The sequence below is a fragment of the Paramicrobacterium fandaimingii genome (genome assembly GCF_011751745.2).
GTDB lineage: Bacteria > Actinomycetota > Actinomycetes > Actinomycetales > Microbacteriaceae > Paramicrobacterium > Paramicrobacterium fandaimingii.
Genome location: NZ_CP061170.1, coordinates 110,805 through 166,741, shown reverse-complemented (window position 1 = coordinate 166,741; position 55,937 = coordinate 110,805). Strand labels below are relative to the sequence as shown.

General features: G+C 64.6%; 58 protein-coding genes (2 of these 58 cut by a window edge). 29 read left to right on the top strand and 29 right to left on the bottom strand.

Features of this window, described 5'->3' with window-relative positions:
- Both ligM and HCR84_RS00835 read left to right on the top strand, forming a co-directional pair.
- Window positions 1–1,373, top strand: partial view of a vanillate/3-O-methylgallate O-demethylase gene (gene ligM / locus HCR84_RS00840; protein ID WP_166982960.1) — the 3' portion only. Its footprint begins 37 nt before the window's first position; only the last 1,373 of its 1,410 coding nucleotides appear in the window; its start codon lies beyond the left edge, outside the window; it ends in the stop codon at window positions 1,371–1,373.
- A gap of 80 nt (window positions 1,374–1,453) precedes the next feature.
- Window positions 1,454–2,035, top strand: coding sequence for a PadR family transcriptional regulator (locus HCR84_RS00835; RefSeq protein WP_166982961.1), 582 nt, complete (start codon window positions 1,454–1,456; stop codon window positions 2,033–2,035).
- Between the two features lie 15 nt (window positions 2,036–2,050).
- On the opposite strand, the gene HCR84_RS00830 is transcribed toward HCR84_RS00835, so the two are convergent.
- Window positions 2,051–2,620, bottom strand: coding sequence for a TetR/AcrR family transcriptional regulator (locus HCR84_RS00830; RefSeq protein ID WP_166982962.1), 570 nt, complete (start codon window positions 2,618–2,620; stop codon window positions 2,051–2,053).
- Between the two features lie 110 nt (window positions 2,621–2,730).
- On the opposite strand from HCR84_RS00830, the gene HCR84_RS00825 reads away from it, so the two are divergent.
- Entirely contained in the window at window positions 2,731–3,660 is a 930-nt protein-coding gene (locus HCR84_RS00825; protein WP_166982963.1) for an NADP-dependent oxidoreductase, read from the top strand.
- Window positions 3,661–3,671: 11 nt separating this feature from the next.
- Here the strand turns inward: HCR84_RS00825 and HCR84_RS00820 are convergent, their stop codons facing one another.
- The 4 genes from HCR84_RS00820 to HCR84_RS00805 form a co-directional block, all read right to left on the bottom strand.
- Window positions 3,672–4,379: a polyamine aminopropyltransferase gene (locus tag HCR84_RS00820; protein ID WP_195706672.1), complete on the bottom strand. Its 708-nt coding sequence runs from the start codon at window positions 4,377–4,379 to the stop codon at window positions 3,672–3,674.
- Between the two features lie 36 nt (window positions 4,380–4,415).
- A complete protein-coding gene (locus tag HCR84_RS00815; RefSeq protein WP_166982964.1) occupies window positions 4,416–5,906 on the bottom strand; it encodes a glyceraldehyde-3-phosphate dehydrogenase in 1,491 nt (496 codons plus the stop codon).
- A 97-nt stretch (window positions 5,907–6,003) separates the two neighbouring features.
- Window positions 6,004–7,917 (bottom strand): heavy metal translocating P-type ATPase, encoded by a 1,914-nt coding sequence (locus HCR84_RS00810; protein WP_166982965.1) that lies wholly within the window; start codon window positions 7,915–7,917, stop codon window positions 6,004–6,006.
- A 31-nt stretch (window positions 7,918–7,948) separates the two neighbouring features.
- Complete coding sequence (locus tag HCR84_RS00805) at window positions 7,949–8,188, bottom strand: heavy-metal-associated domain-containing protein (RefSeq protein ID WP_166982966.1); 240 nt, start codon at window positions 8,186–8,188, stop codon at window positions 7,949–7,951.
- A gap of 214 nt (window positions 8,189–8,402) precedes the next feature.
- Here HCR84_RS00805 and HCR84_RS00800 point away from each other — a divergent pair, with 214 nt between their 5' ends.
- Together HCR84_RS00800 and HCR84_RS00795 are read left to right on the top strand one after the other, a co-directional pair.
- Window positions 8,403–9,176 carry a Crp/Fnr family transcriptional regulator gene (locus tag HCR84_RS00800; protein WP_166982967.1) on the top strand — a complete coding sequence of 258 codons (774 nt, stop codon included), beginning with the start codon at window positions 8,403–8,405 and terminating at the stop codon, window positions 9,174–9,176.
- 103 nt (window positions 9,177–9,279) lie between these two features.
- A complete protein-coding gene (locus HCR84_RS00795) occupies window positions 9,280–9,504 on the top strand; it encodes a hypothetical protein (RefSeq protein ID WP_166982968.1) in 225 nt (74 codons plus the stop codon).
- A 113-nt stretch (window positions 9,505–9,617) separates the two neighbouring features.
- Here HCR84_RS00795 and thpD read toward each other — a convergent pair whose 3' ends face one another.
- From thpD to HCR84_RS00770, 5 genes are all read right to left on the bottom strand, one after another.
- On the bottom strand, window positions 9,618–10,517 hold the full coding sequence (gene thpD / locus HCR84_RS00790; RefSeq protein ID WP_195706671.1) for an ectoine hydroxylase: 900 nt from the start codon (window positions 10,515–10,517) through the stop codon (window positions 9,618–9,620).
- 102 nt (window positions 10,518–10,619) lie between these two features.
- Window positions 10,620–11,021: an ectoine synthase gene (locus HCR84_RS00785; RefSeq protein WP_166982970.1), complete on the bottom strand. Its 402-nt coding sequence runs from the start codon at window positions 11,019–11,021 to the stop codon at window positions 10,620–10,622.
- Window positions 11,018–12,352: a diaminobutyrate--2-oxoglutarate transaminase gene (ectB, locus tag HCR84_RS00780; RefSeq protein WP_434063564.1), complete on the bottom strand. Its 1,335-nt coding sequence runs from the start codon at window positions 12,350–12,352 to the stop codon at window positions 11,018–11,020. The genes HCR84_RS00785 and ectB overlap by 4 nt, the downstream gene beginning before the upstream one ends.
- Window positions 12,353–12,451: 99 nt before the next feature.
- Window positions 12,452–13,045: a diaminobutyrate acetyltransferase gene (ectA, locus tag HCR84_RS00775; RefSeq protein WP_166982971.1), complete on the bottom strand. Its 594-nt coding sequence runs from the start codon at window positions 13,043–13,045 to the stop codon at window positions 12,452–12,454.
- Window positions 13,046–13,273: 228 nt separating this feature from the next.
- Window positions 13,274–13,825, bottom strand: a complete 552-nt coding sequence (locus HCR84_RS00770) for a hypothetical protein (protein ID WP_166982972.1) — start codon at window positions 13,823–13,825, stop codon at window positions 13,274–13,276.
- Between the two features lie 38 nt (window positions 13,826–13,863).
- Between HCR84_RS00770 and HCR84_RS00765 the strand changes: the two genes are divergently transcribed.
- Window positions 13,864–15,060 (top strand): MFS transporter, encoded by a 1,197-nt coding sequence (locus HCR84_RS00765; RefSeq protein ID WP_166982973.1) that lies wholly within the window; start codon window positions 13,864–13,866, stop codon window positions 15,058–15,060.
- Between the two features lie 34 nt (window positions 15,061–15,094).
- Here HCR84_RS00765 and HCR84_RS00760 read toward each other — a convergent pair whose 3' ends face one another.
- Window positions 15,095–15,556: a MarR family winged helix-turn-helix transcriptional regulator gene (locus HCR84_RS00760; protein WP_166982974.1), complete on the bottom strand. Its 462-nt coding sequence runs from the start codon at window positions 15,554–15,556 to the stop codon at window positions 15,095–15,097.
- A 15-nt stretch (window positions 15,557–15,571) separates the two neighbouring features.
- Here HCR84_RS00760 and HCR84_RS00755 point away from each other — a divergent pair, with 15 nt between their 5' ends.
- The 3 genes from HCR84_RS00755 (at window position 15,572) to HCR84_RS00745 (ending at window position 18,841) form a co-directional block, all read left to right on the top strand.
- On the top strand, window positions 15,572–15,994 hold the full coding sequence (locus tag HCR84_RS00755; RefSeq protein WP_166982975.1) for an SgcJ/EcaC family oxidoreductase: 423 nt from the start codon (window positions 15,572–15,574) through the stop codon (window positions 15,992–15,994).
- A 186-nt stretch (window positions 15,995–16,180) separates the two neighbouring features.
- Entirely contained in the window at window positions 16,181–17,611 is a 1,431-nt protein-coding gene (locus HCR84_RS00750) for a glycoside hydrolase family 1 protein (protein ID WP_166982976.1), read from the top strand.
- 3 nt (window positions 17,612–17,614) lie between these two features.
- A complete protein-coding gene (locus tag HCR84_RS00745; protein WP_166982977.1) occupies window positions 17,615–18,841 on the top strand; it encodes an MFS transporter in 1,227 nt (408 codons plus the stop codon).
- Window positions 18,842–18,893: 52 nt separating this feature from the next.
- Here the strand turns inward: HCR84_RS00745 and HCR84_RS00740 are convergent, their stop codons facing one another.
- A complete protein-coding gene (locus HCR84_RS00740) occupies window positions 18,894–19,346 on the bottom strand; it encodes a helix-turn-helix domain-containing protein (protein ID WP_166982978.1) in 453 nt (150 codons plus the stop codon).
- 15 nt (window positions 19,347–19,361) lie between these two features.
- Complete coding sequence (locus tag HCR84_RS00735) at window positions 19,362–20,048, bottom strand: nucleotidyl transferase AbiEii/AbiGii toxin family protein (RefSeq protein ID WP_166982979.1); 687 nt, start codon at window positions 20,046–20,048, stop codon at window positions 19,362–19,364.
- 64 nt (window positions 20,049–20,112) lie between these two features.
- On the opposite strand from HCR84_RS00735, the gene HCR84_RS00730 reads away from it, so the two are divergent.
- The 4 genes from HCR84_RS00730 to HCR84_RS00715 all read left to right on the top strand — a co-directional run bounded on the left by HCR84_RS00730 (window position 20,113) and on the right by HCR84_RS00715 (window position 23,866).
- Complete coding sequence (locus tag HCR84_RS00730; protein ID WP_166982980.1) at window positions 20,113–20,652, top strand: DinB family protein; 540 nt, start codon at window positions 20,113–20,115, stop codon at window positions 20,650–20,652.
- Between the two features lie 216 nt (window positions 20,653–20,868).
- Entirely contained in the window at window positions 20,869–21,303 is a 435-nt protein-coding gene (locus HCR84_RS00725; protein WP_166982981.1) for a YciI family protein, read from the top strand.
- 49 nt (window positions 21,304–21,352) lie between these two features.
- The gene (locus HCR84_RS00720) at window positions 21,353–22,606 is read left to right on the top strand and encodes an RNA polymerase sigma factor (protein ID WP_166982982.1); all 1,254 of its coding nucleotides are present in this window, start codon (window positions 21,353–21,355) and stop codon (window positions 22,604–22,606) included.
- Between the two features lie 684 nt (window positions 22,607–23,290).
- Window positions 23,291–23,866: a hypothetical protein gene (locus tag HCR84_RS00715; protein ID WP_166982983.1), complete on the top strand. Its 576-nt coding sequence runs from the start codon at window positions 23,291–23,293 to the stop codon at window positions 23,864–23,866.
- 22 nt (window positions 23,867–23,888) lie between these two features.
- Here the strand turns inward: HCR84_RS00715 and HCR84_RS00710 are convergent, their stop codons facing one another.
- On the bottom strand, window positions 23,889–27,476 hold the full coding sequence (locus HCR84_RS00710) for a proline dehydrogenase family protein (RefSeq protein ID WP_235940958.1): 3,588 nt from the start codon (window positions 27,474–27,476) through the stop codon (window positions 23,889–23,891).
- Window positions 27,477–27,659: 183 nt separating this feature from the next.
- On the opposite strand from HCR84_RS00710, the gene HCR84_RS00705 reads away from it, so the two are divergent.
- Together HCR84_RS00705 and HCR84_RS00700 are read left to right on the top strand one after the other, a co-directional pair.
- Window positions 27,660–27,923 (top strand): type II toxin-antitoxin system Phd/YefM family antitoxin, encoded by a 264-nt coding sequence (locus HCR84_RS00705; protein ID WP_166982984.1) that lies wholly within the window; start codon window positions 27,660–27,662, stop codon window positions 27,921–27,923.
- 252 nt (window positions 27,924–28,175) lie between these two features.
- Window positions 28,176–28,703 (top strand): NUDIX hydrolase, encoded by a 528-nt coding sequence (locus HCR84_RS00700; protein ID WP_166982985.1) that lies wholly within the window; start codon window positions 28,176–28,178, stop codon window positions 28,701–28,703.
- Between the two features lie 148 nt (window positions 28,704–28,851).
- Here HCR84_RS00700 and HCR84_RS00695 read toward each other — a convergent pair whose 3' ends face one another.
- Genes HCR84_RS00695 through HCR84_RS00685 form a run of 3 tightly spaced genes read right to left on the bottom strand, consistent with a single transcriptional unit; the run spans window position 28,852 to window position 32,887 of the window.
- On the bottom strand, window positions 28,852–30,966 hold the full coding sequence (locus HCR84_RS00695; protein ID WP_166982986.1) for an iron ABC transporter permease: 2,115 nt from the start codon (window positions 30,964–30,966) through the stop codon (window positions 28,852–28,854).
- A gap of 10 nt (window positions 30,967–30,976) precedes the next feature.
- Window positions 30,977–32,014 (bottom strand): iron-siderophore ABC transporter substrate-binding protein, encoded by a 1,038-nt coding sequence (locus tag HCR84_RS00690; protein WP_166982987.1) that lies wholly within the window; start codon window positions 32,012–32,014, stop codon window positions 30,977–30,979.
- Between the two features lie 54 nt (window positions 32,015–32,068).
- Window positions 32,069–32,887, bottom strand: coding sequence for an ABC transporter ATP-binding protein (locus tag HCR84_RS00685; protein ID WP_166982988.1), 819 nt, complete (start codon window positions 32,885–32,887; stop codon window positions 32,069–32,071).
- Window positions 32,888–33,181: 294 nt separating this feature from the next.
- Between HCR84_RS00685 and HCR84_RS00680 the strand changes: the two genes are divergently transcribed.
- Window positions 33,182–33,673, top strand: coding sequence for an FBP domain-containing protein (locus HCR84_RS00680; protein WP_166982989.1), 492 nt, complete (start codon window positions 33,182–33,184; stop codon window positions 33,671–33,673).
- Between the two features lie 48 nt (window positions 33,674–33,721).
- Here the strand turns inward: HCR84_RS00680 and HCR84_RS00675 are convergent, their stop codons facing one another.
- Entirely contained in the window at window positions 33,722–34,600 is an 879-nt protein-coding gene (locus tag HCR84_RS00675; RefSeq protein ID WP_166982990.1) for an alpha/beta hydrolase, read from the bottom strand.
- 105 nt (window positions 34,601–34,705) lie between these two features.
- Between HCR84_RS00675 and HCR84_RS00670 the strand changes: the two genes are divergently transcribed.
- Window positions 34,706–35,173 carry a MarR family winged helix-turn-helix transcriptional regulator gene (locus HCR84_RS00670; RefSeq protein ID WP_166982991.1) on the top strand — a complete coding sequence of 156 codons (468 nt, stop codon included), beginning with the start codon at window positions 34,706–34,708 and terminating at the stop codon, window positions 35,171–35,173.
- Window positions 35,174–35,211: 38 nt separating this feature from the next.
- On the opposite strand, the gene HCR84_RS00665 is transcribed toward HCR84_RS00670, so the two are convergent.
- Complete coding sequence (locus tag HCR84_RS00665; RefSeq protein WP_166982992.1) at window positions 35,212–36,732, bottom strand: MFS transporter; 1,521 nt, start codon at window positions 36,730–36,732, stop codon at window positions 35,212–35,214.
- A gap of 43 nt (window positions 36,733–36,775) precedes the next feature.
- On the opposite strand from HCR84_RS00665, the gene HCR84_RS17715 reads away from it, so the two are divergent.
- Entirely contained in the window at window positions 36,776–37,333 is a 558-nt protein-coding gene (locus tag HCR84_RS17715; protein WP_166982993.1) for a TetR/AcrR family transcriptional regulator, read from the top strand.
- Here HCR84_RS17715 and HCR84_RS00655 read toward each other — a convergent pair.
- Window positions 37,320–37,790 carry a hypothetical protein gene (locus HCR84_RS00655; protein WP_166982994.1) on the bottom strand — a complete coding sequence of 157 codons (471 nt, stop codon included), beginning with the start codon at window positions 37,788–37,790 and terminating at the stop codon, window positions 37,320–37,322. The two genes, HCR84_RS17715 and HCR84_RS00655, sit on opposite strands and share 14 nt — an antisense overlap.
- A 103-nt stretch (window positions 37,791–37,893) precedes the next feature.
- On the opposite strand from HCR84_RS00655, the gene HCR84_RS00650 reads away from it, so the two are divergent.
- Complete coding sequence (locus tag HCR84_RS00650) at window positions 37,894–38,787, top strand: siderophore-interacting protein (protein WP_166982995.1); 894 nt, start codon at window positions 37,894–37,896, stop codon at window positions 38,785–38,787.
- Between the two features lie 85 nt (window positions 38,788–38,872).
- On the opposite strand, the gene HCR84_RS00645 is transcribed toward HCR84_RS00650, so the two are convergent.
- Genes HCR84_RS00645 through HCR84_RS00635 form a run of 3 tightly spaced genes read right to left on the bottom strand, consistent with a single transcriptional unit; the run spans window position 38,873 to window position 41,742 of the window.
- Window positions 38,873–39,895: a zinc-dependent alcohol dehydrogenase family protein gene (locus tag HCR84_RS00645; protein ID WP_166982996.1), complete on the bottom strand. Its 1,023-nt coding sequence runs from the start codon at window positions 39,893–39,895 to the stop codon at window positions 38,873–38,875.
- A gap of 28 nt (window positions 39,896–39,923) precedes the next feature.
- Window positions 39,924–41,171: an alpha/beta fold hydrolase gene (locus HCR84_RS00640; protein ID WP_166982997.1), complete on the bottom strand. Its 1,248-nt coding sequence runs from the start codon at window positions 41,169–41,171 to the stop codon at window positions 39,924–39,926.
- Between the two features lie 52 nt (window positions 41,172–41,223).
- Entirely contained in the window at window positions 41,224–41,742 is a 519-nt protein-coding gene (locus HCR84_RS00635; protein WP_166982998.1) for a nucleoside deaminase, read from the bottom strand.
- 52 nt (window positions 41,743–41,794) lie between these two features.
- Here HCR84_RS00635 and HCR84_RS00630 point away from each other — a divergent pair, with 52 nt between their 5' ends.
- Window positions 41,795–45,019, top strand: coding sequence for a S41 family peptidase (locus tag HCR84_RS00630; protein ID WP_166983272.1), 3,225 nt, complete (start codon window positions 41,795–41,797; stop codon window positions 45,017–45,019).
- A 17-nt stretch (window positions 45,020–45,036) separates the two neighbouring features.
- Here HCR84_RS00630 and HCR84_RS00625 read toward each other — a convergent pair whose 3' ends face one another.
- Both HCR84_RS00625 and HCR84_RS00620 read right to left on the bottom strand, forming a co-directional pair.
- Window positions 45,037–46,377: an FtsX-like permease family protein gene (locus HCR84_RS00625; RefSeq protein ID WP_166982999.1), complete on the bottom strand. Its 1,341-nt coding sequence runs from the start codon at window positions 46,375–46,377 to the stop codon at window positions 45,037–45,039.
- Window positions 46,374–47,111 carry an ABC transporter ATP-binding protein gene (locus tag HCR84_RS00620; protein ID WP_166983000.1) on the bottom strand — a complete coding sequence of 246 codons (738 nt, stop codon included), beginning with the start codon at window positions 47,109–47,111 and terminating at the stop codon, window positions 46,374–46,376. The genes HCR84_RS00625 and HCR84_RS00620 overlap by 4 nt, the downstream gene beginning before the upstream one ends.
- A gap of 123 nt (window positions 47,112–47,234) precedes the next feature.
- Between HCR84_RS00620 and HCR84_RS00615 the strand changes: the two genes are divergently transcribed.
- Entirely contained in the window at window positions 47,235–48,527 is a 1,293-nt protein-coding gene (locus HCR84_RS00615; protein WP_166983001.1) for a sensor histidine kinase, read from the top strand.
- Window positions 48,508–49,170, top strand: coding sequence for a response regulator transcription factor (locus tag HCR84_RS00610; protein ID WP_166982158.1), 663 nt, complete (start codon window positions 48,508–48,510; stop codon window positions 49,168–49,170). The genes HCR84_RS00615 and HCR84_RS00610 overlap by 20 nt, the downstream gene beginning before the upstream one ends.
- A gap of 29 nt (window positions 49,171–49,199) precedes the next feature.
- On the opposite strand, the gene HCR84_RS00605 is transcribed toward HCR84_RS00610, so the two are convergent.
- The gene (locus HCR84_RS00605; protein WP_166983002.1) at window positions 49,200–50,348 is read right to left on the bottom strand and encodes a hypothetical protein; all 1,149 of its coding nucleotides are present in this window, start codon (window positions 50,346–50,348) and stop codon (window positions 49,200–49,202) included.
- A 75-nt stretch (window positions 50,349–50,423) separates the two neighbouring features.
- Here HCR84_RS00605 and HCR84_RS00600 point away from each other — a divergent pair, with 75 nt between their 5' ends.
- Window positions 50,424–51,014 carry a TetR/AcrR family transcriptional regulator gene (locus tag HCR84_RS00600; RefSeq protein WP_166983003.1) on the top strand — a complete coding sequence of 197 codons (591 nt, stop codon included), beginning with the start codon at window positions 50,424–50,426 and terminating at the stop codon, window positions 51,012–51,014.
- 33 nt (window positions 51,015–51,047) lie between these two features.
- Here HCR84_RS00600 and HCR84_RS00595 read toward each other — a convergent pair whose 3' ends face one another.
- Window positions 51,048–52,151: a pyridoxal-phosphate-dependent aminotransferase family protein gene (locus tag HCR84_RS00595; RefSeq protein WP_166983004.1), complete on the bottom strand. Its 1,104-nt coding sequence runs from the start codon at window positions 52,149–52,151 to the stop codon at window positions 51,048–51,050.
- Window positions 52,152–52,368: 217 nt separating this feature from the next.
- Window positions 52,369–52,908, bottom strand: coding sequence for a TspO/MBR family protein (locus HCR84_RS00590; protein WP_166983005.1), 540 nt, complete (start codon window positions 52,906–52,908; stop codon window positions 52,369–52,371).
- Between the two features lie 101 nt (window positions 52,909–53,009).
- Here HCR84_RS00590 and HCR84_RS00585 point away from each other — a divergent pair, with 101 nt between their 5' ends.
- The 6 genes from HCR84_RS00585 (at window position 53,010) to HCR84_RS00560 (ending at window position 55,606) form a co-directional block, all read left to right on the top strand.
- On the top strand, window positions 53,010–53,621 hold the full coding sequence (locus HCR84_RS00585) for a TetR/AcrR family transcriptional regulator (protein WP_166983006.1): 612 nt from the start codon (window positions 53,010–53,012) through the stop codon (window positions 53,619–53,621).
- The gene (locus HCR84_RS00580; protein ID WP_166983007.1) at window positions 53,618–53,974 is read left to right on the top strand and encodes a DoxX family protein; all 357 of its coding nucleotides are present in this window, start codon (window positions 53,618–53,620) and stop codon (window positions 53,972–53,974) included. Before HCR84_RS00585 ends, HCR84_RS00580 begins: the two co-directional genes overlap by 4 nt.
- A 71-nt stretch (window positions 53,975–54,045) precedes the next feature.
- Entirely contained in the window at window positions 54,046–54,258 is a 213-nt protein-coding gene (locus HCR84_RS00575; protein ID WP_166983008.1) for a hypervirulence associated TUDOR domain-containing protein, read from the top strand.
- A 5-nt stretch (window positions 54,259–54,263) separates the two neighbouring features.
- The gene (locus tag HCR84_RS00570; protein WP_244972536.1) at window positions 54,264–54,818 is read left to right on the top strand and encodes a DUF488 domain-containing protein; all 555 of its coding nucleotides are present in this window, start codon (window positions 54,264–54,266) and stop codon (window positions 54,816–54,818) included.
- 129 nt (window positions 54,819–54,947) lie between these two features.
- The gene (locus HCR84_RS00565; protein ID WP_166983009.1) at window positions 54,948–55,211 is read left to right on the top strand and encodes a hypothetical protein; all 264 of its coding nucleotides are present in this window, start codon (window positions 54,948–54,950) and stop codon (window positions 55,209–55,211) included.
- Entirely contained in the window at window positions 55,208–55,606 is a 399-nt protein-coding gene (locus HCR84_RS00560) for a type II toxin-antitoxin system VapC family toxin (protein ID WP_166983010.1), read from the top strand. The genes HCR84_RS00565 and HCR84_RS00560 overlap by 4 nt, the downstream gene beginning before the upstream one ends.
- Window positions 55,607–55,613: 7 nt before the next feature.
- Here the strand turns inward: HCR84_RS00560 and HCR84_RS00555 are convergent, their stop codons facing one another.
- Window positions 55,614–55,937 carry the 3' portion of an LOG family protein gene (locus HCR84_RS00555; RefSeq protein ID WP_166983011.1) on the bottom strand. Its footprint extends 246 nt past the window's final position, so only the last 324 of its 570 coding nucleotides appear in the window; its start codon lies beyond the right edge, outside the window; its stop codon occupies window positions 55,614–55,616.

The following is a 55,937-nucleotide window of genomic DNA, read 5'->3' as shown; positions in this document are numbered from 1 at the left end:
CGGGCAACGCCGTCGATCTTCTGCGCAACTCCCAGATCGGCTCATACATCTACCCCGTCGTGCCTGCCGACTTCCAAAACTGGATCAAGGAGCAGAAAGCATGGCGTGATACTGCCGTGCTCTACGACCAGTCGCACCACATGGACAACATCCTGCTGAAGGGCTCCGACGCCATTCGGCTCATCTCCGACACCGCGATCAACTCGGTGGCAAACTTCGCCGTCAACAAGGCGAAGCAGTATGTGCCAACCACCGAAGGCGGCCACGTGATCGGCGACGGCATCCTCTTTCGCGAGGCCGAAGAGGAATACACCTACGTCGGTCGCTCACCCGCAGCCAACTGGCTGATGTTCCACGGTGCGACCGGCGGTTACCCGAACCTCGACATCACGGTCGACCGTCGCTCACCCTCGCGGCCATACGGCCACTCCGTAGAGCGAAAATACTATCGCTTTCAGATTCAGGGACCGAACGCGTGGCAGGTGATCGAGAAGCTCAACGGCGGCCCGCTCGAGCAGCTGAAGTTCTTCAATATGTCGACGATGACGATCGACGGCACGACTGTTCGCACGCTTCGCCACGGCATGGCCGGAGCCCCGGGGCTCGAGATTTGGGGACCGTACGCGGACCACGACCGCATGTGGACGGCGATCGTCGAGGCGGGTGCCGAGTTCGGCCTCGTTCCCGTCGGCTCCCGCGCGTACCCGTCGAACACCCTCGAGTCGGGCTGGATTCCCTCCCCGCTTCCCGCGATCTACACGGGTGAGGCCGAGCGTTCCTACCGCGAGTGGCTTCCGGCCGACGGCTACGAGGCGACAGGAACCCTCGCCGGTTCGTTCGTCTCCGACGACATCGCCGACTACTACCTCTCGCCGTGGGAGCTCGGCTATGGCAACTTCGTCAAGTTCGACCATGACTTCATCGGCCGGGATGCTCTCGAGAAGATCGACCCCTCGACACAGCGCAAGAAGGTCACCCTCGCGTGGGATGGAGACGATCTTGGCAAGATCCTGACGTCGCCGCTGAACGTCGACGGGCCGAACTACAAGTTCTTCGACCTTCCGCTCGCCAACTACGGATCGGCGAACTATGACTCGGTTGTGGATGCAGACGGCACCGTCGTTGGCTTCTCGATGTTCACCGGCTACAGCGCGAATGAGCGGCGCGGGCTCTCGCTTGCAACGGTCGATCACGACGTTCCCGAGGGCACCGAGCTCAGCGTTGTCTGGGGCGAGCCGCACGGCGGCACGAAGAAGGCATCCGTCGAGCCGCACGAGCAGACAAACGTCCGCGCTGTCGTCAGCCCCGTGCCATACTCGACTGTCGCCCGCCAGACCTACCAGGGTGGATGGCGCACCGGATACCAGCAGTAGCGACATTCGCCTCGCGGCATGAGGAGGCTCGGTCGATCCGGCCGAGCCTCCTCGCGCTACCTCATCGAACGGAGCATCCCGTGAGCCTCAGGTATGCATTGCTCGCGATCCTTCGCGTCGGCCCACTTTCGGGTTACGACCTCGCCAAACAGTTCTCGCAATCCGTCGGTCACGTCTGGCACGCGCCTGACTCCCAGATTTACCCTGAGCTGCGCAAGATGGAGACCGAGGGGCTCATTGAGGGCGAGGTGGAAGAGCGCGGGGCCCGACGGACGCGTCGCAATTACCACGTGACCGAGGCCGGCGACCGCGCATTCCTCGAGTGGATGGCCTCGCCCATGGTCTACCACCGAGTACGCGACCCCGCGCACGTGCGCGCCGCATACCTTGAAGCGACGACACCCGAAGCCGCGCGTTCCTTCCTCGAGAATCACATCGAGCAGTGGCAGGGCGAGTTTGACCAGTGGGAGAGCGAGCTGCGCCGCATCGAAGCCATCACGAGCCCGATGCTCGTACGTCGCCTCGAGGCCACACCGGCAGAAGACAGGGAACGCACCGTCGCATTCAAGTATTTCGCTTACGAGGGTCTCGTCGATCGAGCTCGCAGCGAGATCGCGTGGGCACGGCGAGGTCTGAAACTCATCGACCGCCTTGAGGCATAGCAGCGCTGGTCGCCGTCAGCACTCCGCACGTGCCGCGTAAACCTCGTCGAGTGCACGCCTGGCGACAATCGCGAAAACCTCCTCACACTCGGGAGCCGACCATCGTTCATACGCCAGGTCAAGGGCGAGGGCACCAAACTCCGCGGAAATCCGCGCCGCCAGCCTGGGAACTCCTCGCCGCGTGAGGCCATCAGACATCGCGGCCGTGAGCGAGAGCCCTTTCAACGCTTCACGCTCGCGCAGCTCAGTACTCGCGGCGATGACGGCGCGGCGTCGCGCGGAGAACTCCCGGGTTTCGGGCGTGAACGTCTCCCTCCCCACCGCGTCGAGCGCGGCAGCGATAACGTCGCGCGCCGAGTATCCTGCAGGCATCGCCTCAATTGCGTCTGCCAGCACCGTCGATACGGCATCTCCCCCGAAGAGGACTTCTCGTTTATCGGGAAAGTGCCGAAAGAACGTGCTCTTTGTCAGCGCGGCACGCTCGGCAATCTCGACCACCGTCGTGTTCTCGTATCCGTTCTCAGCGAACAGCTCAACCGCAGCGACGATCAATCGCGCCCGTGCATCGGGCTTCCAGCGGGGCATAGCGGCCATCTTACAAGACTGAGTCTCGTCAATCGAGAATGATGCGACCAAGTCCCATCGGGGTGTATGCTGATGCGACTGAGTCCCATCGTTAAAATTTGGAGGTTGTTATGAGTCGTGCTGTCATCTACAAAGAATTTGGCGGGCCGGACGTCCTCACCGTCACGGACGTCCCCGAACCGCATGCGGGCCCAGGCGAGGTCCGCGTCCGCGTCACAGCGGCAGGCCTCAACCCGATGGACTGGATCATCGCGGCACAGCCCGAGGCGGCAGAAGTGTGGGGCGTCAGCCTCCCGGCCGGCTTCGGCTCGGACTTTGCCGGAGTCGTCGACGAAGTCGGAGAGGGAAGCGAGCAGTTTTCTCGCGGCGACCGGGTCTTCGGTGGAGCAATCGCCAAGTCGGCAGCTGACTACGCCATCATCGAGACCGGTCCCTCTGCACTCTATGAGCTTCACCGTCTTCCCGACGGCATCAGCGATGAGATCGGCGCCGCACTGGCGACGCCCGGGCTGACAGCTGCCGCCACCCTCGACACGATCGGCGTGGGCCCGAGCGACACCGTGCTCGTCGGCGGAGCGGCGGGCGGCGTGGGGGTGCTCACCGTTCAGCTGGCCAGGCTCGCCGGAGCGCGCGTGATCGGCACAGGTTCCGCGAGCACATTCGATTTTCTGCGCTCGATCGGGGCCGAGCCCGTTACCTATGGCCCCGGCCTGGCCGATCGCGTTCGAGCCCTCGCCCCAGAGGGGGTGACGGCGGCAGCCGACCTGTTCGGCGCAGAAACCGTCGAGGCCGCACTTGAGCTCGGAGTACCGAAACAGCGCATCACGTGGATCGCCGCGGGCGTGACCGTTCCTGACGGCATCCGCTGGTCCACCGGCTCCGAGGCGGCCCCGGGTGCGCTCGAGAAGATCATCCGCGCCGTCAGCGCTGGAGACATCATCGTGCCCATCGCCGCCACGTTCTCGCTCGAGCAGGTCCGCGACGCCGTGCAGCTGCAGGCGGGCCGCCACACTCACGGCAAGATCGTCGTCGCTCTCTGAGAATGCTCTCTTCAGGTGCGGCTGCGCGCGATGTACACGGTATTCGACGACACCCCGCCAGTCACGGGGTTGTCGAACTCAACGACGTGCGCAGTCGCATCGGCGAACACGGCGGCCAGCGTGTTCATGAAGTCGTCGTCTGGCGGGTCGTCAGACCACAGGGCAAAGACCCCGCGCGGAGCAAGATGGCTGTCGAGCGCACGCAGCCCGTCTGCTGTATAGAGGTCGGCGTGCGTCGGGTCAAGCTGATGACGTGGCGAGTGGTCGACGTCAAGCAGAATGGCCGAGTAGCCGCTGTCGTCTGCACCGGGCGCGGAGCGCATCAGCGCGAAGAAGTCAGCGTCAACGAGACTCGTGCGCGTGTCGTCGACGAGCGTCGCTGATACGGGCAGCAGCTTGCGCTCGTGCCACCCGATCACCGCGGGCAGCCGGTCGACGACGGTAAGGGTGCGCACGCGCTCGTCACGCAATGCGGTGACGGCGGTGTACCCGAGGCCGAGCCCACCGACCAGCACGGTCAGCTCGTCACCTTCCACGACAGCAAGGCCGAGTCTCGCGAGCTCTTCTTCGGCAACAGTGAAGAGACTCGACATGAGGTACTCCTCGCCAAGCTTGACCTCATAGATCTCCTGCCCCGAGACCGGTTCGGTGCGTCGCCGCAGGGTGAGGTCTCCCATCGGAGTGTGTTGCCAGTCGAGTTCGTCGAACCGAATGCTCACTGCTGCGCTCCCTCTGTCGTTGCTCACCCTACGCGATCAGCGCACTGAAGATTCCAGCTCGCCCAGCGTCTCGAGTGTGACGACCTCGCGCGGCGGAACAACGGCCGGGTGCGTGCCCGCCATCTCTTCGATGACACGCAGCACCTGGCAGCTGTACCCGAACTCGTTGTCGTACCAGACGTACACAACAACGTTCTCGGCGTCAGCGATCGTCGCAAGCCCGTCGACGATTCCGGCACGGTGGGAACCGACGAAGTCCGTCGACACGATCTCTGCCGATTCAATGTAGTCAACCTGCTGACGCAGCTTCGAGTGCAGCGACACGGCGCGCAAGTACGTGTTGAGTTCGTCGCGACCAGCGTGGTTCTTCAGCGTGAGATTGAGAATCGCGAGCGACACATCGGGCGTCGGCACCCGAATGGAGCTTCCCGTGAGCTTACCCGCGAGCTCGGGCAGCGCTTTTGCAACAGCCTTTGCCGCGCCCGTCTCGGTGATCACCATGTTGAGGGCGGCCGACCGTCCACGGCGCTCGCCCTTGTGAAAGTTGTCGATCAGATTCTGGTCGTTGGTGTACGAGTGAACGGTCTCGACGTGTCCCCGAACAATGCCGTAGGCCTCATCGATCGCGGCGAGTACGGGAGTGATGGCGTTCGTTGTGCACGACGCGGCAGAGAGGATGCTGTCGTCCGCCGCGATGTCGTCGTGATTGATGCCGTACACGATGTTCTTCAGGTCGCCCTTGCCGGGAGCCGTGAGCAGAACGCGGGATGCTCCTGTTGCTCGAAGGTGCAGCTCGAGCCCGTCGCGGTCGCGCCACCGCCCGGTGTTGTCGACGACAAGGGCGTCGTCGATGCCGTACTCGGTGTAGTCGATCGTCGCCGGATCGTTTGAGTAGATCACCTGAATGAGCGTGCCGTTGGCGAGGATCGTGTTGTTCTCCTTGTCGACGGTGAGCGTTCCGGCGAACGGCCCGTGCACGGAGTCACGGCGCAGAAGGCTCGCCCGCTTGATGATGTCGTCATCGCTGCCCTTGCGAACGACGATGGCGCGCAGCCTCAGCCCGGAGCCCCCGCCCGAATGAGCGATCAACAATCGAGCAACGAGTCGGCCGATGCGGCCGAAGCCGTACAGCACGACGTCCCTTGGCTCAGCCTTGGTGACGTCTTCGGCGACGATGTCGGCAAGCTCCCGCCGCAGAAAGTCCCGAAGGCTCAGGTCGGCCCCGCGGTCGCGGTGGGCAGCGTGCAGGCGCGCGATGTCGAGAGATGCTGGCCCGGGCTTGAGTGTCGTGAGCGCCTCGAGCACAGCTGTCGAGGCATCCATCGACATCGTCTGGGCTCCGGCCTGCCGTGCGAACTTGTGCGCCTTGATCAGCTCGATCGTCGACAGTCCAATCAGCCGACGGCCATGGATCGACGTGACAACGCCGTGATTGCGATACAGTCCGCCCACGAGCGGAATCAGTCGCTCGGCCTGCTCCTCCCTGGCGATCCAGTGTGTGCGGTGGGCCTCTGCAGTGCTGTTCACGTGCGCTCGCGCTCCTTCTGCCGCTCAGCCTCGTGAGCAGACGGCGTTGTCATGATTTTTGAGCACGCCGAATGGGCGTGGAAAAACGGGCGTGCCGTCAGTTTACCGGCTGCGGAAGGAGTGCCGACGTGGAACTTTCAACGACGCGCCGCTTTCGGCGCAGCAGCCGCATGGCATTGCCGATCACCACAAGAACGGATGCTTCGTGCACCAGCATCCCGATCGCCATCGTCACACCGCCGAAGAGCACGCCGGCCAGCAGCAGCGCCACGGTCAGCAGTGCGATCACAATGTTCTGTCGCATCGTTCTCACGGTGCGCCGCGCGAGCGAAATGGCCTCGGGCAGCTTGCGCAGACTGTCGCCCATGAGCGCGATATCTGCCGTCTCAATGGCAACCGCGGAGCCAGCGGCGCCCATGGCCACACCGATGTCAGCGGTTGCCAGGGCCGGCGCATCGTTCACGCCATCGCCGACCATCGCCACGATGTGCCCGTCCGCCTGCAGCTGCGCAACAACATCCACCTTGTCTTCGGGCAGAAGTCCCGCACGAACAAGATCGACACCGACCGCGTCAGCGACAGCCGAGGCGACAGCGGGCTGATCTCCCGTGAGCATTATCACCGTAGAAACACCGGCGTCATGAAGGCCCGCCACCATCTGCGCGGCATCCTCGCGAATGCGATCGGCAACGGCAATCACCCCGGCGACACGTCCGTCAACGGCAACGAGCATGGGCGTCTTGCCCGCGCGACCGAGCCGATCTGCGGTCAATGCCGCCCGTTCGAGCTCGCCGACGCCCTCACCTGCGAGCAGACTGAGGTTTCCGATTACCAGGCGGCGGCCCTCGACAACCGCGGTGATTCCCTTGCCCACGACGGGGACGACCTCGTGGGGAACGACGATCGGCCCGAGATTCTCCGCCACCGCCGCATCGACGATGGGACGAGCAAGCGGATGCTCCGACCCCGCCTCTGCCCGGGCGGCGAGGCGCAGAAGCTCCGAGCGCTGCACGTGCGAGTCGAGCACGATGACGTCGGTGAGGCGCGGGCGACCTTCGGTGAGCGTGCCCGTCTTATCGAGAGTGACAGCAGAGATCTTTGCCGACGTCTCAAGGTACTCGCCGCCTTTGACAAGCACACCGTCTTTCGCGCCGCGCCCGATGCCGGCGACGATCGACACGGGAATCGAGATGACGAGCGCCCCGGGGCAGCCGATGACAAGAAGTGTCAACGCGAGCACGACATCGCCGGTCAGAATGCCGACGAGAACCGCGAGCACGATGATGGCCGGCGTGTACCAGGCAGAGAATCTGTCCATGAACGCCTGCGTCGCGGCCTTGGCGTCCTGCGCCTCTTCCACCCGGTGGATGATGCGCGCGAGAGTCGTGTCAGAACCGACCCCCGTTGCCCGCACCTGAATGAAGCCGCCTGCCGACACCGTTCCGGCATAGACGGTATCTCCCGCACCCTTTCCGGCGGGGATCGACTCGCCCGTGATCGTCGCCTCGTCTATCGCTCCGGTTCCACCGATGACAACACCATCGACGGGCACCTGGGCGCCGTTCTTCACAAGCACGGTTTCGCCCGGAGCGACCGAGGCGGCCGGCACCTCGACCTGCACGCCGTCGCGAAGGGCGATGGCGACGTCGGGGGCTACCGCCACCAGCTCAGCGAGTGCCGAACGGGTCTTGTTCAACGTCGCCGACTCGAGAGCGTGACCGATTGCAAAGAGAAACGTGACAGCGGCGGCTTCCCAATAGTTGCCGACGATGACTGCACCGATGGCGGCGACCGAAACAAGCAGGTCGATGCCGACAACCTTCACCCCCAGCGCGCGTGCGGCGCTGACGACGATCGGGCTTCCGGCGACGATGGCCGCGCCGATCATCAAACCGTCGGCCACGGGGCCGCCGCCGACAAGTGCGCCCACGATCAGCGACGCGACGATCAGCATCCCCGATGCGGCCGGTCGTGCCCAGCGTCGATTCACCATCGCGCGTACGTTACGCATTTTCCTACTCCTCGTCCGTCGTTCGTCGTCGTCAAAACGGGGCCGGAGCCGCGGTGTACCCAGCGCGCCCGACGGCCGCCACGATGTCGTCCACACTGGCAACGGCTGGGTCATGGTCGACCTCGATGCGTGCGGATGCGAATCGAACGGACACCGCGCTGACTCCCTCGAGGCGGCTGACCTGCTTCTCGATCTTGCCGACGCACGACGGGCATGAGAACCCCTCCGCGCGAAGAACCGTATGCACTGTTGCTGACGTCGAGTTGGTCATGATGATCATCCTTTCTGCGATGAGTGTTCGCCCCGATCGGGGCTTCTGTCTCAAAGTTATGGGTCGGGCAGCAACCGCACCATGACGCACATCAATCAACGGTAGAATCACTGAAATACCCGTTCACACGGAATAAACCACGACGCTTTGCGGTTGGCCTTCATGAGTCGACGGATGTTGCGCTGAACGCAGCTGCAGCGAGAACGGAGTGCACATGACGACGAGATCGGCTGTGACTCGACGGCGCGTTCCTCTGCGCAGCACCTGTGCGGCGCCGCACACCTGCCCACCCTCGGTGCGCATGGCGGTGCTCAGCCATGTGCCGTACTTCGCGTCTCTCCCGCCAGAAGACCTCACGCAGGTCGACAACCGCATGACGGCCCTGTCATGGGCAGAAGGCGATCCGCTCTACCAGATGGGCGATCGCGCAGAGCATCTCTACGTACTTGCGTCAGGTCACGTCAAAGTGGGTGGCACAACCGCGGCCGGCGACGAGTCGATCACCGACATCCTCTCCCCCGGTCAGCTCTTCGGCACCATGATGACTCTTGGCGAACCAGTGCATACCGACACGGCGACCGCCCTCGTGACCACCTGTGCCTTGCGCATCGATCAGCAGTCGTTTCGCGACATTCTCACGCAGCATCCAACGGTGGCGCTTCGTGTTCTCGACGACGTGGCCGCGCGGCTCGCCCGCACGAAGAGCGGCATGAGCCGTCGCCTCGCCAATACCGTTCCCCAACGCACGGCGGCCGCACTGCTCACCCTCGCTGACACCGTCGGGCAGGCGACCGACGACAACGGAACGCTCTTGCAGCTTCCGCTGACCCGGGCCGACATCGCCGCGCTGGCGAACTCGACGCCGGAATCCGTGTCGCGCACAATGAGCGAGTGGCGCAGAAGCGGAATCATCGATTCGGGTCGACGCTGGACAGCGATCCTCGACCGCGATCGGTTGACGCAGATCGCTGATGGAACTGTCAGTTAACCGGGAACGCATGCATCGGCCGCCAGGCTCGCTGCTGCACACGACGCGTGACGACGGGTGGGATATACGGTCTCGGTTGCAAAGGACGTAGTGTGAGTGCGTAATGACACAGTCGAGTCGTTCTGCAACGAGCCCCGCTCTGGCGGGCATCGCGTTAGCACTCGTCACGATCGTCGTCGCCGTTATCGTTGTCGTCGTCGATTTTCCGATGCTCGCGAAGATCGGCCTTGGAGTGCTGGGCGGACTCGCGCTCATCTGCGCAGGCGCATGCATCGGCTACGCTCTGGCAATCATTCGGGTGCGCGACGACGATGACGACGAGAGCTGAGCCGAGCCAGGCGGCTGCGGTGCTCAACCATTCGGAAGTTCTCCCCGACACGCCGCTGGCGGCGCGCCCAGAACGGCGCGCCGCCAGCTTGTTCCGAATGTGTGAACGCGAGATCAGCCCGCGGGCGTGAAGTCGCGAGCCCCGGCGAACTCCGGGCGCGGGCTCGGTGCCGCGAACGGTTCGACCGGGGTGTTCTCGACGCTGTTGAAGACGAGAAAGACGTTCGAGCGCGGGTACGGGGTCACGTTGCCGTTCGATGCGTGCATGCAATTGCAGTCGAACATAATCGCCCCGCCAGCTTCGCCGTCGAGCACATCGATGCCGTAGGTATCGCCGAACTCCGAGAGTGTCGCTTTCTCGGGCGTTCCCGCGCCCTGCATGATCAGCGACTTCCGGTAGTTGTCTTCCGGGGTCTCCTGTGCGCACGACACGAACTTTTTGTGCGAGCCGGGCATGATCATGAGCGGGCCGTTGTACGAATAGTTGTCGGTCAGCGAGATCGAGATGCTCACCGTGCGCATATTCGGCAGGCCGTCTTCGGCGTGCCACGTCTCGAAATCCGAATGCCACATGAACTCCTTGCCCTCGAAGCCAGGCTTGAAGTTCACACGGGACTGGTGAATGTACACATCGGAACCGAGCAGCTGCTTCGCGCGGCCGACGACCCGCGGGTCGTTCGCGATCTTCGCGAAGACGTCGCTCACCTTGTGAATCTCGAAGATCGAACGCACCTCGTCGCTCGATGCCTCGACGATCGTGCGCTCGTCGCGGCGCACAGTCTCGTCTTCCGACAGGCGCCGCAGTTCGGCCTTCAGCTCGGTGACGTCGTCTGCGCTAATCAGCTCGTCGATGGCCAGATACCCATTGCGGTCGTAGCCGCTGAGCGTCTCAGCATCCATGGGGCCATCGTCGGCCGTTCCATACAGCGTGGGATCCTCGCGATCGATCACCCTCTCGACGCCACCTGTGCGCGTGGGGTATACATCGGTCTGGACTGTCTGCGTTGCAGTCACGTACTCCTCCTTTGACGGTTTTGTTCGTTCTTGCATCTCTGTCACCCAAAACGACAGCAGCCGGGTCAGCTTTCGCTGACTCGGCTGCTGTGTATGGGAGCTTTACGCGCCCGCTGGCTCTTCGAGAACGAGCGGGTACACACCGTTCTCGTCGTGCACCTCGCGGCCGGTCACCGGCGGGTTGAACACGCACACGCACTTGATCTCGGTGCGCGGGCGCACAATGTGCTTGTCATGGTCGTTCAGCAAGTACACAGTTCCTGGCTTCAGCTCGTGGGTCTCGCCCGTCGCCTTGTCGGTGACGGTGCCCTCACCCTGCGTGATGAACACGGCTTCAATGTGGTTGGCGTACCAGAACTCGCTCTCGGTTCCGGCGTACAGCGTGGTCTCGTGAACGGAGAAGCCCACGCCCTCCTTGGCGAGAATGATGCGCTTGCTGCGCCAGTTCTCGGTCTTGATGTCGGAGTCTGTGCCCTCGACGTCTTCTACACTGCGAACGATCATGCGTAGCTCTCCTCGGTGTTCGAAATGGTGGATGCTGATTCAGCCAGCTCTCCGGAGGCAACAGTTGCCACTGCGCTCTCCAGAATGTCGAGACCGGCGTCAAGAACATCATCGGGAATGGTGAGCGCAGCAAGCAACTTGACGACCTCTCCGCTCGGGCCGGCAGTCTCAACGAGAAGTCCGTTCTTGAACGCTTCCTCGCACACGGCATCGGCGAGCTCGCCGTTTGCCATCTCGATTCCGCGAGCAAGCCCACGGCCCTTCGCCGTGACGGTGATGCCCGGCGTCACGTCGACGATCGACTGGAAGCGCTTGGCAACCTTCTCGCCCTTGTTCTTGATCGACGTCGTGAACGAGTCGTCAGACCAGTACTCGCGAATCGCCGCGGTCGCCGTGGCGAATCCGGCGCTGATTCCGCGGAACGTGCCGTTGTGCTCGCCTGGCTCCCACACATCAAGCTCTGGCTTGAGCAGCGTGAGTGCCATGGGGATGCCGTAGCCGGAGATCGACTTCGACAGGCAGACCATGTCGGGCTCGATGCCGGCCTCTTCAAAGCTGAAGAAGGTGCCGGTGCGGCCGCAGCCCATCTGAACGTCGTCGATGATCAGCAGAATGTCGTGCTTCTTGCAGAGCTTCGAGAGATTCTGCAGCCACTCGTAGCGGGCCGGGTTGATGCCACCCTCACCCTGCACCGTCTCGACGATCACGGCGCCGGGCTTGTTCAACCCGCTGCCGCTGTCGGTGAGCAGGCGCTCGAGGTAGAAGAAGTCGGGGTAGTCACCGTCGAAGTAGTCGTCATACGGCATCGGGGTGGCGTGAACGAGCGGAATGCCAGCGCCGCCGCGCTTGAGCGAGTTTCCGGTCACGGAGAGCGCACCGAGCGTCATGCCGTGGAAGCCGTTGGTGAAGCTGATGACCGACTCGCGGCCGGTGTACTTGCGGGCGAGCTTGAGCGCCGCCTCGGTCGCCTGCGTTCCGCCGGGGCCGGGGAACGCGAGCTTGTAGTCGTACCCGCGAGGCTTCAAAATCACGTCGTTGAACGTCTCGATGAATTCCTGGCGCGACTTTGTGAACATGTCGAGCGAATGCATCACGCGGTCGTCGCTGATGTAGTCGATCAGCACCTTCTTGAGCACCGGGTTGTTGTGACCGTAGTTGAGCGCACCGGCACCGGCGAAGAAGTCGATGTACTCACGACCGTCAACGTCGTACATGTGGCTGCCGACGGCGCGGTCGAACTCAGCGGGCCATGAGCGTGAATAGCTGCGGACCTCTGACTCGAGTGCGATTGTGGCGTCTGAAATGGGGGACATCACGATTCCTTCCTTCATGAGGATGCCGTGAATCTTTGTATTGACATCGAACGCAGGCGTCACGGGTGATCCTGCACGCGGCGGAGGGCAACGGTGGTCGCCCTCGTCGATTGTGGTTTAGCCGAGGGATTCTGCGCGTTCGCGCTTTTCCTCGACCTCGGCGAGAAGCTCGTCGTCGAGAAAGAAGATCGGGCCGATCTCATAGAGCTTCTCGGCATCGTGGCCGTCGGGAAAGTGCTTCTCGTCGAACAGCGGGTCAACGGTCATCGGCGCCTTCTGCCAGCGCCGGGCAAACGAGGCGAACAGCTTCTGAGACGCCTCGTTGTCATCGGTGATCGTCGTTTCGACGGTGTGCACATCATCGGATGCCGCAACACCACCGAACAGCTCATCCAGCATCCTGCCGGCGAGCCCTCGCCCGCGGTAGCTCTCGTCGACAGCAACCTGCCAGACGAAGAGGTGGTGCGGCTTCTCGGGTCTCAGATGACCCATGATGTACCCCACGACTTTGCCGTCGACGACGGCAACACGGCTGGTGTTGCTGAAATCGCGGCAGTACACGAGGTATGCGTAGGAGGGATTGAGATCGAGCGTGACCGAGTCGCGCGCAATGCGCCACATCTCGGCAGCGTGTTCGGGCCCGGGAGCGACAATGCGTTCCGTGGAGTCACTCTCGACTTGGACATTCGTAATGGCTTGAGTCGCAGACATATGGCTTCCGAGGTTACCGAGGCTCCGAAGCTCGTTCAACCCGTTTTGGCAATACCCGGAGAGCCCACAGATAAGCCCCAACCCCCGTGATAAGGCCGCAAAATCGTTGGCATCTCAGGGATCCAGACCCTCGGAAACCGCCGAATTCAGAACGTGTCCAGCTGATAATGCAATCGTAATCAAAACGAGACACATCGTGTCGGCAACGTCAGGCTTCGTCTGTCACACTTACGCACCGTCGTACACGCCGCCGTTCAGCAGGCCCACAAAGACGGTGCCGGCGATCACGTACGGCACGATCCCGATCAGCACCATCCGTCGCGGCCGATACCACCGGGTGCGCACGGTTGCCGCTATGCAGATCCACACGGTGAGCGGAAGCCAGAGCGAGACCGCCCAGAACCGGGGGGACGCGATCTGCTCGAGAAGCGCAGCTCCCCACGCGGCATCCGGCTCTCCCTGCGGAATCACCAGAGCCAGCACGACGACAACGAACTCGACGACAGTGACGGCTCCGACGATCGGGGCGATCCACCAGTGCAACGTCGGCCGACCCTCGCCGGTTCGCCACGTGACAAGCCAGGCAAACCCGCCGACGATAACGGCGCCAGCCACCGCCCAGACAATGACGGACGCAACGCGGTCACCGAGCGCAAGGTCGACAGACAGCGCACGGTAGACGACACCGGCCAGAACGTGAGTGAGCAGCAGGTAAAGAGGAATGATCCCGATCGACACACCCGTGCGCAGCCAGGGGTCGCGTTCGAGAGCTCGACTCATGGGCTCAGGATAGGCACGGGTGCTCTAGTGTTGTCTGGGTGCCAGACGAAAAACGCTTCCCCTGGGTCGGTCTGCTTACCCTGGCCGGCGCGATCTTCGTCTCGGTAACGAGCGAGTTTCTGCCCACCGGCCTTCTGCCCGACATGGCCCGCGATCTCGACGTCAGCCTGTCGACGGCCGGCCTGCTTGTCACCGTGTTCGCCGGCACCGTCGTTGTCGCCACCACCCCGCTCGCGGCAATCACTCGAAACGTCTCGCGCAAGGCACTTGTCGTTGCCGTGCTGATGGTGATTGCCCTGGCGAACGTGCTCGCCGCCATCGCACCCAGCTACGAGCTGCTCGTGGGAGCCCGCATTCTCGGTGGGCTCGCCCACGGCCTCTTCTGGGCGGTCGTCGCCGCCTATTCCGCGCACCTCGTTCCCCCGCATCAGCTCGGAAGGGCCGTGGCCATCACCTCGGGCGGTGGTTCGGCGGCATTCGTTCTCGGTGTTCCGGTCGGCACAGCACTCGGTCACGTCCTCGGCTGGCGCGCAGCGTTCCTCATCATCGGCGGCATCGTGGTGGTGCTCGCCATCGTTGTCGTCAAGTACCTCCCTGCTGTGCAGCACAAGGTGCCGCTGCGCACGGGCGAAATTCCCATCCCCGCCAGACGCGACAGAAGCCTGCCCGGCGTCATCATCGTGTGCACGGTCATTCTGCTCGTGCTCACCGCCCACAACACCTTCTACACATACATCACACCGTGGCTTGTGTCCGAGGGCGGCTTCCCTCCGGACAACGTCGCCTTTCTGCTGTTCCTCTTCGGCGGCGCCGGAGCGGTCGGCCTCGTGATCGCCGGGTTCGCCACCGATCGCTTTCCCAAGCGCGGCTTCGCCATCGCCGTGCTCGCGCTCATGACGGCCATCACCGTGCTTGCCGTACTCACGGGCAACCAGGTGATCGTCACTGTTGCATTCGTGGTGTGGGGTGTGTCGTTCGGCGGCATCCCTGCAATGCTGCAGACCCGGATGCTGCACACGGCGTCGTTCCGCCTGCGCGACCTCGCTGCAGCGCTGCAGACCACCGCATTCAATATCGGAATTGGCGGCGGCGCACTGCTCGGCAGTCTCATTCTCGACGGCTTCGATCTCACAGCGCTGCCCATCGCGGCGCTCGTGATCTTCGCCATCGCGCTCGTGTTGAGCGTCTCGACGGATGCCCTGCGCGCTGCCCGCGCCCGCCGCTCCATGATCTGAAACGCTGCGGGCGGGGTGCGCTCGCGCTGCCCTGCTACTCCTCGACGCGTAGCGCGCGGGCAGAATCCGAGTATGCCTGACCTGCCGCCGCAAGATACGCGGCAACACCTGAGCGCTGCTCGGGCGTCATCGACTCGAGCGCTGCCCCTATCGGCATGCGAACGCGATCGAGAATGGCAGCGAGGTTGCCAGGCAGGTGGCCGGTGTGTGCGATGACGGCCCGTCGTCGATCACTCGGATCCTCCGCGCGTCTGGCGATTCCCTTTTCAATGAGGCGATCTACCAGACGAGTCGTCGCGGCGAGCGAGAGACCGAGACGACGCGCGAGTTCGCTGCTCGGCATCGGCCCGTCGAGATCGAGAAGGTTGCTCGCTTGGTAGTCGGCGCCGGTCAGGCCGACAGAGTCCGCCGCAGCCTGGTGAAACAGCGTGAGCGCCGCGAGATAGCGACGGTAGGCAGCGGCATCCACAGGCTCTTGCTTTTTACTTGCACTCATGCAACTATTGCTCCCATGCAATCAAGTATAGAGCATGCCCTCGACCAGATGGTCGAGGCATGGAACGCCGGTGACGCGCGCGCTTACGCCAGCCTTTTTGCCGAGGACGCCACCTACGTGATCTTCGCGGGGTCCACCAGCATCGGCCGTGAGGCGATTCGCCGCGACCACGAGCCCGTGCTCTCGCGATTTCAGAAAGGCAGCCGTATGCGCATGTCGATATCGAGCGTCCGCTCGATTGGCGACGATGTTGCGCTTGTGTTGACGGAGGGTGGCGTCGGGACCGGAAAACGGATCCCTCTCGACAAGGTGCAGTCATTCGTATTCCGTCGGCAGAACGACGGGCGCTGGCTCTGCGAGGCATTTCAGAACACCAAAAAACATCGGCTCATGATGTGGTTCTTCGCGCGCAGCACGCGCGACTCCCCCGCACGCTGAACGTCGACGATCTGCGACGGATGGCCCAGCAGGGCGCCCTTTGCAGATATTGCAGAACTACCGCACGGTTCACGTGGGCGAGTCGGCAGAGCGGCCTGAGCTCGAAGGCAGATACTGGAGTCAGTGGTGCGGGGCCTCGCCGTGAGACTTCGCAGACAACGACGTCAGCCCAGGAGCCCCATCCCCATGTCTCCCGACACTGTGCCCTCACCGAAAAAGCCCGACCCGAACTCCCTCGCGCACAGCATCCCACCCGGTTTTGTGATCGGCACAGCAACAGCAGCCGCGCAGATCGAGGGCGCAAGCACCGCGGCTGGCCGCAGCGTGTGGGACGACCTCAGCGCGCAGCCCGGCCGCATCATCGACGGCAGCGACACCTCCGTCACGTGCGATCACTACAGCCGCTACGCCGAAGACGTCGCCCTCATGAGCACGCTCGGCGCCGACGCCTACCGCTTCTCGTTCGCGTGGCCACGCTTGCAGCCGGGCGGGTCGGGAGCGCTTGACCCAGCGGGCATCGATTTCTATGACCGGATGCTCGATGAGCTCGCCGAGCACGCAATCTCGCCATTCGCCACGCTGTATCACTGGGACACCCCGGCCGAACTCGAGGTGGGCTGGCTCGACCGTGACACGGCACTGAGATTCGGCGAGTTCGCCGGTCTTGTCGGCGAACGCTTTGCCGACCGCGTCGATGCCTGGATCACCCTCAACGAACCGGCAACCGTCACTCTCAACGGCTACGCCCTCGGCATCCACGCGCCGGGCGAGACGCTGCTGTTCGATGCCCTGCCCACCGTGCATCATCAGCTGCTCGGGCATGGCCTTGCCGCGCAGGCGCTGCGCGCAGCATCGGTTCCCGGTCGCATCGGCATCACGAACGTGCACTCTCCCGTGCATGCCGCGACGGACTCACCCGAGGATGCCGCGATGGCGCAGCTCTTCGACATCGTACACAACCGAGTGTTCGCCGATCCTGTGCTGCTCGGCAGCTACCCCGACGTTCCCGACGAGCTCGCACCCCTCTTCGGCGCGCTGGGCGGCGCGGATTCACGTGACCTCGATACCATCTGCCAGCCTCTCGACTTCTACGGGCTCAACTACTACATGCCCACGCGCGTCGCGGCAGGCGCGGGCACCGGTGCGAGCCCAGACGGCACAGCCGAGGCCATGACCGGCCTGCCATTTCACCTCGTCGACATCGACGAATACCCGCGCACGGGCTTCGGCTGGCCCATCGCCCCCAAGCATCTGGGCACCGCGCTTGCCGAGATGCGCGACCGCTATGGGGCAGCGCTGCCGCCCGTGTACATTACCGAGAACGGCGCGAGCTTCGCCGACGAGGTCGCGCCGAATGGCACGATCAATGACCCCGAGCGCATCGCCTACCTCGACGCTCACCTGCGTGCTGCGCTCGACGCCGTCGCGCCGGGCGGGGCAGCCGATGGCGTCGACCTGCGCGGATACTTCGCCTGGTCGCTGCTCGACAACTGGGAATGGGCGGCCGGGTTCACGCAGCGCTTCGGCCTTGTGCACGTCGATTTCGACACACTCGAGCGCACACCCAAGGCCTCGTTCGAGTGGCTGCGCCAGGTGCTCGCCGCCCGGCAGAGGTAGAGCATGATTCCGGATGCTGTCACGCAGCCGTATGCCGAGCCGACGAAGCGCGTCGGCATCGGGTGGCTTCTCGCGTTCGCCCTCGCCTGGTTCGGCTTCTGGCTGCTCATTGTGCTGCCGGGCCAGTTCATGGTGCTCAAGCTCGCGAGCGTTCTCGACCCCCTGGGCAAAGTCGCGTCAAGCTCCTTCATGATCGCCGAGATGTCTGTGGTGATCGTGGTGTCTGTGCCGTTCATCGGCGTCGCGTGCGACCGCACTCGTACGCGCTTCGGGCGACGGCGCACGTGGATTCTCGGCGGCTTCATCACCGCGACTGTGCCCTTCGCGTTCGTCGGCGCACAAGCATCCTGGCCCCTCGCCGCCCTGCTGCTCGGCATCGTCTCGCTCGGGCAGGCCGCCGTGCTCGTTGCGCTCTCTGCGGTGATCGCCGACCAGGTTCCGCGGGAGCAACGCGGGCGTGCCTCCGCCGCTATGGGCGTTCCCCAGGTGATCGCGCTGGCCGGCGGCATGGTCGTCGTCACGATGCTCGTCACCGACGTGGCGCAGAGTTGGTTTGTCATCGCCGCCCTCGCGCTCGCATCAAGCATCCCGTTCCTGGTCATTCTGCGCGACACCGAGCCAGGACCGCTTCGATCGCGAGCCAGACTCCGGATGCCGCGCCGCAGCGATCTGCACGGTTACCGCGACTTCTCGTGGGCGATGCTTTCGCGAGTGCTGATCAACGCGGGAAACCTCACGGGCACGACGTACCTGCTGTACTTTCTCGCAGACGTTCTGCACGTGCCCGACCCAGACGAAGCGCTGACCACGCTGATCTTCGTGTACCTCGGCGCGTGCGCTGCCGCGTCGTGGCTGAGCGGCATCCTGTCTGATCGGTGGCAGATTCGCCGGCACTTCGTTGCGGCGTCCGCCGTGCTGCAGGCCGCTGCAGCGCTGTGCCTCGCGTTCGTTCCCACGTGGGAGAGCGCCATGGTCGCCGGCGTGCTGCTGGGCTTCGGCTTCGGCACATTCCTCGCCGTCGACCAAGCGCTGATCACCGACGTGCTGCCGCGGCCGGAGTCCCGTGCCCGCGACCTCGGCATCATCAACTCGGCGCAGTACCTGCCCATCGCGCCGCTCGTGGGCTGGCTCGTGCTCGGCTTCGCGGGGTACTCGGAGCTCTACGCGGTGACGGCGGCCATCATCATCGCGGGCGGCATTGTGGTCTACCGCATCCGCAGTGTGCGCTGAGCTGAGTAAGCACCACGCCCGGTCTGAACGGCGCGACGCCCCGCGAGTCGCGTCAGTTGAGCACCAGTTCGGGCGCCCGCGATGGAGCGCGGTAACGCAGAGCGATCTCCTCGACGGCAACGAGCACATCCATCGACGGTGTCACCTTCCCCGTCAGGTACGAGTTGAATCGCGTGCGAGACGTGCCGATCACCGACGCCAGTTCGACCTGCGTCATACGGGTTCCGTAGTAAGCGTCGCGTAGCCGATCGAGAGCCCGCTCGGATGCCGTTCGTCGTGCCTCAACCAGCATGGCGTCGAGCAGCGCAACCGTCGCGTGTGACTCAGCGGCTTCGCGAGCTTCGTGAAACTCGTCTGTCAGTTGGGGGTTCGCGACCACGGCGTCCACGAGCTTGCGCCAGTCGCGCGCGTACCCGCGATCGATTGCGGCAAGCATTCCTTCGAACCCCCACTTCTCCACAGGATCGTCGGGAGTGGCATCGATGTTGCGAAAGCTCAATGGCACCGTGCGCTCCTCTCGTTACACCACATGTGCGGCAAGACGCCGGCACTCTGCAACGACAGCATCCCAGTCGTGCCACCGACGGTCTAGGTGCTTGTAACTCGCGAGACCCGCGATTCTGCTACGATCTTTCGGCTCAGGGCTGGCCAGTTGACGCGCAAGCTGCGACTGCACAGGATGGTCATTCGGATGTGAGTCATCGCTGTAGTAGTCATCGATGACCGACAGTGCCGCACCCATCTCCCGAGCACCGAACCGCCCCGAGAGCGCAGCGACATCGAGATAGTCGCGCATCTGGTTTCGTTTGACGATCAGATACGCCTTTATTCGGGCGGTCTCGTCCAGAGTGGGAACAGTGATTTTGGCTCCCGTCATCAATGTCACCCGCTGCACCTCGAGGGGACGCTTCCGAATAAGCTGTCGAACTCCGGCCTCGATCCCGCCAAGTTCACCCAGAATGATCTTGCCTGGGGTGGCGCGATTGAGCACAAAGTCGCCGTCTCGCTCAAGCGCATCGAGAACGGCATCAAATCGGTCGCGAAGGTCGATCAGTACATGATCATGATCCGACGACATTCGATGCCGCGCGTAGTACGCAGCGGCTGTACCGCCAACAAGCACAGCGTCAGGTACAAGTGTCTGCAGTCTGGCCGCAGATTCGAGGACGACCTGAAGCCCTTCGGGGAGATCATCGTCTACGCGCATATGAATAGCGTATCACTTCTGATACGCATAGATGGGGCGCGTTTCATCCACGTACACTCGGCGCATGACCGTCATCGATGACCAGGGCCGCCCCGAACCTCCCGTCGCCGCGCCCGAGCTCGACACGCTCGTCGGCTTTCTCGAATACCATCGCGCCACGTTCGAGTGGAAGTGCGCCCGGCTCGATTCCGCGGGGCTGAACGCCACGACAGCGGCATCCGAGATGACCCTCGGCGGCATGATGAAGCACCTCGCCCTCGTCGAGGACTCCTGGTTCTCTGAGCGATTGCTCGGCAACGACCCGGCGCCGATCTGGGCTGAGGTCGACTGGGACCTCGATATCGACTGGGACTGGCACTCCGCCGTAGACGACAGCCCCGAGCAGCTGCGCCAACTATGGGCGGATGCTGTCACGCACTCGCGTGCGTGCGTGGCGAAGGCTCTCGAAGGCGACGGTCTCGACGCCCTCGCCGTCAGGGCGCTGAGCGACGGCACTCACGTGTCACTGCGGTGGATGCTCGTGCACATGATCGAGGAGTACGCCCGCCACAACGGCCACGCGGACCTGCTGCGTGAGTCAATCGACGGCGAGACCGGCGAGTAGCATTTCAGCTCGGCCCGCCCTCACCGACCATGCCATGTCGGCAGAGCCACGCTCACGGCTCGACAAGGTAGAGAGCTGCGGACATTGTGCAAAGGTATGCCGGTGCACAATGTCCGCAACACTCACGTTCTTTTCGAGCGATGTCGATTTACGCGTTCGCCATTCGACGTCATAGTAGTAGGACGCATTTGGCGCCCTCCACGCAAGGAGAAAACAATGAAGTACATGCTCATCATGCGCAATACGAGCGATGCAGCGATCCACGAGTACGAGGAGACAAACTTCGAAGAGGTCATCAACGCTATGGGCCGCTTCAACGAGTCAATGATGAAGGCAGGAGTGCTACTCGCAGGCGAAGGACTCAGCGACGCGTCAGAGGGCTTCGTCGTCGACTTCGATTCAGAGACGCCGATCATTACCGATGGCCCCTATGGAGAGACCCACGAGCTGTTCAACGGCTTCTGGATTCTCGACGTGTCAAGCAAAGACGAAGCCATTGAGTGGGCCAGCCGCGCCCCGCTCGGCAAGGGAAGCAAGCTCGAGGTGCGCCGAGTCACCGACGAAACCGACTTCGCCGACTACACAGACAACGAGTACATCCAGAAGGAGAAGGGCTGGCGCGAGGAGCAGGCGAAGAGCGCCAAGCAGTAGTGCTGCAGCGACCAGCATCCGGTGACCAGCGCACGGCAGCCAGCATGCTATGACCAGCATCCAGAGCACGCTCGACGTCACGTGGCGGATCGAGGGAGCGCGCATCGTCGCAGCGCTCTCTCGATTCACCGGCGACGTCGGCCTTGCCGAAGATCTCGCAAGCGAAGCGAGCGTCGAGGCACTCTCGACTTGGCCGGATGCTGGTGTGCCACGCAATCCGGCGGCATGGCTGACCGCTGTCGCCAAACGCCGCGCCATCGACTCCTGGCGGCGCGACAAGCGGCTCGACGAGCGCTACAAGGCACTGGCTCACGATCTCGACGACGGAGCGCCGCACGATGTTGCCGACGAATGGGAGCCGATCGACGACGATGTTCTGCGCCTCGTGTTCATCGCCTGCCACCCCGTGCTGTCGCGCGAATCGCAGGTGGCGCTCACGCTGCGCGTCGTGGGAGGGCTCACAACGACAGAGATTGGGCGGATGCTGCTCGCCCCCGTCGCAACGGTGCAAGCACGCATTACTCGGGCGAAACGCACGCTCGCGGAGGCCCGCGTTCCATTTGAGACGCCTGAGCCCGCCGATCTGAAGAAGCGGCTCGGTGGAGTGCTGAGTGTCGTCTACCTGATCTTCACCGAGGGCTACGCCGCAACAACCGGCGACACGTGGATGCGCCGGGACCTCGCCCGCGAGGCTCTGCGGCTCGGCCGCATCCTGACGGGTCTTGTTCCCCGCGAATCCGAAGCGCTTGCTCTCGTTGCACTCATGGAGTTTCAGTCCTCGCGATTCGCCAGCAGAACGGATGCTGCAGGGCAGCCGATCTTGCTTGCCGACCAGGATCGGGCGCGGTGGGATCACGCGCAGATTCGCCGTGGCAGCGATGTGCTTGCACGTGCCGATGCGCTCGGTCGAGGGCGCGGCTCCTACGCGCTGCAGGCGGCAATCGCCGAGTGCCATTCCCATGCACCGAGCATCGGCGAGACCGATTGGGAGCGCATCGTCGTGCTCTACGAGGCTCTCGGGCGTCTCGCGCCCAACCCGATCGTCGATCTCAATCGCGCTGTCGCGGTCTCGAAGGCGATCGGGCCTGCCGCCGCATTGCGCATTGTCGACGCCCTGGTGGCGAAGGGATCGCTGGCGCAATCACATCTGCTGCCGAGCGTGCGCGGTGAGCTGCTCGCTCAGCTGGGCAAGCGCGACGAAGCGCGAGCGGAGTTCGAGTCCGCCGCAGCGCTGACGGGCAACGCTCGCGAAGCCGCAGTGCTGCGCGCAAAAGCGCATAGCGTCTGCCAGGCGCAAACGTGAGGCGACGCTCACGGGCCAGAACGCCAACACTCGTCGTTCAGAGGGCGAAGTTTGCTCTAAAACTGCGCTCTTAGAGCAAACTTCGCCGAATGAACGCGCAGAGAGCCCTGCCCGACTTGCCACGCAGATCGCAGCGCTTCGCAGGCTGGCAGAGCTCCGGGCGAGGTTCTAGATCACGCCGTCTGAGAGCGTGCTCGGCGTTCCGAAGCGGTGCGCCGTAATCGACACGGCCTGCTCATGCAGCAACTGCGTCCGGATCAATCAGCCAGGCTGACGCTACTCCACAGTGCGTTGATAAATTTATCAGCGGAAAACTCCGCTGATAAATTTATCAAAACTGCAACTCTCGTCGACGAGAGAGCAAGCCTGTTGCGCCGGCCCCACATCGCAGCGCCCGGACTCGACGCGCGGCATCATCCAGCGCGGAAAACCATACACCTTCCGTCACCGGGCCGTCGAGGCATACCTCACGAGCGATTGGCCTGACATCGGCTCAGGCTAACGGCGACGCTGGCCACAGAAACTAGGCATACCCAGACAACCGAGCGTGGCACATCCCCAGCCACCGAACGGACGTGAGGTGAGTGTGGCGTACCTAGTATGTGAGAACGCTATTCTCATTGCTCACGCCAATATCCGACGAGTGTGACCACATCGCGCGCAGAGAGGCTGAGGTGGTCTTCGATGACACGACGGCGTTTTGAAATAGTCAGCGCAGCTGAACTGGGGCTGCCCGCGCCCGAAGAGCGCCACGCAAAGCGGCATTCGCTTCGCGCTCGCCTGGCTCTCATAGGAGGTGCTGTGCTTGCCGTCGTCGTTCTCGTTTGGGGCGGCGGCTTCGTCTTTCGGTTCGTGACCTTCCCGCCATTCGAATCGGGGCGCTGCTTCGTCCTCTGGCCGACGTGGTGCGTATCGCGATCCGAGGCGTGGATTGAGGACAAGGCCGACGTGCAGCTACCTCCGGGGTCGAGGATTGTGGAATCCGGCTCTTCGGAGAACTTCTTCAGCAGCGGCATGTCTGCGCTCGTCAGGCTCCCGTCTAACGCCGAGGTCGAGCTGGGTTCTGGATACACACAGTGTCTGTACCCCTCGACGACCTGCCTGTCGGATGATGAACGGGAGTTTTTTGAATCACGCGACCTCACCCGGGACCGCAGCTTCACCGACAAAGACGGCCAGAGCTCAGGCACGACTGTCAGTTTCGGTCATGACGACCAGGGCACTGTGTGGGTATACATCAGAGCCCAGGTGGAACCGTGAGCGGATCGGCCTTGAACGGGTACTAAATGACACCGTCCGACAGCGTGCTCGGCGTTCCGAAGCGGTGCGCCGTGATCGACACGGCCTGCTCATGCAGATGCGGAAGCATCTCGACGCGACCGGCCGACACGACCTCACCGCCGTAGACAGCGACGTCGGGCTTGCCCTTCGACGCTGCATAGACGGTCGCCACCTCTGCCTCACGAGATGCCCCGGCCACAATGCGAATGCGCTCACTCGCCTCCGGGCCCTGCTTCGCAGCGAGATCGGCGACGCGCTTCATCCACGCCGCGTTGTCTTCGAAGTGGATGGCCACGCCGCTGGCGCGCATCGCATTCATGATCCGCTCGGGGAGAGCGATCGGAGTGCTCACCGTCGGAGTCGACTCAGCAGCGAGTCCCGCCGCCACCGCACGCACGACGTGATGTAGCGGGGCGTCTGCCGCGACACGGATCGTCACGTTGACGGGACAGTATCGCAGCATGTTGCGCTCAACCCCGAGTTGTGAGGCATCGCGCGCAATACCGAACTCGTCGGCCCACGCTGTCGCGTCGGTGCCGAGCGCTGACGCCAGCCAGTCGAGCTCGTCTCCGGTCACTCCGGAACGTTCCGCTGCCCCCAGCAGGGCGGCTGCTGGCACACGGGGCGAACGCGAAGAGCCTGCGGGCGCTGCATCCGACCAGTCAACGAGGCCGTGCAGATAGTTCGGGCCACCCGCCTTGGTGCCGGCGCCGATCGCAGACTTCTTCCAGCCGCCGAACGACTGGCGGCGCACGATCGCGCCCGTGATCCCTCGGTTCGCATAGAGGTTTCCGGCCTGAACGCGGTCGAGCCAGGTAGCGAGCTCGTCGCTGTCGAGCGAGTGCAGACCGGTCGTGAGTCCGTACTCAATGTCGTTGACCATGTCGATCGCCTCGTCGAGCGTGTCAGCCGTCATGATGCCGAGGATCGGACCAAAGTACTCGACGAGGTGATACTCGGATCCACGCTGCACACCGTCACGCACGCCGGGACTCCACAGCTTGTTCTCGCCGTTCTTGTCGAGCGCGAGGGGGCTGTCGCTTGCGAGCGGCTCAGGTTTGATCGCCCAGCTCTCACCAGGGCCGAGTGTCGTGAGTCCGCGCAACAGCTTGCCCGACGGCGCTGTAATGACGGGGCCCATCTGCGTGCTGAGGTGCTCGGGAGTGCCGACCTTGAGAGACTGCACGGCGTCGAGAAGCTGGCTGCGGAATCGTTTGGACTTAGCGACAGAGCCGACAAGAATCACGAGGGATGCTGCAGAGCACTTCTGCCCCGCATGACCGAAGGCCGACTGCGCGACGTCCTTCGCCGCAAGGTCGAGGTCTGCGTTCGGGGTGACGATTATCGCGTTCTTGCCACTGGTCTCGGCGAGAATCGGCAGATCCTGACGCAGCTCGCGGAATGTCGATGCCGTCTCGTACGAGCCGGTCAGTATCAGTCTGTCGACGCGCTCGTCAGAGACGAGCTTCGAGGCGAGCTCGCGATCACTGAATTGCGCAAGCTGCAGCACGTCGCGGGGAACGCCAGCGTCCCAGAGTGCCTCCACCATGACCGCACCGGTGCGGGCAGAGTTTGATGCGGGCTTGATGATCACCGACGCACCAGACGCGAGCCCGGCGAGGGTTCCTCCCGCGGGGATCGCGATGGGGAAGTTCCACGGCGGAATGACGGCGACGAGCTTCTTCGATGTGTGGCTCGCGCCGTCAACCTGCTCGAGCTGCTGACCGAGCATCGCGTAGTAGTTCGCGAAGTCAATGGCCTCAGAAACTTCGGGGTCGCCCTGGTCGAGGGTCTTGCCCGCCTCGGAGCCTGCCACTTCCAGAAGATCAGCGCGGCGTTCTTCCAGCTTCTCTCCTGCGCGGTAGAGAATGCGCGCACGCTCGTCTGCGCCGAGCGCCTGCCAGGCGTCGGCCGCCGAGATTCCACGCTCGATTGCGTCGTTCAGCGAGGCTTCATCGCTGATGTGCGCAGCTTCAACCTGTGCGACGCCGAGCGCTGACTCGGCCATGCGATTCGCGATCGCGCGACCCCACTCGCGGTTGCCATCAAGATCTGGATCGGTGTCTGGCGTGTTCTCAAACTCGCCGTTTCTCCCGGCTGCGATACGCGTCTCGATGCGCGCCTCGGCGCCTGCCTCGTCGTAGTCACGGCGGTCCTGCTGCCTGCTGGGCTTCGGCACGTCGAACGACTCAACGTCGCCGTCGCCCGTGATCGCCTCAAGATCGGCGAGAGAGGCGAGAAAGCGCTGCTTCTCACGCTCGAACAGGGTCTCGCTCTCGTTGAGCTCGAAGACGGCAGACATGAAGTTCTCGTGGCTCGCGCCCTCTTCGAGGCGACGAATCAGGTAGGCGATCGCGACGTCGAACTCCTGCGGATGCACGACGGGCGTGTAGAGCAGCAGCGACCCGACATCGCGCTTCACAACCTCGGCCTGTCCCGTGGCCATGCCGAGGAGCATCTCGAAGTCAACGCCGTCTTGCGCGCCGCGGGCCTTCGCGAGCAGCCAGGCCAGCGCGACGTCGAACAGGTTGTGGCCGGCGACGCCGACGCGCAGGTTCCGAATGCGCTCGGGGTGCAGCGCATAGTCGAGCACTGCCTTGTAGCTTGTGTCTGAACCCTGCTTCGTGTCCCACGTCGCCGCGGGCCAGCCGTGAATCGCGGCGTCTACGTGCTCCATCGGCAGGTTCGCGCCCTTCACAAGGCGCACCTTGATGGGCGCTCCGCCGTCGGCGACGCGCTGCGCAGCCCACTCCTGCAGATGCATCATCGCGCCGAGAGCATCCGGAAGGTAAGCCTGCAGAACGATGCCGGCCTCGAGCTGCTTGAACTCGGGTCGATCCAGGATGCCGGTGAAAACGGCGAGTGTCAGGTCGAGGTCTTTGTACTCCTCCATGTCGAGGTTGATGAACTTCTGCGGGCTGGCGTTCTTTGCCTGTTCGAGAAGCGGAGCGAGGTGATTCTGGATGCGCTCGACAGCCTCGTTGAATGCCCAGTGGTTGTGCGGGGCGACGGTTGACGACACCTTGATCGACACATAGTCGACGTCTTTGCGCGCAAGGAGCGCCTTCGTTCCGGCGATGCGGCGCTCGGCTTCATGCTCACCGAGGATCGCCTCGCCGAGCAGGTTGATGTTGAGGCCGACGTCGTCTTTCTTGATCTTCGCGATGGCGGGTCCGAGCTTTGCATCGCTCGCATCGATGATGAGGTGGCTGACCATCTCACGCAGCACTCGGCGTGCAATCGGCACGACGATCTGCGGCAGTGGCTTCGCGAACGCACCGCCGAGCCCGATCGCGCCGCGCAGCGCCGCTGGGAGGAACTGCGGGGTGAGCGGAGTGAGCTCTTTCAGCTTCTTCGCCGCAGCATGCAGGTCTTCGGGGCGCACGACGCCGTCGACGAACCCGACGGTGAACGCCAGACCGTTCGGGTCGCTCAAAACACCAGCGAGTCGCTCCCCCGAGGCGTCAGCGGGAATGTCCGCTGCCTCGCTCAACCATCGCTTCGCGAGCGCAATGGCGTCGTCGGCGAGATCCTGGGGGCGAGTCTGCGGCTGGGTGGCATTCGATGCCGAGGTCTGCGATGTGCTCACGATGTGCCTTTCACGAGCGTGCGAGCGGCAATGCTCGCGGGGGTACGGACGTCAGACTGCCAGTCTCACCCCGCCCAAGTGTGAAGTAAAGCGACGTTTTTTCACCGGTATCCTGAAGCAGGACTGTATCTTTATTGCCAGCTCACCCAACAGTCACCGTTCCCTGCGTGCCACACTGACAGCATGGCCGAAGTCACAGCTCGCGAGCTCCGCCACAATATGGCAAGTGTGCTCCGGAGAGTGGAAGCAGGCGAGCCTCTGACGATTACCTCGCTCGGCCGCCCAGTCGCAGAGTTGAAGCCTATGCGCGCAAAGCGCCGCACGCCGATCCCTCGGGAGGAGCTCATTCGACGACTGAGCCGTCACCAGGCTGATCCCGGTCTCCGAAGCGATCTGACGTCGCTGGTGGGCGAGACCACAGACGATCGCGGTAAGTGCCGCTGGTGAAACCCGCGCTTTCCGGTCATGAGCGCTCGTCGCTCGATGTACGTCGGCGAAGTTCCGCGCCCTCTCAGAGCACTGCGAAGGTCGGCATGAACGAGTAGAAAGTGGAGATCGTTGATCCGCGAGACGAGGAACGGCGCGCCCGGTTTGAGCAGACGAAGGCACGATTCCGCGGCCTCCTCCCGGAAGCAAGGATCGATCACATCGGATCCACCGCGGACTGCGGTGAACCATTACATCTAGAGAAGAGGCCGAATGATGGACGCTGAACGGTGGGACGTCACCGATATCAACGGCTTCCCCACCGGGAGAACTCACTATCGTGGCGATGCCGATTGGACCCAAGGGGATTACCACATCGTCGCGGCGACGTGTGTTGTTCGCGATGACGGCAAGATTCTGATCACACAGCGTCACGCAGCGAAAGAGTTCGGTCTCGCCTGGGAATTCCCGGGTGGCAGCGCGCTCGAGGGGGAATCCAGCAGGGATGCTGCAGCGCGAGAGCTCCTCGAAGAAACTGGGCTCACGCCAGCATTCGATGCGTTCAGTCACGTCGGGCGACACGTTGAGGACTCCGCGCTTGTCGACCTTTACCTTGCGCACGTCGCCACGACACAGCTCAGGCTCGATCCAGTCGAAATCGCGAATGCGGCATGGGTCTCATTACCTGATATCGAAATGCGGGTGAAGTCAGGTCAATTCGCAGACCCGTGGGTAGAGCGACTGACAACACTGTGGGAGCCACTTCAGTTCGCGCTCTTGACCGAGGAAGACGTCCGTTAGATGGGGATGACCGTTGTCAGGCAGCCCTGCACCCGTGGCGATTCGTTTGAGTTAAATCGGGGACCAACTTTTGCCATGCCATGCAGCGCTTTTGATGAGCAAAGTTGGTCCCCGATTTCCAGTGGGTCAGGCGGCACGGGCAAAGCGCTCACGCACGCGAGCGGGCGAGGAGGTACACGAAGTACGGCGCTCCGATGATCGCCACGATGAGGCCCGCGGGGATCTGCGCCGGCGCGATGATCGTGCGACCGAGCGTATCGGCGACAACGAGCAGCAGTGCGCCAAGCATCATCGCCACGGGAGCAACACGAGCATGGCGTCCGCCCACCAGCGCCCGCGCGGCATGCGGTGCGACAAGCCCGACGAAACCGACAACGCCGACCGCAGAGACGCTGAGCGCGGCAAGCACAGCTGCGGTGATCAGCACAGCGAAACGCACACGCTCGCGCGCGACGCCGACAAGGCGCGGGGTGTCGTCATCGAGCGAGAGCAGGTCGAGTTCGCGCCGCCACACGACCGCGAGCGGAATTGCGGCGACAAGAGCAATGCCCACGGGGAGCACCTCCGCCCAGCCGCGGCCATACGTCGACCCAGACAGCCAGGTGAAGATCGCCGGCGTATCCCACGGGTTCGCGCGCACAAGGATGAACGTCGTCAATGCGGTGAACCCGTACCAGAGGCCGATGCCGATGAGCACAAGGCGATCGGTGTTCATACCGCCACGCCACGAGAGCGTGTAGACGAGGGCGAACGCGATAAGCGCTCCGCCGATCGCCGCAGCGGTCATCGCGACAACGCCACCGCCCGACACAAGCGTCACGATGATGACGGCGCCCAGCCCCGCGCCGCCCGTGATGCCCAGAATGCCCGGTTCGGCGAGCGGGTTGCGAGCGCTGGCCTGCACGAACGTTCCGGCGAGCGCGAGTGCTGCGCCCGCAAGAAGGGCGGCAGCCACGCGCGGCGCGCGGCCGTCGAGCGCATGGGCGATCACGGGAGCCGCGTTGTTCTGCAGCCACAGCGCGATGTCACCCGTGAGCAGCCATCGCTCACCGGCAAGCAGCCCCACAAGGGCGCTGCCGACAACGAGCACCGCAAGAACAACGGTGGCGATCACCGTCCGTCGGATTCCATGGATGCTGGTGCGCGCGGCGCGCGGCTGGCGCGTCGGTCCGGAGTCGCGGATGCGGCGCGCAAGCAGCACCAGCACGACCGCGCCAAGCAGCGTCGTCGTCACTCCGGTGGGCACCGCAATGGCAGCATCCGCCCCGATAATCGCGCGCAGCACCGCGTCAGCCACGATCACGACGAGAGCGCCGACGAGACCTGCGGCGGGAATCATCACGACGTGCTTGTGCAGAACAGGGACGACACGCGCGGTGAGGCGGGTGATCACCGGTGCGCACAGCCCAACAAACCCAATTGGTCCGGCAAGCGTCACGGCCGTCGCGGTGAGCACGACGGCGATCAGGATGCCGCTTGCCCGCGTCGCGCGAATCGGCACGCCAAGCACTGCCGCAGCGTCATCGCCGAGACCGAGCAGGTCGAGGCGGCGCGACAACAGAATTGCCAGCACTGTCGCAACGACGACAACGGGGGCGCAGCGCTGGGCGTTCTCGAGGCCCAGCTGGCTGAGGGACCCACTGCCCCAGGCGAACAGGCTCGTCGTCTCTTCGGCGAAGAGAATGAGCAGCGTCGACGTGCCGGCCTGCAGCGCAAGGGCGGTCGCCGTTCCGGCGAGGATCAGCCGCGTCGTCGATGCCCCAGCGCCGCCGGCGATGCCGAGCACGAGTGCCGCAGCGAGCAGTCCGCCGACGAAGGCTACGCCGCCCGACGCCCACAGCGGAATGGCGAGGCCGAACGCGGCGACGGCAGTGACGGCGAAGTACGAGCCGGCAGTGACCGCGAGCGTGTCAGGCGATGCGAGCGCGTTGCGGGCGAGCGACTGGAAGAGCGCACCGGCAACACCGAGGGCGATGCCCACGAGGATGCCCGCAGCGGCGCGCGGCAGGCGCGAACCCAGCAGCACGTCGCGTGTCGTCACGCCCTCGGCGTCGGCGGGCCCGTTGCCCGACAGCATCCCGATCAACTCGCCGATGCCCGTGCTCGACGTTCCCTGCGTCATGTGCCACGCGGCGGCGATCACCACGAGAAGGGCGAGCCCGACGAGCGCGCCCGCGGCGCCGAGACTCGTTGTGAGTTTCGGCGCGCGCGACCGCCCTCCCGCCGTCGGTGCGGCGGAAGGAGTGGTCGCGGTGCGCGGCATTCGGCTGCGCTTACGCGGTGAGCAGTTCGACGTAGGCGTCAATCGCCTGCTCGGCAGAGCGCGGGCCGCCAAACGTCCAGATCCCCGTGGGGAACGCGTAGGTCTCGCCGTTCTCGACGGCGGGAAGTGACGTCCAGATCTCATTGTCGGCGAGCAGGTCGACGATGCTGTCTGACTCGGGGTCGTCGGTTCCGGTGTAGAACATCATGGCGTCGCCCACCTCGACGAGACCCTCGACGTCGGTCTGGCCGAGGCCATACGTCGGATCGACCTCGCCCTCCCAGACGTTTGTGAGTCCGAGCTCTTCACCCAGTTCACCGAAGAGCGAGCCCTGGCCGAACGGCCTGATGGCGACATTGCCGCCCTGAACCCAGCCGTCGAAGTAGACGAAGTCCGTCGTCGCCAGGTCGGCATCGCCGACCGCGGCCTTCGCGTCGGCGAGCGCCGTGTCGAAGCCGTCGAGCACCACGTCGGCGCGCTCACTTCGTCCCGTCGCATCCGCGATCAGTGAGAAGGTGTCTTTCATGTGCTGGATGGGATCAGCAGCATCCGCCCCCACAGTCGCGAGCACCGGAACGTCGTATGCCTCAAGCTGCGAAACGATCTCGTCATCGGGCGAGGACACCTCGACGATCACCAGGTCGGGGTCGGCGCCGAAGATGGCGTCGAGGTTGGGCTCTTGCCGCGTGCCGACGTCGGCCACACCCTCAGGCAAGGCTTCGGCGGTGTCCCACGTGGAGTAGCCCTCGGCATCGGCGACGGCCACGGGCGTCACGCATAGTGAGAGAAGGTCTTCGGTCTGCTGCCACTCGAGAACGGCGACGCGCTCGGCCGGCTTGTCGAGCGTCACCGTGCGGTCGAGATCGTCCGTGAGCGAGACAGGATCCGTCGATGTTGTCGTCTCGTCGTTCTCGCACGACTGAGAGACGGCTTCGTTCGACGTGTCGTCGCCCGAAGCTTCGACCGATGTGGTTCCGCACCCCGTCAACACAAGGGCGGTCAGGGCCGCGAATGTGACGGCGGTGGCTGTAGTGGTGCGTCGTGACATAGCTCTACTTTCGTGAGGGGAAACACGGATCGGATGCTGCGGCTGCAGCGTGACTTAGACGGCGCGGGCCAGACAGCGCCGCGGCAGCGATTCGACGCGGACGAGGCCCGAATCGTCGTCGACGCGCGAGACGATCGGAATGCCGTAGACCTCCGAGAGGACGCCCGCCGAGAACACCTCGGGCGGCGTTCCCTCGGCCCGCACGCGTCCGCCGCTCAGCAGCACGACGTGGTCGGCGACCGCTGCCGCGTGGTTGAGATCGTGCAGCACCACACCGACGGCCGTGCCGTGATCGTCGGCGAGCTCGCGCATGAGGTCGAGAATCTCGACCTGGTAGCGAAGGTCGAGGTGGTTGGTGGGTTCGTCGAGCAGCAGCACACCGGTGTCTTGCGCGAGGCACGTGGCGAGCCAGACGCGCTGAAGTTCGCCCCCAGAGAGCTGGTCGACGGCGCGGTCGGCCATGAGCTCTGTGCCTGTCAATCGCAGTGCCTTGTCGATCGAAGCAAGATCAGCGTCGGTCAGTGCCGAGAAGCGCCGCCGATGAGGATGCCGGCCGTAGGCGACAACGTCGCGCACGCTGAGCCCCGAGGGGTTGGGCCGCGACTGTGACAGAAGCGTGACACGGCGGGCGAAATCTCGTGCGCTCACGGCGCGGACCTCGCTCGTGTCGCCACCGACGCGCAGCTGAATGGAGCCGGACGTCACGGGATGAAGCCGGGCCATCGAGCGCAGCACCGTGGACTTGCCACTGCCGTTCGGGCCGATGAGTGCCGTGACGGCACCTGGCGTGATTTCCAGAGACACGTCGTGCACAACGGCCTCACGCTCGTAGCTCAGCTCGAGATGCTCGGCCGCAAGTTCAATCGCTTCCACGTTAGCTGAGCCTAACCTAATCTCCTCGCCGGCGCGAGAAGAATTTTGCCGCGTGTGAGGCGTATACTCATGCGCATGTTTACCGACTCGATCGCTCTGCCCGCTGGGCGTCTGGAGGCTGCCGGCGCTTCGACCGCCGGATCGAGATAGTGCTTCCCTCGCGTCGAGGCACGACTGTGCCCGTCGACGCACAGCGCCCCCGGCGCGGCTGAAAGCCGCAGCATCCTGGGTATTCCATTGACAGGTAAGCAGACGAGCGCCTCACGGCGCCGTCAACACACACAAGGGCTTTTTATGCACCCGATCTCCGAAAAGCAGATTCGTTCATCGTTCATCAACGCGTCAAAACGCGAGCGCTCGGCACTGACGCTGCCCGAGAATGTCGACTCCCTCGACTGGGATGCTCTTGATTTTCTCGGGTGGCGTGACACGAAGTTTCCCAAGCAGGGGTACGTCATCGCCCTCGTCGATGACGAGCTCGTCGGCGTTGCGCTGCGGCTGGCCGACGGCGCCACCCGCACGCGGCCGCAGTGCTCCTGGTGCGAAGACGTTCACCTTCCCAACGAGGTTGTGTTCTTCGTCGCGAAGCGCGCCGGTGACGCTGGGCGCAAGGGCGACACCGTCGGAACCCTGGCGTGCGCAAACTTCGAGTGCAACGTCAATGCGCGCCGACTGCCGCGCACAGCGTACGTCGGGTTCGACGTCGAGGCCGCGCGGCAGCAGCGCATTGCGGCCATGCGCGTCAACGTCACGCGGTTCATCAGGTCGGTGCGCGACGGCAGTTGAGCGAGCGCGTCGCCCGTGACGGCTGGCGGCTGGCGATAACGCCACTCGTCACGGGGCGCTCGCAGCAAATGCCTTGATCAGGGCATCGGCGAGCAGCCGCGGGGCTTCCTGCGCCACATAGTGGCCGACGCCATCAAGCTGAACGGAGGCAACGTCTCCTTTCGTGACGCTGTCGAATGTTCGGTGCGTAAACGCACCGCCTGCGGAGCCGATGGCTGTCACGGGCATCGTCAACGGGGCGTTCTGCGCGAGTAAGTGCAGCTGCTCCCCCTCGGCGAGCATTCCGCGGTACAAGCCCACCGCGCCAGAAAACCCGCCAGGGCGTCCATAACTGCGGGCATACTCTGTGGCGTCTTTGGAGGTCACTGCCGCTTCGGCAACTCCATAGAAAGGGTAGAGATGCTCCCCGATAAAGGCTTCGGCGTGCTGCTCAAAGAGCAGACTGGCAATACCGGGAGCCGCAAGGGCACCGATATACCAGACACCCCCGTGTGTGACGTCTGCCAGTCCCTCAGCGCCGAAGCCGGCAAGCCCCGCCTCGATTGCTGTAAGACTCAAGACGTTCTCGGGGTGAGTTGCGGCGAGCCGGAACACCGCACTGCCACTGAGGTCTTGCCCGACGACATGCATCGGACCGACAAACAGATGCTCGATCAGGGCTTGAAGATCCGCAGCCGCGACCGCGCTCGAATAGCTGTCGCTTGCGACATCTGAGTCGCCGAAGCCTCGTAGATCCACTGCGTAAACACGGTGTGTGGCCGCGAGAAGCGGGATGAGCGCGCGAAATGCCCACCACGTTTCGGGGAATCCGTGAACGAGAAGCACGGGGGTGCCCTCGTCACCGGCCGTGACGTAGTGCAGATGCGTGCCGTTCACGGCTGCCGTTTCGTGTCGAACACCGGCGATTGTTGCCTGGTCAGAATTCATGATTTTCTCCGTCGAGAGCGAGATCAGTAAGACAACTAGGTTGTCATCTTCGCTGAAAGTAAACAACGAGGTTGTCGATTTATTTCCTCTCGCTACGATGGAGGCATGTCTCGAGGTGGTGCTGATCTCGCTCTTCTACTGCTCGGCGGTTTTCGGTTTATGGCAGACACGGCAACGGATCGCCTTGCCGAGCGAGGGCACGTCGGCGTGAGGCCCGCGCATGATTTCGCCTTGCGCGCCATTGCTGCGGGAGCCGGGACCATCTCGGAGGTGGGGAGGCGCACATCGGTTTCCAAACAGGCCGCGGCGAAGACCCTGGCGTTTCTCGAAGAGAGCGGCTACGTCCGTCGCACAGCTGACCCCCACGACCGCCGACGCGCGCGATTGACCGTGACCGATCGCGGGAATTCGCTCATGAGCGAGGGTGAGGCGGTATTCGACGAGCTCCGGGCCGAGTGGGAAGCGCTCGTCGGCCGCGACCGCGTCGCCGACCTGCAGAGCGCTCTTGTGCGACTGCTCGGAACCGAGAATTCGATCCTCGACAGCATGACGAGGGATGATCCGACCGCGTAACCGGAGGCGCCCCACGAGGCAGGTGCGTTCGCGACGGGCTATTTTGCGTTGCGCAGGGTCGTCAGTGAAACGATGATTGCGACGACAACGAGCCCCGCACCGAGCCACGCCGTGATCGACGCACCACTGCTGAACGCCGTGATCGCGGCCTGGCTCAGGGCATCGCCCAGTTTCGCCGGCAGCTGTTCGGCCACCTTCATGGCTCCACCGAGGGTCTCGGCCGCTGCCGCGGCATCCGCCCCTGAGACCCCGGCCGGAATGACGATGTGGTTGCTGTACGACGCCGTGAGAACCGTGCCGAGCGTCGCAACGCCCAACACGGAGCCGAGCTCGTACGCCGTCTCGGACAGCCCGGATGCCGCGCCAGCCTTCGACGCGGGCGCATTGGCGAGAATGAGGTCGTTTGACACGGTTTCGGCCGCACCGACGCCGATGCCGAGGGCGACCACGGCGAGCGCGATGCCCAGTGCACTTACGCTGCCGCCCTGAACGGCGATGCTGCCATAGCAGAGCACGGAGAAGACGAGTGCGCACGCGATGACGATGCTCGGGCGCACGCGACGGGCGATCGGCACCACGAGGAGCCCGGCCGTGATCATGACGGCAAGCCCGGGCACGAGCACGAGTCCCGCGTTCATCGGCGACATGCCCAGCACGAGCTGCAGATGCTGGGTGATGAAAAACAGCCCGCCGACGAACGCGATGATACTGAGCAGGTTGATGACGATTGCCCCGCTGAACGCCGGGATTCGAAACAGCGAGACATCGAGCATCGGATGCTGCAGTCGCAGCTGTCGGCGCACGAAAAGCGCTCCGAACACGATCGCTCCGACGAACACGCCGATTGCGAGCGCATCGATTCCAGCATCCGCCGCGTGCTTGATCGACCACACGAACGGCACCATCGCGAGCAGCACGAGCAGGGCGCTCAGCAGATCGATGGGTGAGTCAACGGGATCCTTCGATTCGCGCACCACGATGGGAAGAAGAATGAATAACGGGAGCAGCACCGGAACCGAGAGCAGAAAGATCGAGCCCCACCAGAAGTGCTCGAGCAGAAAGCCTCCGGCAATCGGGCCGAGGGCGCCGCCACCCGCGAACGCGCTTCCCCAGATCGCCACAGCGAGACGCCGCTGTTCGCGGTTGACGAAGAGGTTGCGCAGCAGCGAGAGCGTCGATGGCATAAGCGTTGCGCCGAACAGGCCGAGGGCGGCCCGTGCGGCGATCAGAGCTTCGGCCGAGGGCGAGTACGCGGCGAAAATCGACACGACGCCGAATCCGGCAGCGCCGATGAGCAGCAGCTTGCGACGCCCGACGCGGTCGCCGAGGCTGCCCATCGAGACCAGCAGCCCGGCGAGAACCAGCGGATAGACATCGATGATCCACAGCAACTGCGTGCCGGTTGGCAATAGCGCCTCAGAAATCTGCGGGAGCGCAAAGTTGAGGATCGTGTTGTCGACAGAGATGAGCAGCACGGGCAGCATAAGCACGGCAAGACCGAGCCACTCGCGAGCTCCGGCCCGTGGCTCGATGTTCACCTCTGCAGTCATCATGGTCATCCTCCGATCGACAACTGTACCGTCTGGACGGTACAGTGACAATATGGCTTCCCCAACTGACAGCGCTCACACAGCCGACCGACTGCTCGACGCCTATTCGGGACTGCTCATCGACGGCGGCGAAAGGGCGGCGACACTGGATGCTGTCGCGGCACGCGCGGGCGTCTCAAAGGGAGGACTGCTCTACCATTTTGGGTCGAAAGACGCCCTCGCGCAGGGGGTCATCGACCGCCTCGCTACGCTTGTCGACGAGGACGTCGCGGCCATGGCCGCCGACCCCGAGGGCCCCGTCGCCTTCTTCATTCGCACGTCAACCGAGACGGGGACGGCGTTCGATGCGGCGTACAACGCCACGGTGGCACTGGCCCAGAGCGGCGACACGTCGGCGACTGCGGCGATCGCCGACACTCGGGCACGCTGGCACGCCGCACTCATGCCCGAGGTGAACGACGCTGACGCGGCATCCGCCCTGATCTTCATGAGCGACGGTCTCTACCTCGCGAGCGCAAACCCCGAGGCCTATCCCGCCGTCAATCGCGGCTCGGCCTCAGACTTCGCCGACCGGATGCTGTCGGTCGCCCGCCGCCTCACAGCCCATTGAGCTCCTGCCAGCTCAGGGCAGTGGCCTTCTCCGACCGCGACCGCAGTCTCGCTTCAACACAGCTGATCATGATGGCAGCCGCAATGCCAGCTGGAATCGCCATCGCGGCGCCGATGAATATGAAAGCTTCTCCGTTGTTGGTCGCGGGCGCCGTGAGCTTCTCGACGATTGTCACGATGATCCCCAAGACGAAGACGCCTGCAGCTGCACCCAGCGCGCCCACGCCGACCCGTGCAGCCTCCGACTTTTTCATATGCCGCTCTAACGCGAAGCCTGCCAGCAGCGCTCCGAGCACCGCCGAAAGTGCGACAACCACACCGATCGTCCCGTACATAACAGTTCCGAACAGTTCCACCCCGATCGACGCAAAGAGTGCAAGGTAGGTGAACACACCGAGTACTGCGCCCAACGGCAACGCGATGACCATGATGGCCCAATATCGCCGCATCACTCGCATGCGATCATGCTAACGCCACGGGGGCACGCCTCGCGGAGGCCATATCAGAGATGTGAACACAACCGTTCAGTGCGCACTGACCACCATCGACAAGGATGAAGCTATGACGACTCCTCCCAACCCAGCCACGGATGCGGCTCCCACAGCGCGCCGTCGGGGAATTCAACACGCACTCACCGTCGTTCGCACTGAGCAGCTCACCCCGCACCTCGTGCGCGTGCACCTGGGCGGCGACGGGTTCGATGCCTACATCGCCGATGCTGACACCGCACGACTCGACGCAACCGACACCTACTCGAAGCTGCTCTTTGCCAAGCTCGAGCTCGGTCTGACGCCGCCGTACGATCTCGAGAAGCTGCGCGAGACGCTTCCCTTCGAAGACCTGCCCGTACGCCGCACCTACACGATCCGGTCGATCAACGAGGCCGAGAAGACAATTGCCATCGACTTCGTCGTGCACGGCAGCGACGGCATCGCCGGCCCCTGGGCCGCAGCCGCACAGCCGGGCGACATCGTGTCGCTGTCGAGCCCGGGCGGGCAGTTCACGCCGAGCCAGGATGCGTCAGTGCAGCGCCTCATTCTGGGCGACGACTCGGCGATCCCCGCGATTGCCGCCGCACTCGAGGCCATGCCGGAGGATGCCGTCGGGCGCGCGATCATCGAGGTCGGCGACGCGAACGACGAGATCACGCTCATGCATCCGGCAGGGGTCGAGGTGACGTGGCTTCACCGCGCTGGTGCCGAACACGGCATCCCACTCGTCGAGGCTGCTCGGGCGCTGCCCAAGCCAAAGTCGACCGATAATCCGGATGCCGCCATCGAGGTCTTCGCCCACGGCGAGCGCGCTGCCATGAAGCAGTTGCGCCGGCTGCTGCACACCGAGTGGGGCATCGATCGCCGTGCGCTGTCGCTCTCGGCGTACTGGGCACTTGGCCGCGCCGAAGACGGCTTCCAGGCAGAGAAGCGCGAGCCCGTCGGCAAGATCTTCGACGAGTAGGAGAGAGGGTCTTGCGAATCACTCGATCAGGAACGCTGGCTCGAACAGTTTCATGCCGAAGCGGCGAAGCTTGCAGATGACAACCTCACACCGTGAGCAGCACCTTCGTCGCACGCCGCTCGTCCATCGCCGCATACCCCTCGGCCGCACGCTCAAGCGGAAGCGTCATGTCGAACACATCGCCAGGGGTAACGGTGCCGCCCATGATCAGGTCGATCAGCTCGGGCAGGTATTCCCGCACTGGCGCGGGCCCGCCGTGCAGGTGCACGGCGGAGAAGAACAGCTTGTTCCCCGGCAGCTCGACATCGTGCGAGACACCGAGGTAGCCAACGTGTCCGCCAGCGCGCGTTGACCGGATCGCCTGCATCATGGATTCCTGCGTGCCCACGGCCTCGACCGTCGAGTGCGCACCGAGGCCGTGCGTCAGCTCGCGGACGCGGCGAGCGCCGGCATCTCCGCGCTCTTCGATGATGTCGGTTGCGCCGAATCGCCGCGCGAGCTCTTGTCGATCGGCGTGCCTGCTCATCGCGATGACGCGCTCGCTGCCGAGCCGTCGCGCCGCGAACACGGCGAGCAGCCCGACCGCCCCGTCGCCCACGACCGCGACGGTCTTGCCCGGGCCAGCCTCAGCGGCCACAGCGCCGAACCAGCCGGTGCCCAGAACATCGGATGCCGCGAGCAGCGCGGGAATCTCGGCGGCCGTCGGCTGGCGCGACGTCGCGACGAGCGTGCCGTCTGCCAGCGGAATGCGCGCATACTCCGCCTGCGTTCCGATCGAGCCCATCGGCACGACGTGCACGCAGCGACTCTGGTAGCCGGCGGCGCAGATCTCGCACGTGTTGTCTGAGGCCATGAACGCACCGACGACGAAGTCGCCCGGCTTCACCGTCGTGACAGCGTCCCCGATGGTCTCGACGACGCCGACGTATTCGTGCCCCATCGGCGTTGGACCGTTTTGCTTGTCGATGCCGCGATACGGCCAGAGGTCCGACCCGCAGACGCAGGTCGCCGTCACCCTAATGACCGCATCGGTGGGTTCGACGAGCGTCGGCTTCTCGCGCTCGTCGACGCGAACGTCGCCTGGCCCATACATCATCACTGCGCGCATGTTGTCATCCTTTTTTATTTCCTGGACGCTAGCGTACGCGGCGACTATGCACGAGGTCGATGAGGTGCGGCAGCACATCGCCCGCACGCAGGCCGTTGTGCTCGTGCTCGCTCGTCACCCACGGAACGACGCCCGGCAGCATCCGTGCCGTCTCGAGTGAGAACTCCATCGGCACATACACGTCGTTGACGTACACGGCAGCCGCCCCCACAGCGCCGGAGCCCAGCAGCGCAGCCTCGTCGTACACGCGCGGCCACTCGAACGAGGCGAGCTCGTCGACAACCTCGCGCCACGGCTGGAATCCGGGAACCGTGTCTGCCCACTCGCGGCGCACGTGCTCACCGGTGAGCAGTGTCACATCGTCGCGGAAGTCGTCGGGCAGCGTGCGCTCCGCCGACCAGTTCGTGGCGTGCCCGTCGGCGTAGCTCGACTCGTGGAACACGTAATACAGGGGATTGCGCGGCGAGAACGGCAACGCAGCCGCCAGGTCGTAGCGGAACGCGTTCGTGCCCGGTTCGCGCTCGAGCAGGCTCCACAGCGTCTGCCAGCCGTCGTTCGTTCCCAACAGCATCCCGAGCGAGCGCAGGCGCGACACCGACAGAACCTCACCGTCAGGCAGCATGATCTCACCGGCATCCGCCCGATCGGCCAGCCGACGCAGAGCATCGCGATGCTCGGGAAAGCGCCGGTAGTACCGCAGCGAGGCGTCGCGCATCTTGTCGTAGGCGAGCGCGTAGACGTCGTCAGGATGCCGCCCGACGGCGCTCAGGCCGCCGGTGAAGTACACGTGCTGCAGCGATGACGCGTGCGTCGAGAGGTAGGCGAGAGTCGTGAACCCGCCGAATGACTGCCCGAGTACGCTCCAGGTCTCGGCGCCGAGGTGCTCACGCATGGCCTCGCCGTCGCGCACAATCGAGTCGGCGCGCAGATGTGTGAGGTATTCGGCGACGGATGCTGCGCCGCGAGCCAAATCGCGATCGCCGACGGGGGTCGAGCGCCCCGTTCCACGCTGGTCGAACATCACCACGCGGTAGTGCTCGAGGGCGGCGTCCAACCACGACGGACCGGTCGGATTATGGAACGGGCGCGGCGCTTCGCTGCCCGGCCCACCCTGCAAGAACACGAGGTACGGCAGATGCTCTCCGCCCTCGCGGGTGACGACGGCGGCGAACACGTCGATCGTGCGCGAATCTGCGTCGTCTCCCCACACCAGCGGAACAGTGATGGTGTGCTCGTGAATGGTGAGATCCTGCATGCGGCGCGTTGTGACTGTCATCTTTCGAGTCTATGAGCGGTACTCACCGCGCGGGGGCCTCCACGTCATGGCGTCACTGAACACCATGTGAGAGCGCCTGCAGCTCGCGCACCTCATCGGCAAGGTCATCGACGGGGCCCGCCACAGGCAGGAACGGTGCGATGTCGGTGATCGGGTGCGGGGCGACGGGACCGCCCGGCACACCCCACTCGGCGAGCCACGACACAAGCTGCGCCGAGCTCGACGCATACACAATGCGCCCGAGTCCGACCCAGGCGTGGGCGGCACTGCACATGGGACAGTGCTCACCTGAGGTGTAGACGACAGCATCCTTCCGCTCCTCAGGGGTCAGATGCTCGGATGCCCATCGCGCAATGGCGAATTCCGGATGCCGCGTATGATCGCCGGTCTCGACAACGCGATTGCGGTCTTCGAAGCGGACTTCTCCTGCAGCATCCACCAGTATCGATCCGAAAGGCTCATCGCCGGCCTCAAGCGCCTCGCGCGCCAGCTCGATGCACCGGCGCAACCGCTCGCGGTCCTGCTCGGTGATGGCCCTGCCGCCTCCGGGCGCCTGCACGCTGTTCGTCATGGTCACAACGTACCAACACAGCCTCTTCCCGATGTCGGCTCGGCCACGTAGCATGTGCCGAGTGAGCACAACGACGTACCTTCGCTACCCGCACATTTCACACGATCTCATCACCTTCGTCGCCGACGACGACATCTGGCTCGTCGGATCTGACGGTGGCAGAGCATGGCGGCTGACCGCCGACCACGCACCGGTACGCCAGCCACGCCTTTCACCGGATGCCGCTCGCGTGGCGTTCATCTCGCACCGCGATGGGCACCCCGAGCTCATGCTCGCGGACGTCGAAACCGGTGCCACACGCCGCCTCACCTGGTGGGGCGGCAGCACAACAACGATGCTCGGCTGGGCGTCGAACGACAGCATCCTCGTCGCCTCAAACGCGGGCGAGGCAAACATGCGGCACGCCGTCGTGAAGTCGGTTTCTCTCGACGGCCGCTCGGAGCGCCTGCGTCATGGCATGGCATCCGGTCTCGCCGTGCGCGGTGACGGGGCTGTCGCTCTCAGCACCCCCGGAAGCCGCCCGCCCGCGTGGTGGAAGCGCTACCGCGGCGGCACGGCTCCTCGCCTGTGGCTCGACGACGGAACCGGGTCGTGGAATCAGCTTCTGCGTGACGACGACGCAGGCCTCGTCGACCCGATGTGGCTGGGCGAGAAGCTGCTCTTTGTCTCTGATCGCGCCGCGCGGTTCCCAGACCGCGCACATGAGCAGGCGAACCTCTGGCTCTGGGATGCGCCGGGCGAGGGCGAACCTCGTCAGCTCACCTTCCAGAGCGAAGACGACGGCTACGTGCGCGACGCCTCAACGGATGGCACGCGCGTCATCTGGCACAGTCGAGGACAGATTCGGATGCTCGATGGCATCGACTCCGAGCCGCGCACGCTCGACATCGTGCTTCCCGGCGTCGATGTCGCGCCCGTGAGTCTCGATGCGGCGAAGAACGTCTCGGCCCTCGTCGCCGATCACGGCGGCGACGCCAGCCTCATCTCGTGGCGCGGCAACGCGTTCTGGCTGTCGCATCGCGAAGGGCCGGCGCGCGCCCTTGCCGCCGATTCCGGCATCCGCACCCGCGAACCCGTCGTTCTGGGGCAGACAGGCACCGTCGCCTATGCCACAGATGCCGAGGGCGAGGATGCTGTCGAGATCCGTCATTCCGATGGCACGGGAGAGCCGCGGCGCATCCTCGTCGGCGCACTCGGCCGCGTGCTGCACCTCGCGTCGAACCCGGCGGGCACGCACCTCGGGGCGATTTCGCACGACGGCGCGATTCGACTCATCGATGTTGCAGGCGGAACCGCGCGCACCGTGGGCAGCTCCCACGCGGGCGAGGCCCTCACCCCGACGTTCTCGCCAGACGGGCGCTACCTTGCCTGGTCGCAGCCCACGGCAGGCGAGTCGGAGCTGCACCAGATCCGCGTGTTCGACACCACGTCAGACGCGGCATCCGTCCCTCTGACCACGGGCAGGTACCACGACCATTCCCCTGCGTTCACGTTCGACGGCAAGCACATCGTGTTTCTCTCCGACCGCACGTTCGACCCGCACTACAACCAGCACGCGTTCGATCTCGCGTTCAGCGGAGCGACGCGGCCGTGGCTCATTCCCCTGTCAGCGACCGAGCCGGCACCGTTCGGGCCGAGTGCCGACGGGTGGCGTGTCTCAGCGGCATCCGATGCCCCAAAGGGCGCCGACACCGTGGCATGCCCCGATCTCGACGCCGACGGGGCGGAAGAGCGCATTACGCCGTTCCCCGTGCCCAGTGCGGACTACCGCGATCTTGTAGCGGCGAAAGACGGCGTGCTGTGGGTGCGCGTGGCTTCGGAACAGCAAGGCGAACTCGGGTCACGTCGTGCCGGAGTTGCGGGCGAGAAGACCGCAGACAGCCTTGAGCGTTGGAGCTTCCCTGATCGCAAGCTCACAACGATCGTCGAGAAGGTCGATCACGTTGCGGTCTCGGGCGACGGCGAGCGCATCGTCGTGCGCCACGGCGACGACGTGACCGTGCTGCCCTCAACCCGCAAAGCCGAAGAAGACGACAGCGCGCGCATCACCGTTGACATGAGTCGTCTGCGCTTTCAACTCGATTGCGCGGCCGAGTGGCACCAGATGTTCGATGAGAACGCGCGCCTCATGCGTGACCACTACTGGCGCGAAGATATGAACGGCGTGGACTGGGATGCCGTGACAACACGGTGGCGCACGGTGGTGGCTGCTGTTCGCACGCACGATGATCTCGTCGACGTGCTGTGGGAGACCGTGGGCGAGCTCAATACGTCGCATGCGTACATTCAACCGCGCAGCCCGCTCGGCGACGCGTCGCGCAAGCTGGGTTTCCTTGGCGCCGACCTCTCGCCTGCCGCGGACGGCTGGCGCATCGACAGCATCCTCCCCGGTGAATCAAGCGAACCCGATGCCCGATCGCCGCTGCGCCAGGCCGGAGTCGGAGCGCGTGACGGCGACGTGATCGCCGCCGTCGATGGTGTTCCGGTTGACCCCGTTGCTGGGCCGGCGAAGCACCTCGTCGGTGCCGCAGGGAAGCCCGTCGAGCTGGTGTTGCGCCGTGACGGGCACGACCGCCGCGTCGCCGTCGTGCCGCTCGAATCCGAAGAGGTGCTGCGATACCAGGCGTGGGTGCGCTCGCGGCACGCATATGTCACCGAACGCAGCGGCGGACGGCTCGGCTACCTGCACGTGCCCGACATGATGAGCACCGGCTGGGCGCAGCTTCACCGCGACTTGCGTGTCGCCACCGAGGCGGAAGGCGTGATTGCCGACGTCCGGTACAACCGTGGCGGCCACACGAGTCAGCTCGTGATTGAAAGGCTTGCTTCCCGCGTCATCGGATGGGCGTGGGCGAGACAGTATGCGCAGCCGGTTCCCGATCCGGATCGCGCGCCACGTGGCTCCGTCGTGCTCGTGGCAAACGAGAACTCGGGCTCTGACGGCGACATCGTCAACGCGCGAGCGCAGGCGCTTGGCATCGGCCCGGTCGTCGGCGTGCGCACGTGGGGCGGCGTCGTCGGAATCGACGGTCGCTTCGAGCTCGTCGATGGCACCGGCGTCACGCAGCCGCGCTACGCGACCTGGCTTGAGGGCAAGGGCTGGGACGTCGAGAACCATGGCGTCGACCCCGACATCGAGGTGGTGCACACGCCCTCTCAGCTGTTCGAAGTGAATGATCCGCAGCTGGATCGCGCGATCGATGAGGCGCTTGCCCGGCTCGAGGAGGCGCCGGCTGCTACGGCGCCACCGCTGCCGGAGCCGCGCGTGCAGGGCTGAGCGTCGGTGGCGCGCACTCACTCTGCCGCGAGAGTGCGCGCGACGCTATGCCGGAGCGAGGCGATCGTCGGCACAACCGTGGCCGCGAGCAGCAGCACAAGGCCGCCTCCCGCGATGATTGCAGCGCTCGCCCAGGAAAGCGGCATCGAGCGCAGCTCGAGCGCGGTCGCCACGATGATTCCGCCTCCCACAATCGCGGCCAGCCCCAGAAGGAACGCGCTCGATGCATAGATCACGGCCTCCCAGACGGCCATCGCTATGACAGTGCGCTGAGTGGCGCCAGCGGCAAGCGCAAGGGCAAACTCATGCTCGCGTGCGTGGCTCGTCATGTAGACAGTCGCAGCTGCCGCGACGGCCGAGAGCAGCAGCGGCCCGCCCAGCATGACGACGACGCTTTCGAGCGGCAAGCTCCACCCGTTGTCGTCACCCGTGCGCTCAATAAGCGACTGCCGCAGCAGCGCCGACGTCGTGTAGAGCCCGCCCGTCAGGCCAATCGCCACCATGAGAGGGCTGATCGCCGCAGCGCTCTGACTCAGTCGGTAGCCGGCCGAGTGCCGGGCGAGAAACCAGGATGCCGAGGCGCGACGTGGTACGAGAAAGGTCCACGCACGCTGCACCGCGGGGAGCACGAGCGGCCCTAGTACGGCGATCAGAGCGACGATCAGCGGTGTGATGACGATCGACGTGTTGAGAATCACGGTGAACTCGGCGCCGTACAACGACGCGGCCGCCCAGCAGAGTCCACCGAGGACGGCAGCGGCCAGCAGCATCCGAAACCATCTCACCTTCATGGCGACGGCGTCTGGCTCCCGCAGCGCGACGATCGGAGCGATCCGGCTCGCCCGCCGAGCGCCGCGAAGCCCGCCCAGCAGCATGACGGCGACCACACCGGCGACGACGTATGACGCGGCGATGAGCGAGAGCGTAAAGTTCACGCGGGTGATCGCTGACCAGCTGCTGAAGATGAGCGTGAACGCCGGGTTCAGCACGGAGCGCGCGAGAAGGACGCCGCTCGCGCTGCCAAGTGCGGTCACGATGAGAAGCTGCGCCACGACGGTACTGCCGACTCGAGAAGGCGGCACGCCGACAAGCTGCCACAGCGCGTAGCTGCGCCGCTGCAGTGCCACCGTCAGGTTGGAGATCGAGCTCAGCACGATCACCGCCGTGATCGACGTGAAGATCAGCATCGCCATGCTGCCGCCCGCAAGAAACTGCCGCACCTCGCCGTCGTATCGCAAGCTCGTATCGATGAGACTCGCCGCGAACGCGCCGACGAAACCCGCGACGAGCGAGACGGCGAAGGTGCCAACCCAGATGCGGGCGTTGTGGATGAGCTCGCGCGCGATGAGGCGGATCACGCGACGGCACCAGCGAGGCTGACCGCGTCGAACACCTGCTCGGGCGCCGGCGACTGCAGTTCTGCGTGAATCAGCCCGTCACGCAGCACAAGCACGCGGTCGGCGCGCGCCGCTGCCTCGAGATCGTGCGTCACCAGCACGACGGAACGGGGTCCGGATGCTGCGTCGCGCAGAAGCCCGAGCACTGACGCACCCGTTGCGGTGTCGAGCGACCCCGTGGGTTCGTCCGCGAATACGATGTCGGGATACATCGCCAGCACGCGGGCAATTGCGACCCGCTGCTGCTGACCGCCAGAGAGAGCACTCGGCCGGTGCCGCGCGCGATCGGTAAGCCCGACGGCAGCGAGCGCCCCGTCGACATCTCGCTTCGCCGTGCGACGCCGAGCGAGCCGAGCGGGCAAAGCGACGTTCTCACGGGCGCTGAGCGAGGGGATCAGGTTGTACGACTGAAATACGAAGCCCACATGATCGCGCCGCAGTTCGGCGAGCCCGCCGCGGCTCAGTCCACTGAGCTCGCGCCCGAGAAGCTCCACACTGCCCGCGTCGTAGGGCTCGAGCCCCGAGAGGCAATACAGCAGCGTCGACTTTCCCGAGCCGCTCGGCCCGACAACACTGACCATCTCCCCGGCATGCACCTCAAGCGAGATGCCGCGAAGCACGGGGATCGAAGGCTGTCTGCGACCCGCGCTGAACGATTTCTGAAGATTCTGTGCGCTGACTAATGGGGTGTTCACGGAGATAGTCCATCGTGTCTCGACAACGCACACGAGCGGCAGAGCGCCACATAGGAGGTAGACCTGACGCTACCTTTCGCTGTCGCACGGCACCTCGACCCGCGGCATCCGTACTGTAGAACCATGACGAACACGGTGTGGGCTGCGCTACGGCGACCGCCTGTGTCGTTTCTCAGAAGCTGGTGGCCGTGGCGGGCGCTGCTCTTTCTGCTGACCAGTGCCGTGCTCGGCGTGCTGCTGCTCGCCGTTACCGTTCTCACCCTCGTGCTGCTGCCGCTGTGGGGCATCGCGCTCGGCGCACTCGAGCGGCGGCGCACACGGCTTCTCGGCTTCGCCCGAGTGCCGACGGGACACGTGCGGCTCGGCCGCGACCAACGCCAACACTGGCTGAGCATCCGGCTCGTCGAAACGGCGACGTGGCGCGAAACGGCGGCACTTTTTGTCGACATCGTGCTCGGGATGCTGTCGCTCGCCGTACTCTTCGTCGAATTCGCGGCGCTGGCCATCCCCGTCGCGATCGTCATCGCCGCGATCCAGGGACCACGCGAGCTCAATCTGTTCGGCGACGTCTACGTCACAGTGACGCCGGGCAACTGGTGGCCGGCCGTGCCCGTCGCCGCTGTGCTGCTCGCGCTGTTCGCATATTTGAACGTCGTGATCGCCTCGGGCCACGCGTACCTGCTTCGGCTGCTCTGCGGACCGCGGCAGGAGGAGTTGGAACGCAACGTCGAGAGGCTCTCGCGATCCCGCGCCGCGCTTGTCGCGGGCTTCGAGGCCGAGCGGCGGCGCATCGAGCGCGACCTTCACGATGGCGTGCAGCAAGAGCTCGTCACGCTCGCCGCACGACTGGGCATGGTGAGCCTCGATCTCGACCAGCTCACCGCGAAGGGAGCAGAGACGGATGCCGCGAGGGCTGCCCTCGCCGCGGCCCAGGACCAAGCTGAGCATGCCATGGCAACGCTGCGGAACACCGTGCGCGGCATTCACCCGGCTGTGCTCACCGACCACGGGCTCGCTGCAGCGCTCGATGAGCTTGCCGAACGCGCGCCGGTCGAGCTGAGGCTCGACGTCGATGTCGGCGACCGCATGCTCACCAGTATCGAGACCGCCGCCTACTACGTTGTGACCGAAGCGATCACGAATGCCGCGAAGCACACGACGTCGACACGACTGACGGTTCGAGCGCGATCGGGCGAGGATGGCTTCGACATGATGATCTCCGACAACGGCAATGGCGGCGCGGACCCTGACGCGGGCACCGGGCTGCGCGGGCTTGCCGAACGCGCGGAGACACTCGGCGGTGTTTTCACGATCGACAGTCCCGTCGGCGGACCGACGACGCTTCGTCTGCAGCTGCCCCTCACAGATCTGCCTCTCACAGAACAGGAGCCGGCTCGTGCGGATTCTGCTGGCTGAAGATTCGACGCTTCTGCGCGAGGCGCTCACCGCCCTCGTCGAGCGACTCGGTCATGCCGTCATCGCGACAGCGCACGACGCAGATGAGCTTCGTCGCGTCTATGGGCGAATGGATGCTGCCGGTGACCAGCCGGATCTCATCGTCACCGATGTGAGGATGCCACCGGAGAACCGCGACGATGGCTTGGCCGCGGCCCTCAGCATCCGTCGCCAGTCTCCGACTCAGCCCGTTCTCGTGCTCTCGCAGTACATCGCCGACCGGTATGCTCGCGACCTTCTGACGCTTCCCAACGGCGCGATCGGCTACCTGCTCAAAGACCGCATCAGCCGCGTCAACGATTTCGCTCGGTCCCTCGTGACCGTGCAGGAGGGCGGCACCGTCATCGACCCCGACGTTGTGCAGCATCTGCTTCGGCCGCGCGATCGCGGGCCGCTCGCCACACTCACTCCGCGCGAACGCGACGTGCTCGGGCTCATGGCCGATGGCAGGTCGAACTCAGAGATCGCCGCGGCCCTCGTGGTGAGCGACGCGTCTGTGCGCAAGCACGTTGGCAACATCTTTGCGAAGCTCGGCCTCGGGCCCGTCGAAGAGAACCGCCGCGTCAAAGCGGTGCTGACGTACCTGCACGACTCGAGGAAATAGCTGCGCCATCCGCCAGCATGGGGCCGACGTCAGACGGCGGCGTGTGCTGTTGCAGAAGCTCGCTCACCCGCGCCGAGCTGTGAATGCTCAGACAACTTCGGGGATCGGCGCCCGGGCAGGTTGATCACCGTGAACACCGCTCCGACGCACGCCCAGATCGCCAACAGCATCCACGGAAACACCGTGCTGGCATCGGGAAAGTACGACAGGTTGCGAATCAGCGTCCCTGCAGCTCCGGGCGGAAGCCATTGCCCGACGGCACCCCAGGGTTGCACGATGAACGCGACCGGTGCCATCGCCCCGGAGATGGGGTTCGCGAGGAGAATGGTGAAAGCGGCTCCAAGACCCGCCCCGACCGCGCCCAACAGCCCCGCGAGCCCGGTGATCGTTGATGAGATCGCCGCGATTGACAGTGCCATCGCCGCCGCGTTCAGCAAATAGTCCCCCTGCAGTGCACCGTAAATACCCTGCAATACCCCGGTCAGCACAAGACCTGCTCCCGCGGCGTAGATCACGAGAGCAACGACGCGCTTGAGTCCAGACCCCTTCAACACCATCGAGATCACAATTCCACCGAGCATTCCCCCGATGACGAGTGGGAACATTGACGCTGTGAGGCCTGTCCCGTTGGGATCGTCGTCGCTCAGGGAAACCACGTCCGTCGTCGTGACAGTTACCTCCGGAACCTCAAACGGTTGCGGTGTCTCGCCCGCCGCAGGAGGTGGCGCCTGACCCGACAGCGTCGCGTTTACCTGCTTCTCGACTGTCGCCGTGATCTGGGCGTCAATCTGCTGTTGCAGTTGCTGAGCGATCCCGGTCATCATCTGTGCGATCTGGGAACTAGCCGCCGTGGCTTGGAGAACCTCAGGCGCGTCGGTCGGTGACGAGCCAAGAACGATCGCGCCGAATGCGTCGCGTTGCTCAATCGCCGCAACCGCGTCTTTCCGGTCGTCGAATCGCGTCAGAGCGATGGCACCATCGGACGCATCCTCGACCCGATCTTTCACCTGGTCGACCTGGTCGTCCGCTCCGACAATGCCGACGGGGACATCGTGCGCACTGGCCGTCACTGCGGGCCACGAAAACGCAAGAAGAACAACCCCGACGACGATCGACAGAGCACACGCGATGACGACGAGCTTTGGCCACGGCGTGGTGGCTTCAGTACGGGTGCTCATTCTTACTCCTTATAAAACGAATGTTCGTTCTTTATTATGGCATCGTGAGTAGTGTTGTCAATACCAGGAGGACGTATGCCAAAGATCAGCGATGAGCGTCGCGAAGAGCGTCGCTCTCAGATCATCGCCGCGGCACTGCGCCGATTGAGTAACACGGGGTATCAGGGCACATCGATGGCCGATATCATTGCCGAGTCCGGGCTCTCGGCCGGAGCGATCTATGGCTACTTCAGCAGCAAACAGGAGTTAATCCTCGCTGTCGCAACGTCTGTGGTTTCAGGCCGACAAGACGAGGTTCTCGCGGCCAGCGTCGACCACGTGCTTGAACCCGCTGAGATCGTGACCGTGCTTATTGACGGCCTCCGGGAGAATGCACCCGTGCACATGCTTCTTCAGGTATGGGGGGAGGCTTCGGTCGACCCACAGTTGCGCACACTGCTCAACGAGGTACTGGAAAGTGCCCGAGCAACGATCACAGAACAGCTTGCGAGGTGGGCGCTGACGCAGCCATCACTCGCAGAGGATGCTTCGGGGTGGGCCGAGCGGGCCGCACCCGTTCTGCTCGCCCTGATCCCAGGATTCGTGACGCAGCTGTCTCTTGTCGATGGGTTCGACGAGAAACGGTTTCTGCAAACGCTTCCGACCGTGCTGCGCGGATCGGTCTGATCCGCGCAGGCCCTTGATTCGGCGCGGCTGCCCTTACGAGCGCGTCGCAGTCACAGCATCCTGAAGCGCCGACAGAATGACCTCGGCCGTTCCGACCGTCGCGTTCGGCCCCATCAGGCCGATGCGCCACACTGAATCTGCATAGGCACCGACGCCCGCACCGATCTCCATGCTGTACGTCTCGAGCAGATACGCGCGCACCGCTGCCGAATTCACACCATCGGGCACCCGAACTGTCGTGAGCGACGGCAGTCGGTACCCCTCAGCGGCAAACAGCTCGAAACCATGGTCCTGCAAGCCGTCGCGCAACGCCGAGCCCGCCGCGCTGTGACGGGCCCATACGTTCTCGAGGCCTTCGCCCAGGATGCGGTCGAGCGCCGCCTCGAGGCTCGCGATCATGGCGACGGGCGCCGTGTGGTGGTACGTGCGCTTGGCTCCGGATGCCGCACCGACGTAGCCGCCCAACATCCCGAGATCGAGGTACCACGAACGCGGATTCTCGACCCGGCGCTCAAACGCACGGTCGGATACCGTGAACGGAGCAAGGCCGGGCGCGACACCGAGGCATTTCTGCGTGCCCGCGTAGCCGATGTCGATGCCCCAGTCGTCAGCGCGCAGCTCGACGCCGCCGATCGACGTGACGGCGTCGACGAGAAGCAGCGCATCGCCCTTCAACGCCCCCAGCGCCGCAATGTCAGAGAGCACGCCCGTCGAGGTCTCGGCATGCACGGCGGCGATGATTTTGGGGTTCGGATGCGCGTCGGCGACGCGCTGCGGGTCGATCGGCTGGCCGTAGTCGTGATCGACGCGCACAACCTCGGCCCCGCAGCGGGCGGCGACGTCGCACATGCGTTCGCCGAAGAGTCCGTTCACGGCGATGACCACGGCATCCCCCGGTTCGACCATGTTGACGAACGCGGCTTCCATGCCAGCGGAACCGGTGGCGCTGAGCGGCAGCGTGCGGGCGTTCTGCGTTCCCCACACCTCACGCAGGCCATCGCAGGTGCGGTCGATCCGCTCGATGAAGAGGGGGTCGAGGTGCCCGAGCAGCGGGTAGCCGAGCGCCACAGTCGCTTCGTTGTACGGGTTCGTCGGCCCCGGACCGAACAGGCTGCGCGTGACGATCGGTGTCTGCATGTGATGCTCCCTCTGGGTCTCCGGAGGCAGCGGAGTGCGAGATGCTGCCTCGCCTCCATTGAATCAGGCGCTCACCTGGTTCGGGGCCCGGACGCACCTTGGCCGCGTACTCGACACTCTTCGCCGCGCGGCTCGAAGGCTGGGCTGGTCACGCCGGAGTCAACGAGCAGCGACTCTTCTGCAAACTAGGCAAGCGCCCGCGCAGGGATCCCGGCACTCAGCTGTTCAGCGTGCGAATGCGCGCGGTGAGCGCCGTCGCAAACCAACACCACGCGGCGTACGGCACAAGTGCCCAGCCGAGACCGCGGTGCACGCGCCCCGCCCGGCGGGCGAGGTCGGTACTGCTGACCGCAAGGCCCGTCGCGGTGCCGAGCGCCAGATCGAGGTCGTGCTGGCGGAAGAAGGTCCACGACCACCCGGCGTTGAGCGCCAGGTTGAGCAGGAGTGCGCGGCGGTATCCGCGAGCCGGGTCGGATGCTGGATCAGCATCCGGTCTCGTCACCTGCACGCCGAGGCTTTCACGGCGCTTCTGCGTGGCCCGCTTCTTCGCTTGCGGCACGAGCACGGCCGCCGAGGCCAGGGCGATGCTTGCGTAAAGGGCCGGCCAAACAAGGGGAAATGTCGCGGCCGGTGGCTGAAAATCAGGCTTGCGCAGCTTCGTGTACCAGTGGCTGTTGACGTCTTGCGTCGCCGCAGCGCCCGTGAGTGCGGTGGCTGTCACCAGCACGCTCGTCCCCAGGAGCTTCTTCGCGAACATCAGTTCTCCTTTCCGACGGTTGCCGTCTGGCCATGCTACGCGGAGCCCTCGACAATGCCAGCGCTTGCGCGTTGTGAAGAATCGGAGTAGCGTGACTGAACATGTTCAGTGAACAGGTTCAGTCACGCGCAGAACAGCGCGCCACCACGCGACGCCACGTCATCAGCATTGCTGATCGCCTGTTTCGACAGCAGGGTTTCGCTGCGACGTCCATCCGCCAGATCGCGCTCGAGGCGCGAGTGAGCACGGGCACAGTCATGTCCGTCGGCGACAAGAGCGCGCTGCTCGCAGCCGTGTTCGAGGCGTCAATCGCGCAGAGGCAGAACGCTCAGGTATCCCAGCACACATCACGCGGTGAGCAGGATGCCCCGCTCGCACCCGAGCGGATCACTGCGCACCTTCGCCCCTTTCTTGAACTCTTCAGCCGCGACCAGGAGCTCTCGCGCGAATACGCCGCCGTCCTCGTTCGCGGTGCCCATCAATCGGCGATCTTCGCCGAACTTGCTGACACCCTCCGGGCTGCTATCGCCATCGAATTCGAGGCATCGGGCATGTCCCACGACCGTGCCCGCACAGCATCCCGGGCTGTGTACTTCGCGTACCTCGGCGTTTTGTTCGCCTGGGCGGGCGGCGATTCCGACGTATCCACGGCACTCGCTGAGCTGCAAAACGTTGTCTCACTCGTCATGACCGATCACCTGGAGAACCGATGATTCTGCTTCCCGAACCGTGGTGGCTCACCGCGCTTCTCGCCATAGTCGTTCTGAGCGATGCCGCAATGTCGATCAGACCGCCGAAATTCATTCGCGACTGCCTCAACGGCGTCGGGTTTCCGCGGGAGTGGTGGTGGACACTGCTCGTGATCAAACTGTTGGCTGTGGCCGGGCTCGCCGTGGGCCTCTGGGTACCCGGCATCGCCTTCGCGGCGAACGTCGGCATCGTCTGCTATTTCGTAGCGGCTGCCTACTCGCACATTCGCGCACGGTTCACGGGCAGCGAGTTCTGGCTCAACTGCCTCGGAATGCTGGCTCTGTCGACGGTCGTGCTGCTTGTGTCGTATCTCTGAGAGAGCCGCCCCGCGCGCCTCGGCCACCATCAGTCGTACGATGGCGGGAGGTCACAAGAAAGGCGGTAGCGATGCCAGAGTTCAGCGTTGGCGACCACGTGAGCTGGAATTCCGAGGCTGGTAATGTCTCCGGAACCATCACGAAGGTGCACACGGCAGACTTCACCTACAAGGGTCATACGCGGCACGCGTCTGACGACGACCCGCAATATGAGATCGCGAGCGACAAGACGGACCACATCGCGGCGCACAAGGGTTCTGCTCTGACGCACGTGCCGAAGTAGCATCCGTGCCTGAATCAGCAACCCGCCCGCCGATTTTCACGATCGGGCACTCTGACCGCTCGATCGACGAATTCATTGGGATGCTGCGAGAGCACGGCGTCGAGCGGATCGTCGACGTGCGCAAGCTCCCGGGCTCGCGCGCCCACCCTCAGTTCAACGATGATGCCCTCGCCGCCTCATTGTCCGCCGTCGGCGTCGGCTACCAGCGCATCGAGGAACTCGCAGGTCGTCGACCGGTCTCGAAAGAGGTCGCGTTCGGGGTGAACGCATTCTGGAAGAACCGCAGCTTCCACAACTACGCTGACTACGCGCTGAGCGAGAGCTTTCGACACGGTCTTGACCGGTTACGACAGGAGCAGGAAGCGGCACCGGTGGCGATCATGTGCTCCGAGGCAGTGTGGTGGCGGTGCCACCGGAGGATTATCGCGGACCACCTGCTGACCCACGGCGAGGACGTGCGTCACATCATGAGTGCGGCGAAAGCGGATGCCGCCAGTCTGACGTCCGGAGCCGTCACCCATCCGGATGATTCAGTCACGTATCCACCGACGGGCAACTGAACCCGAGAATAACCAGGTATCACTGGAGTAATCGAGCATTGACAGGTGGAGTAATCCACTAGGTTCGGGCATGAACGTGACTTAACGGGTCGGTGTACCACCGAACTGCCGAGTGGTACACTGAACACTATGCCCACCATGTTGCCTCGATTCCAGGTGACCCAGACTGACGATGTCAGGCGGGCATTGGAGATTGCCCAGGAGCGCTGGCCCGAGGCAACGCGAAGCGAACTGGTGACTCGGCTCTTCGCAACAGGAGCAGCGGCCATTGCCGACGAGACTGACTCCCAACTCGAGCGCCGTCACGAAGCGATTGACTTCGCGTCTGGGCTTCTCGATGTCGCGTACGAACGCGATCACCTCCAGAGCCTTCGCCAGGACTGGCCTGAATGATTGTTCTCGACGCAAGCGTCGTTTTCGCGATTCTTTCACGTGAGGACGACCACCACGATCGGGCCGAATTCTTTTTTCGCTCCACGTTCAGCGACGGCTATCTCGCACACTCACTGACGCTCGCCGAAATTCTCGTTGGTCCCATACGCGCCCGCCGCGAGACCGTCGCGCTCCGGGCACTTGACGGCCTCGGAATCTCAGAGTGGGCACCGGGCGCTGGCGGCGCAGCCCGCTTGGCCACACTGCGCGCGGAAGCATCGCTGAAGCTTCCTGACTGCTGCGTTCTCGACGCTGCTATCGAAACGGGTTCGAGTCTCGCGACGTTCGATCAGAGGCTCGCCAGCGCCGCCGCGGCGCTGGGAGTGCGCGTCGCAATTCACGCACCGAACTCGTAGCGGCTTGTCACCGCTCCCATTTCGGCGCGAGCGGCGACCACGCCATCATCGCCTTCAACAGCGCCCGCGGGTCCTCCTCGACAATCAAGGCATCACTGAACGCCGACGCGATGAACCCCTTCTCGGTCATCGACGCGATCATCTGCACAAGCGGCTGCCAAAACCCATCGACGTCGAATAGCGCAACAGGCTTCGCGTGGATGCCGAGCTGCTGCCACGTCCACGCTTCGAAGAGCTCCTCGAGGGTGCCCGCGCCGCCCGGCAGGGCGACGAACCCGTCACCCAGTTCAGCCATGCGCTCTTTGCGCTGATGCATGTTCGCGACGACCTC

Coding starts and splice junctions, on each gene's coding strand:
- HCR84_RS00715 (WP_166982983.1), top strand. CDS start 23,291: ATGACACGACGGCGTTTTGAAATAGTCAGCGCAGCTGAACTGGGGCTG.
- HCR84_RS00690 (WP_166982987.1), bottom strand. CDS start 32,014: ATGTCACGACGCACCACTACAGCCACCGCCGTCACATTCGCGGCCCTG.
- HCR84_RS00580 (WP_166983007.1), top strand. CDS start 53,618: ATGATTCTGCTTCCCGAACCGTGGTGGCTCACCGCGCTTCTCGCCATA.
- HCR84_RS00730 (WP_166982980.1), top strand. CDS start 20,113: ATGACCGTCATCGATGACCAGGGCCGCCCCGAACCTCCCGTCGCCGCG.
- HCR84_RS00565 (WP_166983009.1), top strand. CDS start 54,948: ATGCCCACCATGTTGCCTCGATTCCAGGTGACCCAGACTGACGATGTC.
- HCR84_RS00670 (WP_166982991.1), top strand. CDS start 34,706: ATGTCTCGAGGTGGTGCTGATCTCGCTCTTCTACTGCTCGGCGGTTTT.
- HCR84_RS00645 (WP_166982996.1), bottom strand. CDS start 39,895: ATGCGCGCAGTGATGATGTATGGGCCAGGCGACGTTCGCGTCGACGAG.
- HCR84_RS00605 (WP_166983002.1), bottom strand. CDS start 50,348: ATGAGCACCCGTACTGAAGCCACCACGCCGTGGCCAAAGCTCGTCGTC.
- HCR84_RS00725 (WP_166982981.1), top strand. CDS start 20,869: ATGAAGTACATGCTCATCATGCGCAATACGAGCGATGCAGCGATCCAC.
- HCR84_RS00810 (WP_166982965.1), bottom strand. CDS start 7,917: ATGCGTAACGTACGCGCGATGGTGAATCGACGCTGGGCACGACCGGCC.
- HCR84_RS00805 (WP_166982966.1), bottom strand. CDS start 8,188: ATGACCAACTCGACGTCAGCAACAGTGCATACGGTTCTTCGCGCGGAG.
- HCR84_RS00600 (WP_166983003.1), top strand. CDS start 50,424: ATGCCAAAGATCAGCGATGAGCGTCGCGAAGAGCGTCGCTCTCAGATC.
- HCR84_RS00770 (WP_166982972.1), bottom strand. CDS start 13,825: ATGAGTCGAGCTCTCGAACGCGACCCCTGGCTGCGCACGGGTGTGTCG.
- ectA (WP_166982971.1), bottom strand. CDS start 13,045: ATGTCTGCGACTCAAGCCATTACGAATGTCCAAGTCGAGAGTGACTCC.
- HCR84_RS00830 (WP_166982962.1), bottom strand. CDS start 2,620: ATGCCCCGCTGGAAGCCCGATGCACGGGCGCGATTGATCGTCGCTGCG.
- HCR84_RS00665 (WP_166982992.1), bottom strand. CDS start 36,732: ATGACCATGATGACTGCAGAGGTGAACATCGAGCCACGGGCCGGAGCT.
- ectB (WP_434063564.1), bottom strand. CDS start 12,352: ATGAAGGAAGGAATCGTGATGTCCCCCATTTCAGACGCCACAATCGCA.
- HCR84_RS00615 (WP_166983001.1), top strand. CDS start 47,235: ATGACGAACACGGTGTGGGCTGCGCTACGGCGACCGCCTGTGTCGTTT.
- HCR84_RS00655 (WP_166982994.1), bottom strand. CDS start 37,790: ATGCGAGTGATGCGGCGATATTGGGCCATCATGGTCATCGCGTTGCCG.
- HCR84_RS00680 (WP_166982989.1), top strand. CDS start 33,182: ATGCACCCGATCTCCGAAAAGCAGATTCGTTCATCGTTCATCAACGCG.
- HCR84_RS00785 (WP_166982970.1), bottom strand. CDS start 11,021: ATGATCGTTCGCAGTGTAGAAGACGTCGAGGGCACAGACTCCGACATC.
- HCR84_RS00640 (WP_166982997.1), bottom strand. CDS start 41,171: ATGACAGTCACAACGCGCCGCATGCAGGATCTCACCATTCACGAGCAC.
- HCR84_RS00590 (WP_166983005.1), bottom strand. CDS start 52,908: ATGTTCGCGAAGAAGCTCCTGGGGACGAGCGTGCTGGTGACAGCCACC.
- HCR84_RS00650 (WP_166982995.1), top strand. CDS start 37,894: ATGACGACTCCTCCCAACCCAGCCACGGATGCGGCTCCCACAGCGCGC.
- HCR84_RS00745 (WP_166982977.1), top strand. CDS start 17,615: ATGATTCCGGATGCTGTCACGCAGCCGTATGCCGAGCCGACGAAGCGC.
- HCR84_RS00700 (WP_166982985.1), top strand. CDS start 28,176: ATGATGGACGCTGAACGGTGGGACGTCACCGATATCAACGGCTTCCCC.
- HCR84_RS00585 (WP_166983006.1), top strand. CDS start 53,010: ATGTTCAGTGAACAGGTTCAGTCACGCGCAGAACAGCGCGCCACCACG.
- HCR84_RS00800 (WP_166982967.1), top strand. CDS start 8,403: ATGACGACGAGATCGGCTGTGACTCGACGGCGCGTTCCTCTGCGCAGC.
- HCR84_RS00635 (WP_166982998.1), bottom strand. CDS start 41,742: ATGACGAACAGCGTGCAGGCGCCCGGAGGCGGCAGGGCCATCACCGAG.
- HCR84_RS00675 (WP_166982990.1), bottom strand. CDS start 34,600: ATGAATTCTGACCAGGCAACAATCGCCGGTGTTCGACACGAAACGGCA.
- HCR84_RS00575 (WP_166983008.1), top strand. CDS start 54,046: ATGCCAGAGTTCAGCGTTGGCGACCACGTGAGCTGGAATTCCGAGGCT.
- HCR84_RS00630 (WP_166983272.1), top strand. CDS start 41,795: ATGTGCCGAGTGAGCACAACGACGTACCTTCGCTACCCGCACATTTCA.
- HCR84_RS00705 (WP_166982984.1), top strand. CDS start 27,660: ATGGCCGAAGTCACAGCTCGCGAGCTCCGCCACAATATGGCAAGTGTG.
- HCR84_RS00695 (WP_166982986.1), bottom strand. CDS start 30,966: ATGCCGCGCACCGCGACCACTCCTTCCGCCGCACCGACGGCGGGAGGG.
- HCR84_RS00795 (WP_166982968.1), top strand. CDS start 9,280: ATGACACAGTCGAGTCGTTCTGCAACGAGCCCCGCTCTGGCGGGCATC.
- HCR84_RS00560 (WP_166983010.1), top strand. CDS start 55,208: ATGATTGTTCTCGACGCAAGCGTCGTTTTCGCGATTCTTTCACGTGAG.
- HCR84_RS00735 (WP_166982979.1), bottom strand. CDS start 20,048: ATGCGCGTAGACGATGATCTCCCCGAAGGGCTTCAGGTCGTCCTCGAA.
- HCR84_RS00825 (WP_166982963.1), top strand. CDS start 2,731: ATGAGTCGTGCTGTCATCTACAAAGAATTTGGCGGGCCGGACGTCCTC.
- HCR84_RS00755 (WP_166982975.1), top strand. CDS start 15,572: ATGCAATCAAGTATAGAGCATGCCCTCGACCAGATGGTCGAGGCATGG.
- HCR84_RS00595 (WP_166983004.1), bottom strand. CDS start 52,151: ATGCAGACACCGATCGTCACGCGCAGCCTGTTCGGTCCGGGGCCGACG.
- HCR84_RS00760 (WP_166982974.1), bottom strand. CDS start 15,556: ATGAGTGCAAGTAAAAAGCAAGAGCCTGTGGATGCCGCTGCCTACCGT.
- HCR84_RS00720 (WP_166982982.1), top strand. CDS start 21,353: ATGACCAGCATCCAGAGCACGCTCGACGTCACGTGGCGGATCGAGGGA.
- HCR84_RS00750 (WP_166982976.1), top strand. CDS start 16,181: ATGTCTCCCGACACTGTGCCCTCACCGAAAAAGCCCGACCCGAACTCC.
- HCR84_RS17715 (WP_166982993.1), top strand. CDS start 36,776: ATGGCTTCCCCAACTGACAGCGCTCACACAGCCGACCGACTGCTCGAC.